This window comes from Pseudomonas syringae group sp. 26L6 (assembly GCF_032587815.1).
In the GTDB taxonomy this organism is placed as follows: Bacteria; Pseudomonadota; Gammaproteobacteria; order Pseudomonadales; family Pseudomonadaceae; genus Aquipseudomonas; species Aquipseudomonas amygdali.
In genome coordinates, this window is record NZ_JAWHPJ010000044.1 from 1 (window position 1) to 57337 (window position 57337).

53 protein-coding genes are annotated in these 57337 nt (G+C 58.9%); 27 read left to right on the forward strand and 26 right to left on the reverse strand.

The window, feature by feature from the left end; genetic code table 11:
• Positions 1–326: 326 nt before the first annotated feature.
• Complete coding sequence (locus tag RYA97_RS18565) at positions 327–608, reverse strand: HU family DNA-binding protein (protein ID WP_002552279.1); 282 nt, start codon at positions 606–608, stop codon at positions 327–329.
• A gap of 393 nt (positions 609–1001) precedes the next feature.
• Here RYA97_RS18565 and yejK point away from each other — a divergent pair, with 393 nt between their 5' ends.
• Complete coding sequence (yejK, locus tag RYA97_RS18570; RefSeq protein ID WP_019742027.1) at positions 1002–2003, forward strand: nucleoid-associated protein YejK; 1002 nt, start codon at positions 1002–1004, stop codon at positions 2001–2003.
• Positions 2004–2008: 5 nt separating this feature from the next.
• Entirely contained in the window at positions 2009–2359 is a 351-nt protein-coding gene (locus RYA97_RS18575) for a glutaredoxin family protein (protein ID WP_005746001.1), read from the forward strand.
• Between the two features lie 323 nt (positions 2360–2682).
• On the opposite strand, the gene RYA97_RS18580 is transcribed toward RYA97_RS18575, so the two are convergent.
• From RYA97_RS18580 to RYA97_RS18595, 4 genes are all read right to left on the reverse strand, one after another.
• Positions 2683–3615: a glutathione S-transferase family protein gene (locus RYA97_RS18580; RefSeq protein ID WP_117139510.1), complete on the reverse strand. Its 933-nt coding sequence runs from the start codon at positions 3613–3615 to the stop codon at positions 2683–2685.
• 103 nt (positions 3616–3718) lie between these two features.
• Positions 3719–4021, reverse strand: coding sequence for a GIY-YIG nuclease family protein (locus RYA97_RS18585; protein WP_117139509.1), 303 nt, complete (start codon positions 4019–4021; stop codon positions 3719–3721).
• Positions 4014–4505: a nuclear transport factor 2 family protein gene (locus RYA97_RS18590; RefSeq protein WP_117139508.1), complete on the reverse strand. Its 492-nt coding sequence runs from the start codon at positions 4503–4505 to the stop codon at positions 4014–4016. Before RYA97_RS18590 ends, RYA97_RS18585 begins: the two co-directional genes overlap by 8 nt.
• Positions 4506–4592: 87 nt before the next feature.
• Positions 4593–5036, reverse strand: a complete 444-nt coding sequence (locus tag RYA97_RS18595) for a winged helix-turn-helix transcriptional regulator (protein ID WP_005732705.1) — start codon at positions 5034–5036, stop codon at positions 4593–4595.
• Between the two features lie 48 nt (positions 5037–5084).
• Between RYA97_RS18595 and RYA97_RS18600 the strand changes: the two genes are divergently transcribed.
• Positions 5085–6023 carry an aromatic alcohol reductase gene (locus RYA97_RS18600; protein WP_117139507.1) on the forward strand — a complete coding sequence of 313 codons (939 nt, stop codon included), beginning with the start codon at positions 5085–5087 and terminating at the stop codon, positions 6021–6023.
• Positions 6024–6065: 42 nt separating this feature from the next.
• Here the strand turns inward: RYA97_RS18600 and RYA97_RS18605 are convergent, their stop codons facing one another.
• The 5 genes from RYA97_RS18605 to RYA97_RS18625 form a co-directional block, all read right to left on the reverse strand.
• Positions 6066–7295 (reverse strand): CynX/NimT family MFS transporter, encoded by a 1230-nt coding sequence (locus RYA97_RS18605; RefSeq protein WP_117139506.1) that lies wholly within the window; start codon positions 7293–7295, stop codon positions 6066–6068.
• A gap of 167 nt (positions 7296–7462) precedes the next feature.
• Positions 7463–8227 (reverse strand): amino acid ABC transporter ATP-binding protein, encoded by a 765-nt coding sequence (locus RYA97_RS18610; RefSeq protein ID WP_003365366.1) that lies wholly within the window; start codon positions 8225–8227, stop codon positions 7463–7465.
• A 10-nt stretch (positions 8228–8237) separates the two neighbouring features.
• On the reverse strand, positions 8238–9335 hold the full coding sequence (locus RYA97_RS18615) for an amino acid ABC transporter permease (RefSeq protein ID WP_005752912.1): 1098 nt from the start codon (positions 9333–9335) through the stop codon (positions 8238–8240).
• 10 nt (positions 9336–9345) lie between these two features.
• Positions 9346–10527: an amino acid ABC transporter permease gene (locus RYA97_RS18620; protein WP_002552269.1), complete on the reverse strand. Its 1182-nt coding sequence runs from the start codon at positions 10525–10527 to the stop codon at positions 9346–9348.
• Between the two features lie 70 nt (positions 10528–10597).
• Positions 10598–11626, reverse strand: a complete 1029-nt coding sequence (locus RYA97_RS18625; RefSeq protein WP_002552268.1) for an amino acid ABC transporter substrate-binding protein — start codon at positions 11624–11626, stop codon at positions 10598–10600.
• A 485-nt stretch (positions 11627–12111) separates the two neighbouring features.
• Here RYA97_RS18625 and RYA97_RS18630 point away from each other — a divergent pair, with 485 nt between their 5' ends.
• Both RYA97_RS18630 and rhlB read left to right on the forward strand, forming a co-directional pair.
• Positions 12112–12771: an alpha/beta hydrolase gene (locus tag RYA97_RS18630; protein WP_004663973.1), complete on the forward strand. Its 660-nt coding sequence runs from the start codon at positions 12112–12114 to the stop codon at positions 12769–12771.
• A gap of 116 nt (positions 12772–12887) precedes the next feature.
• Positions 12888–14342: an ATP-dependent RNA helicase RhlB gene (gene rhlB, locus RYA97_RS18635; RefSeq protein WP_016980921.1), complete on the forward strand. Its 1455-nt coding sequence runs from the start codon at positions 12888–12890 to the stop codon at positions 14340–14342.
• Positions 14343–14421: 79 nt separating this feature from the next.
• Here the strand turns inward: rhlB and RYA97_RS18640 are convergent, their stop codons facing one another.
• The 8 genes from RYA97_RS18640 to RYA97_RS18675 form a co-directional block, all read right to left on the reverse strand.
• Positions 14422–15081 carry a DUF799 domain-containing protein gene (locus RYA97_RS18640; RefSeq protein ID WP_005746009.1) on the reverse strand — a complete coding sequence of 220 codons (660 nt, stop codon included), beginning with the start codon at positions 15079–15081 and terminating at the stop codon, positions 14422–14424.
• Positions 15078–15449: a DUF4810 domain-containing protein gene (locus RYA97_RS18645; protein ID WP_004658309.1), complete on the reverse strand. Its 372-nt coding sequence runs from the start codon at positions 15447–15449 to the stop codon at positions 15078–15080. The genes RYA97_RS18640 and RYA97_RS18645 overlap by 4 nt, the downstream gene beginning before the upstream one ends.
• A gap of 27 nt (positions 15450–15476) precedes the next feature.
• Entirely contained in the window at positions 15477–16127 is a 651-nt protein-coding gene (locus RYA97_RS18650; RefSeq protein ID WP_005746012.1) for a CsgG/HfaB family protein, read from the reverse strand.
• Between the two features lie 259 nt (positions 16128–16386).
• Positions 16387–16833 (reverse strand): molybdopterin synthase catalytic subunit MoaE, encoded by a 447-nt coding sequence (gene moaE, locus RYA97_RS18655; RefSeq protein WP_005746013.1) that lies wholly within the window; start codon positions 16831–16833, stop codon positions 16387–16389.
• A gap of 2 nt (positions 16834–16835) precedes the next feature.
• The gene (gene moaD, locus RYA97_RS18660) at positions 16836–17081 is read right to left on the reverse strand and encodes a molybdopterin converting factor subunit 1 (protein WP_004658311.1); all 246 of its coding nucleotides are present in this window, start codon (positions 17079–17081) and stop codon (positions 16836–16838) included.
• Complete coding sequence (gene moaC, locus RYA97_RS18665) at positions 17078–17563, reverse strand: cyclic pyranopterin monophosphate synthase MoaC (RefSeq protein ID WP_005746014.1); 486 nt, start codon at positions 17561–17563, stop codon at positions 17078–17080. The genes moaD and moaC overlap by 4 nt, the downstream gene beginning before the upstream one ends.
• A gap of 114 nt (positions 17564–17677) precedes the next feature.
• Positions 17678–19072, reverse strand: a complete 1395-nt coding sequence (locus tag RYA97_RS18670) for a PhoH family protein (RefSeq protein ID WP_002552259.1) — start codon at positions 19070–19072, stop codon at positions 17678–17680.
• A 294-nt stretch (positions 19073–19366) separates the two neighbouring features.
• A complete protein-coding gene (locus RYA97_RS18675; protein ID WP_054077885.1) occupies positions 19367–20545 on the reverse strand; it encodes a polysaccharide deacetylase family protein in 1179 nt (392 codons plus the stop codon).
• Between the two features lie 203 nt (positions 20546–20748).
• On the opposite strand from RYA97_RS18675, the gene yaaA reads away from it, so the two are divergent.
• From yaaA to RYA97_RS18750, 15 genes are all read left to right on the forward strand, one after another.
• The gene (yaaA, locus tag RYA97_RS18680) at positions 20749–21528 is read left to right on the forward strand and encodes a peroxide stress protein YaaA (RefSeq protein WP_005746016.1); all 780 of its coding nucleotides are present in this window, start codon (positions 20749–20751) and stop codon (positions 21526–21528) included.
• Positions 21529–22340: 812 nt separating this feature from the next.
• Complete coding sequence (locus RYA97_RS18685) at positions 22341–23657, forward strand: nucleotide sugar dehydrogenase (protein WP_002552256.1); 1317 nt, start codon at positions 22341–22343, stop codon at positions 23655–23657.
• Between the two features lie 100 nt (positions 23658–23757).
• Entirely contained in the window at positions 23758–25239 is a 1482-nt protein-coding gene (gene alg8, locus RYA97_RS18690) for a mannuronan synthase (RefSeq protein WP_002552255.1), read from the forward strand.
• Between the two features lie 40 nt (positions 25240–25279).
• Positions 25280–26452, forward strand: coding sequence for an alginate biosynthesis protein Alg44 (locus RYA97_RS18695; RefSeq protein WP_002552254.1), 1173 nt, complete (start codon positions 25280–25282; stop codon positions 26450–26452).
• 2 nt (positions 26453–26454) lie between these two features.
• Entirely contained in the window at positions 26455–27867 is a 1413-nt protein-coding gene (gene algK, locus RYA97_RS18700) for an alginate biosynthesis TPR repeat lipoprotein AlgK (protein WP_004663968.1), read from the forward strand.
• Positions 27864–29345 (forward strand): alginate export family protein, encoded by a 1482-nt coding sequence (locus RYA97_RS18705; protein ID WP_004658317.1) that lies wholly within the window; start codon positions 27864–27866, stop codon positions 29343–29345. The genes algK and RYA97_RS18705 overlap by 4 nt, the downstream gene beginning before the upstream one ends.
• 26 nt (positions 29346–29371) lie before the next feature.
• A complete protein-coding gene (gene algG, locus RYA97_RS18710) occupies positions 29372–30982 on the forward strand; it encodes a mannuronan 5-epimerase AlgG (protein WP_117139505.1) in 1611 nt (536 codons plus the stop codon).
• 14 nt (positions 30983–30996) lie between these two features.
• Positions 30997–32436 carry an alginate O-acetyltransferase AlgX-related protein gene (locus RYA97_RS18715; protein WP_004663967.1) on the forward strand — a complete coding sequence of 480 codons (1440 nt, stop codon included), beginning with the start codon at positions 30997–30999 and terminating at the stop codon, positions 32434–32436.
• 8 nt (positions 32437–32444) lie between these two features.
• On the forward strand, positions 32445–33581 hold the full coding sequence (locus RYA97_RS18720) for a mannuronate-specific alginate lyase (protein WP_005752927.1): 1137 nt from the start codon (positions 32445–32447) through the stop codon (positions 33579–33581).
• A 191-nt stretch (positions 33582–33772) separates the two neighbouring features.
• Positions 33773–35329, forward strand: coding sequence for an MBOAT family O-acyltransferase (locus tag RYA97_RS18725; protein WP_117139503.1), 1557 nt, complete (start codon positions 33773–33775; stop codon positions 35327–35329).
• A gap of 10 nt (positions 35330–35339) precedes the next feature.
• Positions 35340–36515, forward strand: coding sequence for an alginate O-acetyltransferase (locus RYA97_RS18730; protein WP_005732683.1), 1176 nt, complete (start codon positions 35340–35342; stop codon positions 36513–36515).
• 12 nt (positions 36516–36527) lie between these two features.
• Positions 36528–37196 carry an alginate O-acetyltransferase AlgF gene (locus tag RYA97_RS18735; RefSeq protein ID WP_004658322.1) on the forward strand — a complete coding sequence of 223 codons (669 nt, stop codon included), beginning with the start codon at positions 36528–36530 and terminating at the stop codon, positions 37194–37196.
• Positions 37197–37314: 118 nt separating this feature from the next.
• A complete protein-coding gene (locus RYA97_RS18740; RefSeq protein ID WP_004663964.1) occupies positions 37315–38766 on the forward strand; it encodes a mannose-1-phosphate guanylyltransferase/mannose-6-phosphate isomerase in 1452 nt (483 codons plus the stop codon).
• Positions 38767–38918: 152 nt separating this feature from the next.
• Positions 38919–39383, forward strand: coding sequence for a multidrug transporter (locus tag RYA97_RS18745; protein WP_117139502.1), 465 nt, complete (start codon positions 38919–38921; stop codon positions 39381–39383).
• A 17-nt stretch (positions 39384–39400) separates the two neighbouring features.
• Positions 39401–40219, forward strand: a complete 819-nt coding sequence (locus tag RYA97_RS18750; RefSeq protein ID WP_002552245.1) for an SDR family oxidoreductase — start codon at positions 39401–39403, stop codon at positions 40217–40219.
• A 173-nt stretch (positions 40220–40392) separates the two neighbouring features.
• On the opposite strand, the gene RYA97_RS18755 is transcribed toward RYA97_RS18750, so the two are convergent.
• The 4 genes from RYA97_RS18755 to RYA97_RS18770 are packed head-to-tail and all read right to left on the reverse strand — an operon-like array spanning position 40393 to position 45131.
• Positions 40393–41253, reverse strand: a complete 861-nt coding sequence (locus tag RYA97_RS18755) for an HlyD family secretion protein (protein ID WP_005746024.1) — start codon at positions 41251–41253, stop codon at positions 40393–40395.
• 23 nt (positions 41254–41276) lie between these two features.
• Positions 41277–41477 carry a DUF1656 domain-containing protein gene (locus RYA97_RS18760; protein WP_005752937.1) on the reverse strand — a complete coding sequence of 67 codons (201 nt, stop codon included), beginning with the start codon at positions 41475–41477 and terminating at the stop codon, positions 41277–41279.
• Positions 41467–43653, reverse strand: coding sequence for an FUSC family protein (locus RYA97_RS18765; protein WP_117139501.1), 2187 nt, complete (start codon positions 43651–43653; stop codon positions 41467–41469). The genes RYA97_RS18760 and RYA97_RS18765 overlap by 11 nt, the downstream gene beginning before the upstream one ends.
• A complete protein-coding gene (locus tag RYA97_RS18770; RefSeq protein ID WP_117139500.1) occupies positions 43650–45131 on the reverse strand; it encodes an efflux transporter outer membrane subunit in 1482 nt (493 codons plus the stop codon). The genes RYA97_RS18765 and RYA97_RS18770 overlap by 4 nt, the downstream gene beginning before the upstream one ends.
• A gap of 183 nt (positions 45132–45314) precedes the next feature.
• Here RYA97_RS18770 and RYA97_RS18775 point away from each other — a divergent pair, with 183 nt between their 5' ends.
• Positions 45315–46262, forward strand: a complete 948-nt coding sequence (locus RYA97_RS18775) for a LysR family transcriptional regulator (RefSeq protein WP_002552240.1) — start codon at positions 45315–45317, stop codon at positions 46260–46262.
• Between the two features lie 87 nt (positions 46263–46349).
• Positions 46350–47324: a 2-hydroxyacid dehydrogenase gene (locus RYA97_RS18780; RefSeq protein WP_057433147.1), complete on the forward strand. Its 975-nt coding sequence runs from the start codon at positions 46350–46352 to the stop codon at positions 47322–47324.
• A 36-nt stretch (positions 47325–47360) separates the two neighbouring features.
• On the opposite strand, the gene RYA97_RS18785 is transcribed toward RYA97_RS18780, so the two are convergent.
• Positions 47361–48263 carry a DMT family transporter gene (locus RYA97_RS18785; RefSeq protein ID WP_004663958.1) on the reverse strand — a complete coding sequence of 301 codons (903 nt, stop codon included), beginning with the start codon at positions 48261–48263 and terminating at the stop codon, positions 47361–47363.
• A 136-nt stretch (positions 48264–48399) separates the two neighbouring features.
• Between RYA97_RS18785 and RYA97_RS18790 the strand changes: the two genes are divergently transcribed.
• Positions 48400–49275 carry an AraC family transcriptional regulator gene (locus tag RYA97_RS18790; protein ID WP_002552237.1) on the forward strand — a complete coding sequence of 292 codons (876 nt, stop codon included), beginning with the start codon at positions 48400–48402 and terminating at the stop codon, positions 49273–49275.
• Here RYA97_RS18790 and RYA97_RS18795 read toward each other — a convergent pair.
• Genes RYA97_RS18795 through RYA97_RS18805 form a run of 3 tightly spaced genes read right to left on the reverse strand, consistent with a single transcriptional unit; the run spans position 49264 to position 51502 of the window.
• On the reverse strand, positions 49264–49596 hold the full coding sequence (locus RYA97_RS18795; RefSeq protein WP_002552236.1) for a DUF3325 domain-containing protein: 333 nt from the start codon (positions 49594–49596) through the stop codon (positions 49264–49266). The two genes, RYA97_RS18790 and RYA97_RS18795, sit on opposite strands and share 12 nt — an antisense overlap.
• Complete coding sequence (locus RYA97_RS18800; protein WP_316892855.1) at positions 49596–51137, reverse strand: PepSY-associated TM helix domain-containing protein; 1542 nt, start codon at positions 51135–51137, stop codon at positions 49596–49598. Before RYA97_RS18800 ends, RYA97_RS18795 begins: the two co-directional genes overlap by 1 nt.
• Before the next feature lie 20 nt (positions 51138–51157).
• Entirely contained in the window at positions 51158–51502 is a 345-nt protein-coding gene (locus tag RYA97_RS18805) for a DUF3649 domain-containing protein (protein WP_005746035.1), read from the reverse strand.
• A gap of 202 nt (positions 51503–51704) precedes the next feature.
• Between RYA97_RS18805 and RYA97_RS18810 the strand changes: the two genes are divergently transcribed.
• The 4 genes from RYA97_RS18810 (at position 51705) to RYA97_RS18825 (ending at position 56843) form a co-directional block, all read left to right on the forward strand.
• Positions 51705–52208, forward strand: coding sequence for a sigma-70 family RNA polymerase sigma factor (locus RYA97_RS18810; protein WP_005746036.1), 504 nt, complete (start codon positions 51705–51707; stop codon positions 52206–52208).
• Positions 52205–53182 (forward strand): FecR domain-containing protein, encoded by a 978-nt coding sequence (locus tag RYA97_RS18815; RefSeq protein ID WP_117139499.1) that lies wholly within the window; start codon positions 52205–52207, stop codon positions 53180–53182. The genes RYA97_RS18810 and RYA97_RS18815 overlap by 4 nt, the downstream gene beginning before the upstream one ends.
• A gap of 609 nt (positions 53183–53791) precedes the next feature.
• A complete protein-coding gene (gene fecA, locus RYA97_RS18820; protein ID WP_004658341.1) occupies positions 53792–56140 on the forward strand; it encodes a TonB-dependent Fe(3+) dicitrate receptor FecA in 2349 nt (782 codons plus the stop codon).
• 274 nt (positions 56141–56414) lie between these two features.
• Positions 56415–56843: an HPF/RaiA family ribosome-associated protein gene (locus RYA97_RS18825; protein ID WP_002552231.1), complete on the forward strand. Its 429-nt coding sequence runs from the start codon at positions 56415–56417 to the stop codon at positions 56841–56843.
• The last annotated feature ends 494 nt before the right edge of the window (positions 56844–57337 follow it).

Genomic DNA, 57337 nt, shown 5'->3' on the forward strand with positions numbered 1-57337 from the left:
TGTGACGCGGAGCGTCACGCAAGGCATTCCCACGCTGGAGCGTGAGGAACGATAATCTCAACTACCGTACGACACTCCGCCGACATGCCTTAGCCTCGATTATCGTGCGACGCCGCGTCGGCAGGCCTTAATCTCGATTATCGTGCGACGTTCTGCGTCGGCAGGCCTTAATCTCGATTATCGTGCGACGCTCTGCGTCGCATGCAATTCTGGACGCTCTGCGTCCTCTCTTGAGTGTGCCGTGCGGCACAGATCTGTGATCAGACGCCCACAAAAAAGCCGTGCCCGGTTAACCGGTGCACGGCTTTTTCACAGCAAGCGGTTGCTTACTTGTTGATCGAGTCGGTCAGCACTTTGGCTGGTACGAACTTGATAACTTTCTTGGCAGCGATTTCGATGGCAGCGCCAGTCGAAGGGTTGCGGCCAGTGCGAGCCGGACGCTCTGCAACTTTCAGTTTGCCGATACCTGGCAAAGTGATTTCCACGCCGTTTTCCAATTGGTCGGCAACAATTTGGCCCAATTGCTCAAGAGCATTACGCGCGGTAGTTTTTGGCGCGTCGATAGCTTCAGCGATATCGGCGATCAATTGGTCTTTAGTAAGAGCCATGGTGGTGTTCCTTCCCTATCAAATTCATTTGGATTGCAGAGTGCAACGTCGGCCCGTGGCCAGGCAATGAACCTGGCCACCCGCTAGCAGCCACGATTAATCGCGAAAGTGTAGATACTGAAACCGGGCAATGGTTCGACCTACGTGTGCGCTAACTGCATGCTTGACGCGCTAAGTGCGCAAGACCGCGCAAAACTAGCACAGAGCCGGACAAATATCCGCCTCTACCTATCCTTTTGGTCAGGTTTTAATGCCAATTGCACAAAAAACATCCAGCAAACACGCCCTGCTGGCGAAAACCAGCCTGCCCGGGGCCAAGTGGCGCACGCGTGCGTTACACTTGCCGTCTTGCAACGAGCTGCACGCTCTTCACCTTTTTCAGCCGAGAAGCCCATGCCGATCCGTCATTGCATCGTCCACCTGATCGATAAAAAACCCGACGGTACGCCCGCTGTTCTCCATGCACGCGACTCCGAACTCGCTGAGTCCCAGGCCATCGAGAACATGCTGGCCGACCTCAACGAGAGCTACAACGCCAAACAGGGCAAGGCATGGGGCCTGTTCCATCCAGAATCCGGCGCACACCCGTTCAGCGGCTGGCTGAAAGAGTATCTGGACGGTGGCAACGACTTCACCGCGTTCTCGCGCACAGCGGTCGAGCACCTGCAAAAGCTCATGGAAGAATCCAATCTGTCAGTGGGTGGCCACGTGCTGTTTGCCCATTATCAGCAAGGCATGACCGACTACCTGGCCATCGCCCTGCTGCACCACAGCGAAGGTGTGGCAGTGAATGCCGAACTGGACGTCACCCCTTCGCGCCACCTGGATCTGGGCCAGTTGCACCTTGCTGCGCGGATCAACCTGTCGGAATGGCAGAACAACAAACAGTCCAAGCAATACATTTCGTTCATCAAGGGCAAGAACGGCAAGAAGGTTTCCGAGTACTTCCGAGACTTCATCGGTTGCCAGGAAGGCGTTGATGGCCCCGGCGAAACCCGCACCCTGCTCAAGGCCTTCAGTGACTTTGTTGAAAGTGAAGACCTGCCGGAGGAGTCAGCCCGCGAGAAGACCAAGACCCTGGTCGATTACGCCAGCAGCCAGAGCAAGATGGGCGAGCCGATGGGCCTGGAAGAACTGTCCGAACTGATCGACGAAGATCGTCCGCGCGCGTTCTATGATCACATCCGCAACAAGGACTATGGCTTGTCGCCCGAGATCCCGGCCGATAAGCGCACCCTCAACCAGTTCCGACGTTTCACGGGACGCGCCGAAGGACTGTCGATCAGCTTCGAGGCTCACCTGCTGGGTGACAAGATCGAGTACGACGAAACTGCAGGCACCCTGATCATCAAGGGGCTGCCGACCCAACTGACCGATCAGTTGAAGCGACGGTAACCGACATGCTGATACGCACCCTCAAGAAGTTCGCGCTGATCATGCTGGTTGTGGTGGTTTATCAGAACTGGGGCAAGATCGAGAACTTCGTCAACCCGCCGCCAGCGAGCGTTGCGCAGAGCTACAGCCAGGCGAAAGTGGTGATGTACGCCACTGACTGGTGTGGCTACTGCAAACAGACGCGGCGCTTTCTCGACAGCAAAGGGATTGCGTATAAGGAGTTCGACATCGAGAAGTCCGAAGAAGGCCGCAAGGCCTACGAAGCACTGGGTGGCAGAGGCATACCGCTGATCGACGTCAACGGCACCTTGATCCGGGGATTCGACCCGGATCAGATACTGGCAGCATTGAAATAGCCTGGAATACCGTGCCAAAGCTCCGCGTCACAGACCTTTGCCACACTGCACACTCAAGAGAGGACGCAGAGCGTCCAGAACGGCGTGCGACGCAGAGCGTCGCACGATAATCGAGATTACGGCCTGCCGACGCGGCGTCGCACGATAGTCGAGATTACGGCATGTCGGCGTGGCGCCGCACGATAGTCGAGATTATCGTTCCTCACGCTCCAGCGTGGGAATGCCTTGCGTGACGCTCCGCGTCACAAATCTTTGCCGCACTGCACACTCAAGAGAGGACGCAGAGCGTCCAGAACGGCATGCGACGCAGAGCTTCGTAAACTTCAGCGCTTCTCGACCCGAAATCCTATTCTCGGGAAGTGCACATGCACGACGCCAGCGCGTTCATCTTCGCGGCGCAGGATCAACTCTTCGCGCCCGGTAAAGATCAATTCACCCTCAACCGCCTCGACGCCATAGTCGACTGCCGAGACAGCGACCTTGTCGCCCGCCTTGAAGCCATTCGGATCAACAAAGACTTCGTCGGGCAGTGGCGCAGGCGTTGCATTTCTGGCGATTTCAATGGCATCAGCCGAACTCAGGTCGCTGAACGTGCCATGCCCAAACCCCAGAACGCGATCAAGCCAGGCACTGACACCCGGATAATCATCGACAAAGTGCGCAGTCACTGGCGTCTGCTTGAGAAACCACAGCGTATGGGCAACCGAAAAATCGGCAATCGAAGGTACGCCAAACAGAAAATCACCACCGCGCGACAGCTGCAACTCCAGGCGTGACATCAGCGTGGGCCATTGATGCTTGACCTGCTCGACAGGCGGGCGTGAAGCCGTGCCACCGTTGAACAGCGTGGATCGGTCGGCAATGAACGCCTTGGCAGCGTCTGGCGGCACCTTGGCAAATCGTACAGCCATCGACTCAGGCTGAAACACCAGGCTCACGGCATGCAGGAACAGCACCGAATCCGCCCAGGCGGCCAGACCGGCAACCGAAAACTCCTGACCTTGCGGATAAAACGCTGGCGAAGCCTTTTCCTGCTCAAGGCGGCGCGCCATCAGTGCCGTGTCGCAGTAGATATCTGCGCCAGCCTGCAACACCGGCGTCCTGCGATAACCGCCTGTCAGCGCGGTCAGGTCGGGCTTGGGCATGATCGACGGGATCGTCACCGAGCGCCATGTGAGGCCTTTGAAACCCAGCATCAGGCGGGCTTTTTCGGCAAACAGTGACGTGGGGTAATGGTGAAGAATCAACTCGGACATGTTCAGCCTCTGCGCACTCGGGAAGCACACAGCTTAACCCGCAGCACCCTGCCCGCCCACAGACTCAAGCTGATGACACTACATCACGCTCATGAATCGGTGATCAGGCGTAACTGGCTGCCAGTGCCTCTTTGGCGCTTTTTCTGAGTTTCTTGATCAGCCGCTCCTGACGCAACGCCTCACCCTTGCTGGGCCACTGTTCGACGTAGACCAGGGCCATTGCCGGGCTGGAAGAGAAAAAGCGCGCGCCCTTGCCACTCTGGTGCGCAGCAAATCGCCGCTGCGGATCATCACTGATGCCGCAGTACAGCGAACCATTGGCAGCGCGCACCAGATAGACAAACCAGGGTTTGCCGACCGCCTGTTCGGCAGTCGGCGCACTCGCGGTGCTGGCAACCTCAGACACGGCGATTCTCTGAAAAGGTCTTCAGACCCTTGAGTGCCTGAGCCCGCACGGCGTTGCGTACCAGCGGTGTCCAGCCCAGCAGCAAACCTTTCAAACCCAGCGCCTGTCGCGACCAGCGCCATATGTCGAAATGATCGTGATGCTCGCAGATCTTGCCATCGCGGAACACGAATCGGGCCTCAATATCGTTGACCACCGTGCGCCCGGTCTGACTGAACAGATAGGTCGCCACCCAATGTGCAGTGCCCGCCCGATCATCGGCACGCACCTGATCGAAGACCACCGAGAAATTTTTCGCCTGGGAAGTCAGCATGCGCCACATGTCGCCTACCTGAGGCCCGCGCAATTCACCAAATGCCGGGTCACTAAACAGCACGTCATCGGTATAACAGGCACTCATCGCCTCGGCATCCAGCTGCGCAAACGCCTCATAAAAGCGGGTGATCAGTGCGCTGTTGGCCTGACTTTGTTCCTCGTAGTTCATGCGTGCACATCCCTTGGCGAATTATCCGTGCACGATAAGCGGCGCCGCTGAAAATGGCGAGGGTTGATGGCGCATCAGCCATCACTTTTACCTGTCCGGATAACGATTTCGCGCTGCACTGAACGCCTCTGAATTTTCAATCACCCAAGTCCACAGCGGAATCATTTGTACCAGCAGCCCCATGCCCAGGTCGGTCAACGAATATTCCACCCTGAGCGGCTTCTCGCAGTAGTCATGGCGGGTGATCAACCCGTCCTGTTCAAGCTGGCGCAAGGTATGAGTGAGCATGCGCTGAGTGACGCCGTGCAGCTTTCGGCGCAATTGGGCATGGCGCAAAGGGCTGCTGACGCCGAGCGCATGTACCACGCCCAATGACCAGCGGTTTCCGGCGTGGCCGAGAATATCGCGCTTGAGACCATCCTCATCATCGCTGAGCGCAGCACAGGCCGCTTCGGAGCGTCTGACCACTTCCTGCGCGTCCAGCCCGCCCGGTATCACCGATGTGCCTACTTTTTGTATGTCGACAGGCATGCCAGCATCTCTCCCGCCTGAATTGAAAGACTGTCCAAAGGGGTCACCATGCAAGCCGATAACGCAAACGTCAAACAACGCATTCTGGTAATAGGCGCAGGAGAGCTTGGGCTCGCCGTGCTGCGAGGGCTGGTCGAGAAAGCCGGAGCATATGATTTGAGCATTGCCGTGCTGCTACGCCAGAGCAGCTTGAGCACTAAAGCGCCCGCCAAGCGTGTGGAAATCGAAGAAATCCGCGCGCTGAACATTGCCATCGAAACCGCCGATCTGGCCGACGCCACCGTGGACGAACTAGCCACTGTCATGAAGCGCTACGACACGGTAATCAGTTGTGCGGGTTTTGCCGCTGGCCGGGGCACTCAGCGCAAACTGACCGATGCGGCGCTCAAGGCCGGCATAAAACGCTACCTGCCCTGGCAGTTCGGCGTTGACTACGACCTTATCGGCCGGGGCAGCCCTCAGGATCTGTTCGATGAGCAACTCGATGTGCGAGAAAAGCTGCGCGCCCAGCAACAAACCGAATGGGTAATCGTTTCGACCGGTATGTTTACAAGCTTCCTGTTCGAACCCGCGTTCGGTGTCGTCGATCTGCAAGGCGGTCGGATCAATGCGCTGGGCAGCCTCGATACGGCCGTGACAGTCACCACCGCAGAGGACATTGGCAGGCTGACTGCTGCCATCGTGATGCACGAGCCGCGCATAGTGAATCAGGTGGTGTACACCGCTGGCGACACATTGACATACGCCGGGCTGGCCGATCTTGTGGAGCGTGTCACGGGGCGCGACATCGAGCGGCACGTATGGAGTGTTGCGCAGTTGCAGGCCGATCTGACGGAAATGCCGGATGACAATCTGCGCAAATACCGGGCAGTCTTTGCCATGGGCCGAGGCGTGGCATGGGACGTCGCCCGTACCTACAACGCGAAATCAGGGCTGAGCGTCACCAGTGCCGAACAATGGGCCCTGGCCAATCTGGCTCAGACCTGAAGCAGCTCAAGCCCGTTCCGAACGATCAACAATCATCGAAAATCAAACCTTCTCGCTACTGACCTGCACCTGCAGCGCCCGACCGGCACCCATGCCCGCGATGATGGCGCCCAGCCCGAGTACCGCGAAGATCCAGCCAATCGCGCTCCAGCTGCCGGTCATGTCATGCACCACGCCCACGGCAAACGGGCCGGTCGAGGCGATGGTGTAGCCAAAGCCTTGCGCCATACTCGACAGATTGGCGGCGACATGTGAGTCGCGCGAGCGCAGGACGATCAAGGCCAGCGCCAGGCTGAACGTGCCGCCCTGCCCGATCCCCAGCAGGACGGCCCAGCCCCACAGCCCGCCGAGCGGAGCGTACAGGCAGCCGAACAGCCCGGTCAGTGTGAGCGACATGACCAGCATGATCGCCAGACGCTGATCCTTGCCGCGTGTGGCCAGATAGGGCACCGCCAGGGCGCTGATGACTTGTGCGATGATCGAGCCGGACAGCAGCAGACCGGCCTGGGTCGGCGTCAAGCCGCGACCGATGAGAATCGAGGGCAGCCAGCCGAAGACAATGTACGACAGCGACGATTGCAGGCCCATATACAGCGTGACCTGCCACGCCAGCGGGTCACGCAACAGACCGCGAACTCGATAGACATCGCGATGTGAGCCATGCATTTCACGTGCTTGTGGAAACCAGAACAGCGCCGCAATCAACGCCGGGACCAGCCAGAAACCCAGACCTATTTGCCAGCTGTCACCGACGTACTGGCTCAGCGGCACCGTCGAACCGGCTGCAATCGCAGCGCCCAGGCACAGCGCCATGGTGTAGACACCGGTCATGGCCCCGGCCTTGTGCGGGAAATCGCGCTTGACGATACCGGGCAACAATACGCCGATGATCCCGATGCTCGCGCCCGCCAGCAGGCTGCCGGTAAACAGGCCGACTTCGCCGAACAGGCTGCGTACTGCCAGACCCGACGCCAGTGTCAGGAGCACCACCAAAACCACCCGTTCACTGCCAAAACGCCGGGCAAGAATCGGTGCCAATGGCGCGAACAGGCCCAGACACAACACCGGCAAGGTGGTCAGCAGACCAGCTTCGGCAGCCGACATCCCAAGGCTTGCGGACACCTCGTTAAGCAACGGCGCAACGCTGGATAACGCGGGGCGCAGGTTGAGGGCGACCAGCACCAGACCCAGCAGCAACAGCCAGGGGCGCTTTAGAACAGGATGGGCTTGATCGGTAATCGGTTGGGGGCTGGATTGAGCCTTGGCAGTCATCGGTTTCTCGGTAATCAGGTATGTCGACCCTTTTCAGGGGGGCGGTATCCTGTTGGAGAATCATCGCGAATACAAGGTTCAGCCAGAATTGCATACAAGATGCATGGCAAATGCAGGCGAAAAAAAACCGGGCGCATGGCCCGGTTTTCCGTGTAGCAGCTACTGACTCAGTGAATGATCTGACTGAGGAACAGCTTGGTACGATCGCTTTGCGGGTTGTCGAAGAAGTCGTTCGGCGCGGCCTGTTCGACGATTTCGCCTTTGTCCATGAAGATAACCCGGTTCGCCACGGTACGGGCAAAGCCCATCTCGTGAGTCACGCATAACATGGTCATGCCTTCTTCAGCCAGGCCAACCATGGTGTCGAGCACTTCCTTGACCATTTCCGGGTCAAGCGCCGAAGTCGGTTCATCGAACAGCATGATTTTCGGCTTCATGCACAAGGCACGGGCAATCGCCACACGCTGCTGCTGACCACCGGAAAGCTGACCCGGGAACTTGTGGGCCTGCTCCGGAATACGCACACGCTCCAGATAATGCATGGCGATTTCTTCGGCTTTCTTTTTCGGCATGTTGCGTACCCACATCGGTGCCAGCGTGCAGTTCTGCAGGATGGTAAGGTGCGGGAACAGGTTGAAATGCTGAAACACCATGCCGACTTCACGGCGGATGGTCTCGATCTGCTTCAAGTCGGAAGTCAGTTCGGTGCCGTCGACGATGATACGGCCCTGCTGGTGCTCTTCCAGACGGTTGAGGCAACGAATGGTGGTCGATTTGCCCGAACCCGATGGGCCGCACAGCACGATACGTTCGCCCTGACGCACGTTCAGGTTGATGTCCTTGAGTACATGGAACTGGCCGTACCACTTGTGGACGCCCTCCATGCGGATCATGCCTTCAGCGCCCAGAGGCTTATTGATAACTTCACTCATCACAAAACTCCTAACGCTTGTGGCCTGTGTCCAGCTTACGTTCCAAATGCATGGAATAGCGGGACATACCGAAACAGAAGATCCAGAACACCAGGGCCGCGAAGACATAGCCTTCAGTGGCCATACCCAGCCATGCCGGGTCGGCGGTAGCTTGCTTGACGCTGTTGAGCAGGTCGAACAGGCCGATAATGATCACCAGACTGGTGTCTTTGAACAAGGCAATGAAGGTGTTGACGATGCCGGGAATGACCATCTTCAACGCCTGCGGCAAAATCACCAGACCCATGCTGCGCCAGTAACCCAGGCCCATGGCCGAGGCGGCTTCATACTGGCCCTTGGGGATGGCCTGCATGCCGCCGCGTACCACTTCGGCGATGTACGCCGACTGGAACAGAATCACGCCGATCAACGCCCGCAGCAGTTTGTCGAAGTTCATCCCTTCGGGCATGAACAGCGGCAGCATCACCGACGACATGAACAGCACGGTGATCAGCGGCACGCCGCGCCAGAACTCGATAAACGTTACGCACACCACACGCACAGCCGGCATGTTGGAGCGACGGCCGAGCGCCAGCAAAATACCCAGCGGCAAGGCACCGACGATACCCACGGTGGCAATCACCAGGGTCAGCATCAGGCCGCCCCACTGGCTGGTCGGTACGTTGGTCAGACCAAAAGCACCGCCGTGCAGCAGGTAGAAGGCAACAATCGGGTAAATCACCAGAAAGGCGATACCGTAGACAGCCTTGCGCTGAAACTTCGAGATGAACAGCGGCGCAGCACCGACAATCGCCAGGATGGCGGTCAGGTCGACCCGCCAGCGCAGTTCATTGGGGAAGTAGCCGTACATGAACTGGCCGAAGCGCTGCTCGATGAACACCCAGCAGGCGCCCGCCTTGGTGCAGTCTTCCTTGGTCGTGCCGACCCAGTTGGCGTCCAGCAGCGCCCAACTGATGATCGGCGGAACGACCAGATAGATCAGGTAGAGCGAGAACAGGGTCAGCAGGGTGTTGATCCAGCTGGAGAACAGGTTCTGCCTCATCCACGCCATCGGGCCGAACACTTTGCCCGGTGGTGGCATATCAGGTTTGAAAGTATGAGTTGTCATGCGCGTTTCCTCACCGCTCGATCAGCGCAATGCGCTTGTTGTACCAGTTCATCAGCAGAGAAATGCTGATACTGATCGCCAGGTACACACTCATGGTGATGGCAATGACTTCAATAGCCTGCCCGGTCTGGTTGAGCACCGTACCGGCGAACAGGGAAACCATTTCCGGATAACCGATGGCTGCTGCCAGCGACGAGTTCTTCGCCAGGTTCAGGAACTGACTGGTCAACGGCGGAATGATCACTCGCAGCGCCTGCGGAATGATGACCTTGCGCAGCGTTGGCCCGGGGCGCAGCCCCAGCGAGCGGGCAGCTTCGGTCTGACCGTGGCTGACCGACTTGATGCCGGAACGCACGATTTCAGCGATGAACGCCGCCGTGTAGATGGTCAGTGCCAGGGTCAGGGAGATCAGCTCCGGGATCAGCACCCAGCCACCGGTGAAGTTGAAACCCTTCAGTTGCGGCAGTTCCCAATGCACCGGGCTGCCGAAGACCAGCATGCTCAGGCCCGGGATCACCAGCAATAACGCCAGACCGACCCAGAACTTGTGAAACGGCTGGCCAGTGGCTTCGAAGCGCTTGTTGGCCCAGCGCACCATCATCACGATCGCTATAACGGCAACCACGATGCTGATCAGAAACGCCCATGCACCTTCGGCTGGCAAGGCTCTGGGCATATTGAGCCCGCGGCTGCTGACGAAGAACATGTCCAGATAACCATGCGCCTGACGCGGACCAGGCAGCGTGAGGAATACGGCGGTGTACCAGAAGAGGATCTGCAGCAGTGGCGGAATGTTGCGGAAGACTTCGACATAAACGGTTGCCAGCTTGCTGATCATCCAGTTCGGAGACAGGCGAGCGACGCCAATGACAAAGCCCAGCAAGGTCGCCAGGACAATACCGATAACCGACACCAGCAAGGTATTCAGCAGGCCGATGACGAATACGCGGGCATAACTGTCCGCTTCGCTGTAGTCGATCAGGTGTTGAGCAATACCGAAACCGGCACTGTTTTCAAGAAAGCCGAAACCCGAGGTAATACCACGGTGTTGCAGGTTGGTCTGGGTATTGTCGAAGATGAACCAGCCCAACGCGATCACCGCCACGACAGTGATGATCTGAAATAACCACGCGCGCACTTTCGGATCGCTCAGAGAGAGCTTTTGCTTGGGTGCGACGATTTGCTTTTCCATGAAATGCCCCAGGAAAAATCCAACAGAACAACGCCCGACAGGCTGGGAAGCCTGCCGGGCGCCGGGTCAATCAACGAATAGGTGGAGCGTACTGAATGCCGCCAGCATTCCACAGAGCGTTCTGGCCGCGCTTGATTTTCAGCGGGGTGCCTTCGCCCAGGTTGCGTTCGAACACTTCGCCGTAGTTACCGACCTGCTTGACGATCTGCACGACCCAGTCTTTCGGCAGCTTGAGGTCCTTACCGTAAGTGCCGTCGGCACCCAGCATACGGGCTACGTCAGGATTCTTGGTCGACTTGGCTTCAGCTTCAACGTTCTTGGAAGTGATTTTGGCTTCCTCGGCGTTGAGCATGGCGAACAGGGTCCAGCGAACGATCGAGAACCAGTCTTCGTCGCCTTTACGCACGACAGGGCCCAGCGGCTCCTTGGAAATCACTTCAGGCAGAACGATGTAATCGTCCGGCTTGGCCAGCTTGCTGCGCTGTGCGTAGAGTTGCGACTGGTCGGAAGTCAGTACGTCGCAACGACCGCCTTCCAGCGACTTGGCGCTTTCGTCGGAGGTGTCGAAGGTGATCGGGGTGTATTTCAGGCCGTTCGAACGGAAGTAGTCGGAGACGTTCAGCTCGGTAGTGGTACCGGCCTGGATGCAGATGGTTGCACCGTCCAGTTCCTTGGCGCTTTTGACGCCCAGCTTGTTGTTTACCAGGAAGCCGATACCGTCGTAGTAAGTCACGCCGGTGAACACCAGGCCCATGCCCGCATCACGGGAGCTGGTCCAGGTGGTGTTACGCGAAAGGATGTCGATCTCGCCGGATTGCAGTGCAGTGAAACGCTCCTTGGCGTTCAACTGGCTGAACTTGACCTTGGTGGCGTCGCCGAATACTGCGGCGGCTACTGCGCGGCAGACATCAGCGTCAATACCGGTGATCTTGCCGGTGGAGTCCGGAACGGAGAACCCTGGCAGGCCATCGCTGACGCCGCACTGAACAAAACCTTTCTTCTGAATAGCGTCAAGGGTGGCACCGGCGTTGGCAGCCCCGGTTACACCAAATGCGGCCAGGGCGGTGACGACAGCCAGGGTGGATTTCAACATCTTCATTCAAAAACCTCCAGTTTGCTCTTTGTTGTGTAGGTGTCTCAGTCGCGTCGCACCTTTGTGAGGCGCTAATGACCCGTGCTGGCTTATTTTTGGGTCATGCAACGCTGGGCCTGAATCACGAATCGTCTGCAGGATCATCCCGTCATTCGTCTTCATCATTCAGAATCGGCCCCGTGGACTGAAACCCCATGATTTTCCTGGACCGGAGCGGTACAGGTTGAATCGTGCCGCGAATCCTGACGCATGGACTCCCGAGCTGCTTTTCGATCGCTATAAGTAATAGCCTTATAGTGTTACCGAACGATGTGAGCGCCTCGACTCCAGTCCTGCTGTAGCAAAGCCCGTACCAGCATGCTGGCTATGTCGAATTAGCGACAGGTCAAGACAAAAACTTGTAACCTTGCGACATCTTCTTTCATTTTTAATCTAACAGCGCACCCTATTAATGCGCTCTAAATGAGCCAGCGCACACAAATGGAGCAGACATGAGCGAACCTTTGATCATCCAACCTTCAGGCACCGCGGATGCCTGCGTTATCTGGCTGCACGGGTTGGGCGCCGACCGCTATGATTTTCTTCCGGTCGCCGAGATGCTGCAGGAGTCGCTGACGACTACACGTTTCGTCCTGCCTCAGGCACCGACACGCGCCGTAACGGTCAACGGCGGCTATGAAATGCCAAGCTGGTACGACATCAAGGCCATGAGTTCCGAGGCCCGCGCCATTGATCACGATCAGATGGAAGCCTCGGCACAAAAGGTGCTGGACCTTATCGAGCAACAACGCGACAGCGGCATCGACCCGTCACGGATATTTCTGGCAGGCTTTTCCCAAGGCGGCGCGGTGGTGTTACACGCGGGCTATAGACGCTGGCAGGGTCCGCTGGGCGGCGTCCTCGCGCTTTCCACTTATGCCCCGACATTCAGCAATGAGATGACGCTGTCTGCCAGCCAACAGCGCATCCCTGCCTACTGCCTGCATGGCCAGCACGACGAAGTGGTGCACAACCCCATGGGCCGGACGGTGTACGAGCACCTCAAGGCTCAGGGTGTAACCGCTCAATGGCAAGAGTACCCAATGGGGCACCAAGTGTTACCGCAGGAAATCCATGACATCGGCGTCTGGCTGGCTGACAAGCTGCGCTAAAGCGCCCTGGGCCCGCCTGCAACTGACCGCTTTTGTAGCCCGCCACGGATGGCACTACGCCGAGCACGGTTCTTGCTTTACACTGCTCGGCGTACATTCCTTAACCAATTGATGAGATGACCGTGCTCAAAGCACTTAAAAAGATGTTCGGTAAAAGTGAGGCTGAGCAGCGCGCGCCTGGTCCGACAGCCTTTATTCCCGCCTCCCCCGCTGCCGCAGGCGACACACCGGATCATGCCCAGACTCAGCTTTCGGACACCGTCAACGAGCCCTCCAAAGCCAGAGCACCGCGCACCGACAAGCCAAGGGCCGAGCGCCCGCGTCGTGAGCGCGTGGTAAAACCGCCTGCGCCAGCATGGAAACTCGAAGATTTCGTCGTCGAACCGCAGGAAGGCAAGACCCGCTTCCACGATTTCAACCTTGCGCCTGAACTGATGCACGCGATTCAGGACCTTGGTTTCCCGTACTGCACACCGATTCAGGCGGGCGTACTGGGCTTCACGCTCAAAGGCAAGGACGCAATCGGTCGCGCCCAGACCGGTACCGGCAAGACCGCTGCGTTCCTGATCTCGATCATCGAGCAACTGACCCAGACGCCACCGCCAGCCGAACGTTACATGGGTGAGCCCCGTGCGCTGATCATTGCGCCCACTCGCGAACTGGTGGTGCAGATCGCCAAGGACGCTGCCGACCTGACCAAATACACCAACCTGAACGTCATGACGTTCGTCGGTGGCATGGATTTCGACAAGCAGCTCAAACAACTTGAAGCACGGCACTGCGATATTCTGGTGGCCACGCCTGGCCGCCTGCTGGACTTCAACCAGCGCGGCGAAGTGCATCTGGACATGGTCGAAGTGATGGTCCTGGACGAAGCCGACCGCATGCTCGACATGGGTTTCATCCCGCAGGTGCGTCAGATCATTCGCCAAACACCGCACAAGGGTGAACGCCAGACGCTGCTGTTCTCCGCGACCTTCACCGAAGACGTGATGAACCTCGCCAAACAATGGACGACAGACCCTTCCATCGTCGAAATCGAATCGTTGAACGTCGCCAGTGACAACGTCGAGCAGCATATCTATGCCGTTGCCGGTGCCGACAAGTACAAGCTGCTCTATAACCTGGTCACCGACAACGGCTGGGAACGAGTGATGGTCTTTGCCAACCGCAAGGACGAGGTGCGACGCATCGAAGAGCGCTTGGTACGCGATGGCGTCAATGCCGCGCAACTGTCGGGCGATGTGCCGCAGCACAAGCGCATCAAGACCCTTGAAGGCTTCCGCGAAGGCAAGATCCGCGTACTGGTCGCCACCGATGTGGCCGGTCGTGGTATCCACATTGACGGCATCAGCCACGTGATTAACTTCACCCTGCCAGAGGTGCCGGACGACTACGTGCACCGCATCGGCCGTACCGGTCGCGCAGGTGCCGATGGCGTCTCCATCAGCTTCGCTGGCGAAGATGACTCCTACCAGCTGCCCGCCATCGAAGAGAAACTGGGTCGCAAGATCAGTTGTGAAACACCACCGACCCACCTGCTCAGGGCAGTGGTGCGGCAAACGACCTGACACGTGCGACCAACAAAAAAGCGCAGCCTTTACGGGACTGCGCTTTTTTTGTGCCTGCCGGAAATCAGCAGCCTGAGGGTCAGTCAGTACCGTACTTCGGCGAACGTGGACCATAAAGCAGACCCGCCGGCCGACCAGCAGTGAGCAGTCGGTTGCTGGCTATCCCGGCGATGGGATGACCGGCATCGGTCGAACTGTTGATGATCTGCTTGACCGCCGCTGTAATCAGCATACCCACCAGACCGCCACCGCTGTTGTTGCCGCCCTCTTCACTGGACGCCGACGCGGTACCCGTCCACAGCGCAGTACCGGTGCGCAGATCAACCAGCTTTGCCGTGACCGTGACGACGGTCTGGCTACTGATGACCACGTAACTGGTGCCGTATTGCTTGACCGTGATGTACATCGCGGCGTCGGCTCCGAAGATCTCGCGCAACTTGGCAGGCGATGTTGCCTGAATATCGTTGGCATTGGTCAGGCCGTTATTGCGAAACGTCTCGTCAACCAGCGCCACAGGCAACACGTAGTAGCCCGACTCGGCCAGCGGGTAGGTCACCTGCGAGAAGGTGCTGTACGTCGCCTTGACGTCAGGCGATTCGTTGACCGGCGGCAGTACCAGAATCGAACGCGGTTTGCTTTCCTTGAAGGCCGAGTAATCCACCGTTGGCGGGGTAACGCAACCCGACAGCAGGGCAACGGCAAACAGGCTTACAGCAACTTTCAGATGAGCGAGGTTCATTTGACGACTCCTGCGTGGGCGTTCTTGAGCAGGAAGTCCATATAAGTGGCCGACTCGGGAAACAGTGCCTTTTCCGTGCGCAACTCCTGAACCATCTGGTCATCCTTGCCAATACTGCCGTATAGCATGCCCAACTGAGCATGGTAGCCCGGTGGCGGCGTTGCGTTGGTAGAGCGGATTTTCTGCAGGTCTTCTTCGAGCTTGGCGACCTGGGCTTCCTTGGACTCGCCTTTGAAATACTCGTACACCTCAGGCTGGTAACTGCCCCACTGGTACAAGGTTTTCGGCTGTTGGACACAGCCCGTCAGGCACGCGCCGGCGACTAAAAGCATTGCGACACCGCGCAACGAAACATTAAAACGATTCATGAACACAACAAATTCCCTTTTGAAATATCAGTTGGCAGTCGGTTTCCAGGCACCGCTGTCGAGCGCACGTACCATGTTGTTGACGGCTTCGCGCATGGCCAGGTCGAGAACCTTGCCGTTGAGTGTCGAGTCATAACTGGCGGTGCCGCCAAAGCCGACGACTTCACGGTTGGAAAGCTCGAACTCGCCTGCGCCCTGAGTCGAGTACACCACTTCCGAAGTGCTGATATTGACGATGTTCAAAGCGACTTTCGCGTAGGCAATCTGGGATTTGCCGCGGCCCAGCAGGCCGAACAGTTGCTGATCGCCAACTTCCTTGCGACCGAACTCGGTCACGTCGCCGGTCACCACGTAGTCAGCACCCTTCAGACGCTGGGCGGTAGATTTAATAGCGGCTTCCTGCTTGATCTCCTCCATGTTGTCGCGATCCAGCACATTGAACCGGTTGGTTTGCTGCATGTGGGTGATCAGGATGGTCTTGGCTTGACCACCAAGACGATCGACGCCATCGGAAAAGATCCCGCGCATATAGCTGGAGCGGTTATCGAACTTGCCGACCGCAACCGGATAGCGCACACCGGCATAGGCAACTCCAGCACTTTCAACCTTTGTCACAGGCAGCGCCCGCGAGCTTTCCGTTGCACAACCAGCAACCAGCACTAAAGCCGCTGTCGTCATCCCTGAAACCAAAACCTGCTGAAGTTTCTTCACATTCTGCTCCGAGCGTTTACGAAAAACTGCCCGCAATGTGGCTCGCAAAACGCGATCACGTTCGGACAGTTATTGAATAGGATTGGGCAAAGCCAACAGGCCGCCTTTTCGCGGCTGCGCATGATAGCCCGAAGCCATCTTTCTGTACCAAGAAAGATGCAAATAGACGATATAAAAAGCGGAAGGTCAGACTTTCAGGGAAAAAGATGGGCGCAACGACCAACGACTACCAGCGCCGGGCTGCTGCCTGATCGCTATCGCGGCCTTCAACCCACTGCGGTCCCTCGGAAGTCTTTTCCTTCTTCCAGAACGGCGCGCGGGTCTTGAGGTAGTCCATGACGAAATCGCAGGCTTCGAACGCTGCCTGCCGGTGAGCGCTGGCAACGCCCACGAATACTATCGGCTCGCCGGGCTCCAGCGCTCCCACCCGATGCAGCACATCAACGCGCAGCAACGGCCAGCGCTGTTCGGCCTCGGTAACGATTTTTGCCAGTGCCTTTTCGGTCATGCCCGGATAGTGCTCCAGAAACATGCCCGACACCTCGCGACCCTCGTTGAAGTCCCGCACATAGCCGACAAAACTGACCACCGCGCCGATGCCGAGGTTGGCCGCATGCAACGCGTTGACTTCAGTGCCGGGGTCGAACGCCGCAGCCTGAACGCGAATGGTCATGTTCAGCCTCCGGTCACGGGCGGAAAGAACGCGACTTCATCGCCATCAGACAGCGGCTCGGTCGGCTTGCAAAGCTCCTGGTTGCGGGCACACATCAGGTTCTGCTCGGCAAGGACCTGCCAGGCCTCGCCACGCTGCAACAGCGTTTGGCGCAGTGCGTCCAGCGTGTCGAACGTGCCTTCGACAGACTCGCTGTCCAGGCCAAGGACTTCACGGTAACGGGCAAAATACTGAACCTGTACCTTCATGACGAGACCTGTGCCTGATCGGCAATGAAGTGACCGCTCTTGCCGCCGAGCTTTTCCAGCAGCCGAACCGACTCGATGACCATGCCGCGATCAACCGCCTTGCACATATCGTAAATAGTCAGCGCCGCAACGCTGGCGGCAGTCAGGGCTTCCATTTCCACACCGGTCTGCCCGGCCAGCTTGCAGCTCGCGGTAATACGCACCGCATCATCGCCGTCAGCGGCGAGGTGAACCTTGATGCTGGTGAGCATCAATGGATGGCAGAGCGGGATCAGATCACTGGTTTTCTTTGCCGCCTGAATACCGGCGATACGCGCGACAGCAAATACATCCCCTTTGGGATGACCGCCGCTGACAATCATTTGCAGCGTGGCGGGCAGCATACGCACCACTGCTTCGGCCACCGCCTCACGGGACGTCACGGCTTTATCCGTAACATCGACCATATTGGCGCGACCCTGGGAATCGAGATGAGTGAGCACAACGTTACTCCTTGGCAGAAGCAAGAAGTGTAGAGGGAGTGGCAGTTACACGCTACAAGCCGTGAGCTGCAAGCAAGGAACCCACTCACACATGGGCTCCCCGCTTGCATCTGTTTACAAATGACTCTCCGCGTATTCGGCCAGTATCGAGCGTGGCACGCCTTGCAAGGTGATATGCACGCCGTTAGGGAAGTCCTTGAAGCGCTCCGTCAGGTAGGTCAGCCCGGAACTGGTGGCTGACAGGTAAGGGGTGTCGATCTGCGCCAGGTTGCCCAGGCAGACCACTTTGGAACCGGCGCCGGCACGGGTGATGATGGTTTTCATCTGGTGCGGGGTCAGGTTCTGGCATTCATCGATCAGAATCAGGCTTTGCTGGAAGCTGCGACCTCGAATGTAGTTGAGGGACTTGAACTGCAACGGCACCTTGCTGAGGATGTAGTCGACACTGCCATGAGTGTTTTCATCATCCATGTGCAGGGCTTCAAGGTTGTCGGTGATCGCGCCAAGCCAAGGCTCCATCTTTTCCGCCTCGGTGCCGGGCAGGAAGCCAATCTCCTGATCCAGGCCCTGAACGCTACGGGTAGCGATGATGCGCCGATAACGCTTGGTGACCATGGTCTGCTCGATGGCAGCCGCCAACGCCAGAATGGTTTTACCCGAACCAGCGGCACCTGACAGGTTGACCAGGTGAATATCCGGGTCGAGCAGTGCGAACAACGCCAGCCCCTGATAGATATCACGCGGTTTCAGGCCCCAGGCCTCCTGATGCAGCAGTGGCTCCTGATGCATATCCAGAATCAGCAGTTCGTCGTTCTTGACGCCCTTGATCCAGCCTACGAAGCCCTGTTCATCGACAATAAACTCGTTGATATGAACCGCAGGCAGCATTTCATTGAGCTGCACGCGGTGCCAGGTACGGCCACGCTCCTGACGGGTGTCGACCTTGTTGACCCGGTCCCAGAACGAACCGGTCATGTCGTGGTAGCCACGCGACAACAGCGAAACGTCGTCGACCAGCTGGTCGGTGCTGTAATCTTCGGCCGCAATGCCGCAGGCGCGCGCCTTGAGGCGCATGTTAATGTCTTTGGTCACCAGCACAACGCTCAAGTCCTTGTTGCGCGCATGCAGGTCGATCAATTGGTTGATGATGATGTTGTCGTTGAGGTGCTCGGGCAGCAGGCTGTTGGGTTCCTCGCGCTTGCTCATCAAAATCGACAGAAAACCTTTGAAAACACCGGTCCCGCGGTCAATCGGCACGCCCTTTTCAACTTCTTCAGGGTTAGCCTCGCCGAGGGTCTTGTCGATCAGGCGGATGGCCTGGCGGCATTCGGCAGCAACCGAATGTTTACCGGCCTTGAGTTTGTCCAGTTCCTCCAGAACCGTCATGGGGATGGCGACGTGGTGTTCTTCGAAATTCAGCAGTGCGTTTGGATCATGGATCAATACGTTGGTATCGAGCACGTAAAGGATTGGCTGGTTAGTGGAAGGGGTGCGTCCGTGGTCATCCATACTCGCTCACCTTTGTAGAAGCCGGGCGACGCAGAACCACGACAGTACTGCGCCACGAAAAGGCCGCCGGATTCTTCCCTTCAGGCAGGGGAGAAATGTCGCTCAAGGTGGGTCTTGGAAGACGCCACCTGTGTTGCAGGTTTCGGCGGTCTGTATTCGTAATACAGCAAAAGGGATGACAGAAAAAAGCTCTTTGACAGTTTTTTGAAGTTTATTTCACAGCCTGACGAATAGAGCTAGGCGGACGTACACAGCACGTTTAAAGTCGGAAGTCCGCCCACGCCGAATCTGCCTTCATTCCCCCTCGGGCGCAGCCTCTTCACTGCTCTGCGGCCCTTGTTCTACGGGGCTTTCAGAGATATTCCGGCAATCGTCCCAGATCAACTCGCTTTGCGCGGTATTGGCCAGCAGCAGCGGCAGTGCAGACTGCGCCTTGTTGGCCACGTCGTGGAAGACCACCGTGCCCTTGCGCCAGAGCAGCATGAGGGTTAATACGCGGTCGCCCACCTGCTCTGCCGAAAGCCGCCCGGTATTGTCCTCGGCATCGATGTTCCACAATGACACGCGTAAATGCTCGGCGCGGAAGAAGTCGCCGCTGTCGGCCCGCCGATGGCCGTAAGGCGGGCGAAACAGCGGCACGAAATTATCCGGCAGCACACGCTGAACCAGTGCCGCACTGCGTTGCACTGAATCCTGCCAGTCCAGCCACTGGCTATGCGAACGATACTCCCACCCTTGAATGCCCACGCACTGCTGGCGATACAGCGCCTGCAAGCTTGTGGTCGATGTGCTGTCGAGGCGTTCCTGAAGACTTTTGCCCAGCACAAAGAAGGTGGCGGTCATCTTCTGCTGACGCATGAAGTCGGCCAACCAGTCGGTTCCGCCATCGACCGGGCTCGGGCCGCTTTCGAAATTGAGCATGAAGGTGCGGTCCGGCATCTCGTCGCCACTCATCTCATCAGAGTTGTAGCGCTCGATCTCGCTGCTGGTCTGCGGGAACAAGGCAGCCATGAATAGCAGCTCGTTCAAATAACGCTGATGGAACACGGCGCCGGGTCTGGCCCAGTTGGCGTAGAACGAATCGTTCGACACCTGAAATTCTTCAGCGCGCTGACGCAGCTGGTCCATGTCCTCGACCAGCACGCAGAAGTTGGCATCCTGCTCGCAGCTCTTTTGAGCATTCTGATAGTTTTCCAGCAAGCGCAGCCACAGACGATGGCGGACCACGTTCAACGAAGGCACGTTGACGAAGCGAAGGCCGAGGCGCTGCTTGAGCCCCTCCTCGTCCAGCTTCTCGCTGAGGTACAGTTCGTGGGCAAAGGCAAGGATTTCCGCGCGCGACGCGACGTCGAACAACCCCGGCGTTTCAAGGCGCTCGGGCCACACACTGCGGTCTATGGTGGCAGTGACCGGCACTGCCGCCTGCGCCTGGAGCCAGAACAGACCTGCACACACTGCTAAAACAATACGCAAACCCGATGCCCTCTCGATCAACCATTAACATCATGACCAGCGCGCCACTATAGCTGATATGAGCCTGGCTTCTTATGTCGGAGCGCATACAAAGCCGCATGGCATGCTGACGTGGCACACACGGCCTGACTCTATCGCCACCATAGCTGGAGTCGTGGGCCATCAGCCCATAGAATCCCCGGACGATCAAAGGAGACGACTTCATGCTGATGGTGATTTCCCCGGCAAAAACCCTCGATTTCGAGACCCCGCCCACTACCGGACGCTTCACTCAGCCGCAGTATCTGGATCACTCTCAGGAGTTGATCACCCAACTGCGTGAACTGACGCCAGCGCAGATCAGCGAACTGATGCACCTGTCCGACAAGCTTGCCGGGCTGAACGCGGCACGCTTCGGAAGCTGGAACCCGGCCTTCACGCTCGACAATGCCAAGCAGGCGCTGCTGGCCTTCAAGGGCGATGTGTATACCGGCCTGCAGGCCGAAACACTAAGCGACGCGCAGCTCGACTACGCACAGGATCACCTGCGCATGCTGTCCGGCCTTTATGGGCTGCTGCGCCCGCTGGACCTGATGCAGCCCTATCGCCTGGAAATGGGTACGCGACTGGCAAACGCTCGCGGCAAGGATCTCTACGCATTCTGGGGCACGCAGATCAGCGAATGGTTGAATGAAGCGCTGGCAGCCCAGGGCGACGACCTGCTGCTCAATCTTGCGTCTACCGAGTACTTCTCTGCGGTCAAACGCTCAGCGCTCAACGCCCGGATCATTGACACCGAGTTCAAGGACTTCAAGAACGGGCAGTACAAGATCATCAGCTTCTATGCCAAGAAAGCGCGCGGCATGATGAGCCGTTTCGTCATTGAGGAACGTATCAACAGCCCCGAAGCGTTACAGGCGTTCGATGTTCAGGGCTATCGTTATAACCGTGAGCAATCGACGCCCGACAAGTTGGTGTTTTTGCGCAACGTCGTAGAAGACTAGACACTGTAACCGTCGTGTAACGCATCGCTGTTACACGACCTGTCCTACGATCCAACAGCAAATGCCAACATCGTGACGCCAGATAAACGTCAACTTTTCGACGACGCAATCTCGCCTGATTTTTTCATTAAAAAAAATCCACTTTTTTACGTAGTGGCTTTTTGGCTTTTTGCAGTAGTAGCACTTTCATATCTACCCCGCTGAAATCCCCGCGCAATAAGGCTTTTAAGAAAAACGCCATCACCGCGATACTGCCCCTGTCACAAACTGGATACAGCAAAATCCGCAAATCAGGACGAGTGGCCCGGAACTAAATGCGAATTCCTACGCTCCTACATCCCGTAACAATTCTGGGCTGACGTGTAAGAGATCACTTACAGGTCGACTGGAAAAATGGGAAGTTACCGACAGGGAAGCCAGGTTCATGTAACGCTGGCGTCAGGTACCAGAACTAAACTCACATCACTAGTTGATGTTGTAGACAGGCGAAGCGCCCAACAGGTGTGATGCGCAGGATTCGACAAGGTCAGCCAAGGCTCTAGCCGGAGGCTTTCCGAACGAGGTCCGCCGTCGATCGTCAAACAGGAGTGGTTTACTGCATCCAAGGAGAGCAGGGCCCTGCCCACCGGACAGGTCACTTGCCGCTTGTACTTAGTGTCATTTGAGTTCGCCTCACCTATTTGGGCACTCACTCATTAAATATGCCTGCGTTAGTTCCACGGCGTTGTTAGCCGTAAAGGATGGCGCGTGACATCTGCTGGCCAAAATTAATATCCAGCCAATTTATGGCGTGAAAAATCGAGGAGAATACGATGCGTATCAGCATATTTGGTTTGGGTTATGTCGGTGCAGTCTGTGCCGGTTGCCTGTCTGCCCGCGGTCACGATGTAGTTGGTGTGGATATTTCCAGCACCAAGATCGATCTGATCAACAACGGCAAATCACCTATCGTTGAACCGGGTCTGGAAGAACTGCTGCAGAAAGGTATCAGTACCGGAAAACTGCGCGGCACTACCGACTTCGCCGAAGCCATTCGCGCCACTGACCTGTCGATGATCTGTGTCGGTACGCCGAGCAAGAAGAACGGCGATCTGGAACTCGATTACATCGAGTCGGTATGCCGCGAAATCGGCTATGTCCTGCGTGACAAAGCCACCCGCCACACCATCGTTGTTCGCAGTACTGTATTGCCAGGCACGGTTGCCAACGTGGTCATCCCGATTCTGGAAGACTGCTCCGGCAAAAAAGCCGGTGTTGATTTCGGTGTCGCCGTAAACCCTGAGTTCCTGCGTGAAAGTACCGCAATCAAGGACTACGACCTGCCGCCAATGACCGTGATCGGCGAGTTCGATAAAGCCTCGGGCGACGTACTGCAATCGCTGTACGAAGAACTCGACGCACCGATCATCCGCAAGGACATCGCCGTTGCCGAAATGATCAAGTACACCTGCAACGTGTGGCACGCCACCAAGGTTACTTTCGCCAACGAAATCGGCAACATTGCCAAGGCCGTCGGCGTCGATGGTCGTGAAGTGATGGACGTGGTCTGCCAGGACAAGGCGCTGAACCTGTCCCAGTACTACATGCGCCCAGGCTTCGCATTCGGCGGCTCCTGCCTGCCAAAAGACGTTCGCGCCCTGACCTACCGCGCCAGCAGCCTTGACGTAGAAGCGCCGTTGCTCAACTCGCTGATGCGCAGCAACACCTCGCAAGTGCAGAACGCTTTCGACATGGTTGCGAGCTACGACACCCGCAAGGTTGCACTGTTGGGCCTGAGCTTCAAGGCAGGTACTGACGACCTGCGCGAAAGCCCGCTGGTAGAACTGGCCGAAATGCTGATCGGTAAGGGCTTCGACCTGAGCATCTTCGACAGCAACGTCGAATATGCACGCGTTCACGGTGCCAACAAGGACTACATCGAATCCAAGATTCCGCACGTATCGTCGCTGCTGAATTCGGACTTCGATCAGGTCATCAACGACTCTGACGTGATCATCCTTGGCAACCGCGATGAGCGTTTCCGCGCCCTCGCCAACAAGACTCCCGAAGGCAAGCGCGTCATCGATCTGGTGGGTTTCATGACCAACGCCACCAGCGAAGACGGTCGCGCCGAAGGTATCTGCTGGTAAATCAGCCGCAAGCCACAAGCGCCAGGCTCCAGGCCACAGGCTCAAGCAATGTGCTTGCAGCCTGGGGCTTGAGGCTCGCAACTGACTTAGGGATACGATTATGCAGAGGCTCAAGCACGGCCTGTTACAGGCCGCAGGTTGGCTGTTCTATTTAAGTTTACTCATGGGCCTTGCCGCGGCATTGCCTACCAGTATCTTCGACTCACAGTCGAAGAACTTTATATTCCTGATTGGCGCCGTTGGTATCTGGCGCTACTCGATGGGAATCACGCACTTCGTACGCGGGATGATTTTCCTGTACATCGTCTACCCGCACTTGCGCCGCAAGGTTCGCAAGCTGGGCAGTGCAGCAGACCCGTCCCATGTGTTTCTGATGGTCACCAGTTTCCGCATCGACGCGCTGACCACCGCACAGGTCTACAACTCGGTTATCCGCGAAGCCATCGACTGCGGCCTGCCGACGACTATCGTCTGCTCGCTGGTGGAAATGTCCGATGAGCTGCTGGTCAAGAGCATGTGGGCGAAGTTCAACCCGCCGGAGCGCGTCAAGCTGGACTTCGTACGCATTCCGGGCACCGGCAAGCGCGATGGTCTGGCCTATGGCTTCCGCGCCATCTCGCGTCACTTGCCTGACAGCCGTGCCGTGGTTGCAGTGATCGACGGCGACACCGTGCTCAACGAAGGTGTGGTCGCCAAGACCGTGCCGTGGTTCCAGCTGTTCGACAATGTCGGCGGCCTGACCACCAACGAGTTCTGCGAAGTACGTGGCGGCTACATCATGAGCGAGTGGCACAAGCTGCGTTTCGCTCAGCGTCACATCAACATGTGCTCGATGGCCCTGTCCAAACGCGTATTGACCATGACCGGTCGCATGTCGGTGTTCCGCGCAACCGTGGTAACCGACCCCGAGTTCATTGCCGACGTGGAAAGCGACTCGCTCAATCACTGGCGTCTGGGCACCTTCCGCTTCCTGACCGGCGACGACAAGTCCAGCTGGTTCAGCCTGATGCGCCTGGGGTACGACACGTTCTACGTGCCGGACGCAGCGATCAACACCGTGGAACACCCGCCCGAAAAGAGCTTCCTGAAGGCCAGCCGCAAGCTGATGTATCGCTGGTACGGCAACAACCTTCGTCAGAACTCGCGTGCACTGGGTCTGGGCGTACGTCGCCTGGGGATTTTCACCAGCATCGTACTGTTCGACCAGCGGGTGTCGATGTGGACCTCCATCCTAGGTCTGACCGTCGCCCTGATCGCCAGCTTCAAGTATGGCGGCGCGTTCCTGTTGATGTATCTGCTGTGGATCGGCATGACCCGTCTGATCCTCACCCTGCTGCTGTCCCTCTCGGGACACAGAATCGGGCCTGCCTACCCGATCATTCTCTATTACAACCAGATCGTCGGCGCGCTGATGAAGATCTATGTCTTCTTCCGGCTGGACCGCCAGTCCTGGACACGCCAGGACACCAAACTGAGCCGCGACATGGCCAGCTTTCAAGGCTGGTTCAACACGTGGTCGTCCCGAACCATGACTTTCTCGGCTGGCACCATCTTCGTCGCTGTGCTGTTGACGATGGTTTGACCGGGCCAACGGATTAATCGCTTAAGTAGGAAAATTAGCCATGAATACAGCCGTGAATGCGAACGTCGTACATGAATCCGAAGCCCAGCGCCAACACGCGCGGATCAAGATCCCTGCCAAGCTGCGCCTGCTGAATGATCAGCCCAACGCGCCACTGGTACGTATCGAAGACCTGTCGGCCGGAGGCCTGAGCTTCGTTGCTCCGTCCGGGCAGAAATTCAGCGAAGGGCAGATCGTCAAGGGACGCCTGCAATTCATCATCGACAACCTTGGCCTGGCCATGGACGTCGATCTGCAGGTGCGCTCGATCGACAACGCCAGCAACCGCATCGGTTGCCAGTTCCAGAATCTGGAACCTCAGGACATCGCTACCCTTCGCCATCTGATCACCTCGCACCTGTCCGGCGAAGTCGTCACCCTGGGCGAAGTGCTGGCCACGCTGCAGCGCGACAACTTCACCAAGGCACGCAAGGTCAAGGGCAAGGACAGCGGCATGAGCGCCATGGGTCGCCTGCGCGCCGTGACCTTCAGCCTGGGCGTGTTCATTGTCGGTCTGGCCGCTTTCGGCTTCATCTTCAAGACAATCTACGGCCTGTACTTCGTCAGCCATGCATCGGCCGGTCTGGTCACCATTCCAAGCATGGACGTGACCATGCCACGTGAAGGTACCGTACAAAGCCTGGTCGCCCAGAATGGCGAAGCCGCCAAAGGTGCGCCACTGGCAACCTTCAATACCAGCATGCTGGAAATGCTCAAAGGCAGCCTGACCGGTGAAGACCTGCAGCCCGCCAAGATCGAAGAGCTGTATGGCAAGCAGATGAGCGGCACAATGACTAGCCCGTGCGATTGCGTCGTGGCTCGCCAACTGGTTGCCGACGGTCAGTTCGCGTCCAAGGGTCAGGTGATCTTCCAACTGGTGCCACGCAACGCGCCGGCCACTGTTGAAGCTCGCTTCACCTATCGCCAGTTCAACGACGTCAAGCCAGGCACACGTGTCAGCTTCCAGATCGCTGGCGAAGACAAACTGCGCACCGGTCAGATCGTCAGCAGCACCAACCTCAGCGACGCCGACCTGTCCACTGACATCCGCGTGCAGATCAAGCCTGACGAAAGCCTGAGCAGCTCGCTTGCCGGTCGCCCTGTCGAAGTGGTCAGCGATCGCGGCCCGTCCGTGAACTGGCTGATCGATAAAGCAATGGCTGCGGGTCTGTAACCATGAACAGCCCACTACGACGCCTGTCGACCCCCACGCTACTGAGCCTCGCCGTCGCGCTCGGCCTGAGCGGCTGTGCCGGCCTGCCTGATCAACGCCTTGCCAATGAAGCCCTGAAAAACGGCGACACTGCATTGGCGGAGCAGAACTATCGGCAGCTGGCGGACCTGGGCTACAGCGACGCGCAAGTCGGCCTTGCTGATATTCAGGTCGCGACTCGCGACCCGGCTCAGCTCAAGCAGGCCGAGGCTACCTACCGCGCTGCCGCGCAGACCTCCCCTCGGGCGCAGTCGCGCCTGGGCCGTCTGCTGGCGGCCAAGCCCGACGCTACCGAAGCCGAACATCGCGAAGCCGAAGGCCTGCTGAAAAAGGCGTTCGCCAATGGCGAATCCGGCACCCTGATCCCGCTGGCGATGCTGTATCTGCAATACCCGCACACCTTCCCTGAAGTGAATGCGCAACAGAAGATCAGTGAGTGGCGCGCTGCCGGTTATCCGGAGGCAGGTCTGGCTCAGGTGCTGCTGTATCGCACGCAAGGCACTTATGCTCAACACCTCGATGAGGTCGAGAGCATCTGCAAACAGGCACTGTCAGCCACGGATATCTGCTACGTCGAGCTGGCTACTGTCTACCAGACACGCGGCCAGGCCGAGCAGCGCACGGCCTTGATCGAAAAGCTCAAGAGCGACTACGCCGCTGGCCGCGTCAATGCTCAACGAGTGGACAGCGTCGCGCGCGTACTGGGTGACTCCACCATCGGTACGCCAGACGAAAAGACCGCTCAGCAATTGCTGGAAAGCGTTGCGCCTGGCTACCCGGTCTCGTGGGTCACGCTGGCCAAACTGCTTTACGACTTCCCCGAACTGGGCGACGTCAACAAGATGATGGAATACCTGAACAACGGCCGCGCGGCGGATCAGCCTCGCGCCGAGCTGCTGCTTGGACGCCTGTACTACGAAGGCAAATGGGTCACGCCCGATGCCTTCAAGGCCGAGGAGCACCTGAAGAAAGCCACAGCAACGGAGATTTCCGCCCATTACTACCTGGGTCAGATCTACCGCCGTGGCTACCTCGGTCAGGTGTACTCGCAAAAAGCCGTGGACGAGTTGCTGACCGCAGCCCGTGGTGGCCAGAACAGCGCAGATTTCGCCCTCGCGCAACTGTTCTCGCAGGGCAAGGGCACGATGCCCGACCCGGTCAACGCCTGGGTGTTCGCGCAACTGGCGCTGGCCAGTCAGACCCCGCAAGCGACCGAGCTTGCCGAGGCCCTCAATACACAACTGCCGCCTGAAAAGCTCGCCACCGCCAAAGACCTGTTGGCACGCGAGCAAAAAGTCCGGGGCGCTACCGCTACTCAAAACGCGATGGCGATGCAGGCCCTGCAAGAAGAAAAAGACGGTGAGGAAGCATTATGAAGTTGAATCCCCTGATGGCTGCTGGCATGGGCCTTGGCTTCACCCTGTTGTGGGCCTGCCCGACGCTGGCAGCGCTGACCGAAGAACAGAATTTCGGTATCGAAGTGAAAGCCACGGCACAGGCTGAGGATGATCGCGATCTGGGCACCCGTTCGGGCGGCGACGTCAACGGTGTGGGCCTGGACCTGCGCCCTTGGGTCTATGGTGAGCGCGGCAACTGGAGCGGTTATGCCATGGGCCAGGTGGTCACCGCCACCGACACCATTCAGACCGATCCGCTGGAGCAGAGCAACAGCGACGGCAGCGGCACGCAAACCTCCCGTGGCACTGCCAGCGAACGCGAAGTCGACAAGTCCTATGCTGCGCTGCGTGAATTCTGGATCGGCTACAGTGGCTTCACGCCCTATCCCGGCGAAATCCTCAAAGTGGGTCGTCAGCGTCTGCGCAACGACGATGGTCAGTGGCATGACACCAATATCGAGGCCATCAACTGGAACTTCGATACCACCTTGCTGCGTGCCGAACTGGGTGCCGCCCAGCGCTTCAGCGAATACCGCACCGACCTGACCGAACTGGCACCCGACGACGAAGACCGCAAGCACCTGTTCGGTTCCGCCAGCTACCAGTGGACCCCCGGCCATTGGGCAGGTGTGCGCGCTCATTACAGTCATGACGACGGCAAGCTCAAGTCTCAGGGTGAGCAACTGGATGATCTGGACAAGACGTCCAACGGCAACCTGACCTGGCTGGGTCTGCAGGCCGACAGCGATGCCTACAACTATCGCAACACCACCCCGCTCAATTACTGGGGCAGCCTGACCTGGCTGAACGGTACACGCGACGAAATCGGCGTGACTTCTGCAGGCAACGACCAGTTCATCGCCGGCGAGAAAAACGACCGCGACATGAATGGCTGGGCCACTGACCTGGGTCTGCGTCTGCGTCTTGACCCGCAATGGCAAGTCGGTGCGGCTTACTCGCGCGCCAGCAAGGATTACGTCCAGAACGGTCTGGAGAGCAACCGCTCGAACTGGACCGGCACGCGTTCGCGCATCCATCGTTTCGGCGAAGCGTTCCAGGGCGAAATGGCCAACGTGGAAAGCGGCTCGCTGTTCGCCTCCTGGCAGATGAACGAGGAATACGATGCGTCGCTGATCTACCACAAGTTCCGTCGAGTGGACGGCAACACCGGTATTGGCGGCTCGGGTATCAATGCAGTGCGTGAAAACGGCAACAGCAACACGTTCAGTTCGCTGCCGCTGGAAGACGGGCGCAAGGACCTGGGTCAGGAAATGGACCTGGTCGTGACCAAGTACTTTAAACAAGGCCTGCTGCCCGCCTCGCTCAGCCAGTCGTTCGACGAACCTTCGGCACTGGTGCGCTTGCGCGCAGGTGTCTTCAAGCCCGGCGATGCGTATCACAACGGCGTGGATGAATACATGCACCGCGCTGTTGTCGACGTCATCTGGCGCTTTTGATGCGAACCGCCAAAGGAGTGCCAGAGATGAACAGTCATACAAGCAATGGGCGTAGCCGAAGCTGGCCGCATGCCCTGCTCGAAAGCGCACTGCTGACCAGCGCTCTGCTGATGGCCAGCGGTGTGGCGCTGGCTAACGCCCCTGTCGTAGCCGATGCACAGAAGGCGGTGGTCAAGGAGTTGCACCAGGCCAAGACCTACACCATCACCAGCCCGCCGACCGAGCCCTTGGAAATGTCCAAGCCGGTGTTGCCCGACCTCAAGGGCTATACCGCAGAAGCCGCCTTGAAAAAGATCGTGCGCAACAAGCCGGGTAAGGTGACTGTATCGCGGATGATGGAAGAAACCGGCCTGAAGGAATTCATCGGCGGTGACAACAAGATGGCCGAATGGGTCAACCGTCAGCGCGGCATCCCGCAGGCCATCATGATTTCCGATGGCTACGTGAACCTGCAGGACCTGGCCAAAAAGGTCCCCAAGCAGTTCCTCAATGAAGTGTCGCCGGGTGTCTATGTGGCACGCCTGCCGATTCTGATCAAGGAGACCGGGATCTTCGAGATCGACAGCAAGACCAAAGAATTGCGTCTGTCTCAGGAAAAAGGTTCGTTCATCGTCAGCGAAGGCAAGATGCTGATCACCCACACTCAGGTCAACGCCTGGAGTGAAACCCGCAACAGCCTGGCGACCTATCGCAAGCCTGACGAGTTTCGTCCGTTTCTGTTGACCTGGGGTGGCTCGGAAACCTGGATCGCCAATACCAAAATGGCGAGCATGGGTTACGACCAGAGCAAGTCCTACGGCATCAGTATTTCCCAGTACACGCCCAACACCGCGAAGATTCTCAAGCGTGCCGAGCCAACCGGCTGGATCATCGATTCAGAGTTCTCGGACATGTGGTACGGCTTCTACTGCTATGAAACCCGCGACTTCGTGGTCAAGGGCAATACTTACCGCGACAACATCATTTACGGCATTGACCCGCACGACCGCTCGCACGGGCTGATCATCGCCGAAAACGACGTTTACGGGACCAAGAAGAAGCACGGGATCATTATTTCCCGGGAAGTGGACAACAGCTTCATCTTCCGCAACAAGAGCCACGACAACAAACTGTCTGGCGTGGTTCTGGACCGTAACAGTGTGGGCAATATCGTCGCCTACAACGAGATCTATCAGAACCACACTGACGGCATCACCCTGTACGAAAGCGGCAATAACCTGCTGTGGGGCAATCGCGTGATCGCCAACCGTCGCCACGGTATCCGCGTGCGTAACAGCGTGAACATCAAGCTGTACGAAAACGTCGCCATAGGCAACGGCCTGATGGGCGTCTACGGCCACATCAAGGACTTGAGTGATACCGACCGCGACATCGAGCTCGACCCGTTCGACGCTCAGGTCTCGCTGATCATGGTTGGCGGCGAACTGTCCAGCAATGGTTCCGGCCCGCTGTCCATTGACTCGCCACTGAGTGTCGAGCTGTATCGCGTCTCGATGCTGATGCCTACCAAAGAAGTCGGCATCAGCCTCAACGGCGTCCTCGGTGAGCGCCAGGACGAAATCCTCGACCTGCTGGTACGCCAGAAGAAAGCCGTATTGATCGACCCCGTCGAAAGCCAGACCGAGCTGCGGGAATGAGGAAGGGTATTGTTATGCACGCACATCTGATCAAGCTGTTGAGCCTGTCCAGCCTCACCGCCGCCTTGATGGCCGCCGCTGGTGTCGCTCGGGCAGACGACTCGCAAGCGCCGACGTTCAAGGCCGAGCCTTGCTGCTCTCTTTGCCCGGCCGCGCATGATGCGAAAAACTACACCACGCGTTATCAGCAGAACTTCACCACACTGGTCCAGGCTCAGGGCGACTGGCTGTTCCGGACTCAGGAAGACCTGCGCACCGAATTCGACACCACGCCTGCCGGCTACCGCCGCATGAAAGAACTGCACGATGCGTTCAAGAGCAAGGGTGTCGAACTGGTCGTGGTCTATCAACCGACCCGTGGTCTGGTAGATCGCAACAAGCTGTTTCCAGCCGAGCGCGACAAGTTCGACTACGACAAGGCGCTGAAAAACTATCAGGCCATGCTCGGCCGCTTCAGCAAGATGGGTTACTGGGTCCCGGACCTGTCGCCGTTGACCAACGAGCAGCAGGCGCATGACTTCTACTTCCGCGGTGACCAGCACTGGACGCCTTACGGCGCACAACGCACGGCGAAGATTGTCGCTGAAACCGTGAAGAAGGTTCCGGGTTACAGCGACATCCCCAAGCGTGAGTTCGAAAGCCATATTTCCGGACGCATGGGCAAAACGGGCACTTTGCACAATATGGCGGGTCAATTGTGCGGCACCAGCTATGCGATCCAGTACATGGATCAGTTCACCACCGAACCCAAGGGTGAGGCGGGCGACGGTGACCTGTTCGGCGATTCCGGCAACCCGGAGATCACGCTGGTCGGCACCAGTCACAGCGGCAAGAACTACAACTTCGCTGGTTTCCTGCAGGAATACATGGGTGCCGACGTGTTGAACGTAGCGTTCCCTGGTGGTGGTCTGGAAGGTTCGATGCTGCAGTACCTGGGCAGTGAAGACTTCCAGAAGCGTCCGCCGAAAATTCTTATCTGGGAATTCTCGCCGCTGTATCGCCTGGATCAGGAAACAATCTATCGCCAGATGATGGCGCTGCTGGACAACGGCTGCGAAGGCAAGCCTGCGGTAATGAGCGCCAGCACCACCCTCAAGCCGGGCACCAACGAAGTGTTGGTCAATGGCAAGAATGGCATCAAGGATATCCGCAACGGCAGCAATCAGATCGATATCAAGTTTGACGATACTTCGGTGAAAGTCCTTCAAGCCAGGCTCTGGTACATGAACGGGCGTCACGAAGATCTGAAAATCGAAAAACCGGAAACGTCCGATACTGACGGACGCTTCGCGTTCGAACTGCGCGAAGACGAGGACTGGGCTAACCAGCAATTGCTGGCGCTGGAGATCCAGGGACCGGAAGCAGGCACGGCACCACAGAAAGTCGAAGCCAAAGTATGCAAACGCAACGTGTTCCCGAGCGCTGCGACACACACCGCTCAAGCCGGACTATGAGGTGACTTATGCAGACTCCTAAACTGATACGCCCTACCCTGCTGTCGATGGCAATTCTGTCATCGATGGCCTGGGCTACGGGTGCGTCCGCCGCACTGGTTCCACCCAAGGGCTATGACGCCCCGATCGAAAAAATGAAGACTGGCGATCACAATTTCAGCTGTGAAGCCATTCCAAAGCCGTATACCGACAAGCTGGTTTTCCGCAGCAAGTACGAAGGTTCGGACAAGGCACGTGCGACCCTCAACGCCGTGTCGGAAGAAGCCTTTCGCGATGCGACCAAGGACATCACCGACCTTGAGCGCGGCGTCAGCAAAGTCGTGATGCAGTACATGCGCGACGGTCGTCCGGAACAGCTCGATTGCGCGCTGAACATGATGACTACCTGGGCCAAGGCCGATGCGCTGGAATCTCGCGAGTTCAACCACACCGGCAAGTCCATGCGCAAATGGGCACTGGGCAGCATGTCCTCTGCCTACCTGCGTCTGAAGTTCTCCGAGTCGCATCCGCTGGCCAATCGTCAGCAGGACGCGAAGATCATCGAAGCATGGTTCAGCAAGCTGGCCGACCAGGTGGTCAGCGACTGGAGCAACCTGCCGCTGGAAAAAATCAACAACCACTCGTACTGGGCCGCCTGGTCAGTGATGGCAACCGCCGTCGCCACCAATCGACAGGACCTGTTCGACTGGGCTGTGAAGGAATACAAGGTCGCCGCCAATCAGGTGGACAAGGACGGTTTCCTGCCTAACGAGATGAAGCGTCGTCAACGCGCGCTGTCGTATCACAACTACGCCCTGCCGCCGCTCGCGATGATCGCCAGTTTCGCCCAGGCCAACGGTGTCGATCTGCGTCCGGAAAACAATGGTGCCTTGAAGCGTCTGGGTGACCGTGTGCTGGCCGGCGTCAAAGACCCTTCGATTTTCGCTGAACACAACGGCGAGAAACAGGACATGACGGACTTGAAGAAAGATCCGAAATTCGCCTGGCTCGAACCGTACTGCTCGCTCTACACCTGCAGCCCGGATGTGCTGGAAGAGAAACACGAAAAGCAGCCGTTCAAGACTTTCCGCCTGGGCGGTGACCTGACCAAGGTCTACGACCCGACGCACGAGAAAGGCGACAAGGGCGACAACGACGGCTCCTGATTCACTGTTGTTATTTGTAAGAGCGGACTTGTCCGCGAAGCCCCACGCCCAGGCGATGCATCCATGAGACCGGACCTCGCCTGAGCTCCTTCACCGACAAGCCGTAACGCGACGTGTTTTACCCCCCAATTTCAACGGGGGGTTTGGGGGGGCTTTGAGCCCTTGAATGTTGGACAAACGGAGAGATAAGGATGGTTTTCTCATCCAACGTGTTCCTGTTCCTGTTCATGCCGATCTTCCTCGGCTTGTACTACCTGAGCGGGCAACGCTATCGCAATCTGCTGTTGCTGATTGCCAGCTATATCTTCTACGCCTGGTGGCGTGTGGACTTTCTGGCGTTGTTCATCGGCGTGACCGTCTGGAACTACTGGATCGGTCTCAAGGTAGGCGCAGCAGGTGTGCGGACCAAACCGGCACAGCGCTGGCTGCTGCTCGGCGTAATCGTGGACCTGTGTATTCTGGGCTACTTCAAATACGCCAACTTCGGTGTGGACAGCATCAACGCAGCCATGACCTCGATGGGTCTGGAACCGTTCATCCTGACCCACGTGCTGTTGCCGATCGGTATCTCGTTCTATGTCTTCGAGTCCATCAGCTACATCATCGACGTTTACCGCGGCGACACCCCGGCCACGCGCAACCTGATCGACTTCGCTGCATTCGTTGCGATCTTCCCGCACTTGATCGCCGGCCCCGTGCTGCGTTTCCGCGATCTGGCCGACCAGTTCAACAACCGCACTCACACGCTGGACAAGTTCTCTGAAGGTGCCACGCGCTTCATGCAGGGCTTCATCAAGAAAGTGTTCATCGCCGACACCCTGGCGGTGGTCGCCGACCACTGCTTCGCTCTGCAAAACCCGACCACCGGCGATGCCTGGCTGGGTGCGCTGGCTTACACCGCGCAACTGTACTTCGACTTCTCCGGTTACAGCGACATGGCCATCGGTCTGGGTCTGATGATGGGTTTCCGCTTCATGGAAAACTTCAAACAGCCCTACATCAGCCAGTCGATCACCGAGTTCTGGCGTCGCTGGCACATCAGCCTGTCCACCTGGCTGCGTGACTACCTGTACATCACCCTGGGCGGCAACCGTGGCAGCAAGTTCGCGACTTATCGCAACCTGTTCCTGACCATGCTGCTGGGCGGTCTGTGGCACGGTGCCAACGTCACCTACATCATCTGGGGTGCCTGGCACGGCATGTGGCTGGCCATCGAGAAAGCGGTCGGCATCAACACCAAGCCTTACAGCTTCAACCCGATTCGCTGGGCACTGACCTTCTTGCTGGTGGTCATAGGCTGGGTCATCTTCCGCGCCGAAAACCTGCATGTCGCCGGTCGTATGTACAGCGCCATGTTCAGCTTCGGCGAGTGGCAGCTGTCGGAACTTAACCGTGCCAGCCTGACCGGTCTGCAAGTTGCAACACTGGTGGTGGCTTATCTGACGCTGGCGTTCTTCGGTCTGCGCGACTTCTACCAGAACCGCGAAAAAGACACCGGCAAGAGCGCCAAGGCTGACGGTCCTGCGACCGCACAACCGGGCACCATCAAGGCCGTTCCCGGCGATGCTCCCGGCAGTCTGCACCTGCCAGGCTACACCGTGGGCAGCGAAGCCCAGGTGCAGCCCGCGTACTGGGTTGCCGACTGGCCACGTTATGCCATGCGTGCACTGATCCTGCTGCTGTTCGTGGCTTCGATTCTCAAACTCTCGGCGCAAAGCTTCTCGCCGTTCCTTTACTTCCAGTTCTGAGGAGCCTGACATGACCCGTTCATTACGAATCCTCTATATCGCCATCTTCCTGGCCATTCTGCTAGTCCTGGGCATCTGGTCGCTGCGCAGTTTCAGCACGTTCTCGACCTCGGCCGAGACCACCGTGCTCAACGGCAAGTGGACCAAGGCGGCGGAAACTCATTACGACGATGAGTTCCCGATCAAGCGCCTGGGCACCAACCTCTGGGCAGCGCTGGACTTCAAACTGTTCAACGAAGGTCGTCCGGGTGTTGTGCTCGGCAAGGACCAGTGGTTGTACACCGACGAAGAGTTCGACGCGGTTGCCAACGGCGAGCAGAACGAAGCCGACAACCTGGCGATCATTCAGGGTGTGCGTGACGCGCTGGAAAAACAGGGCACCAAACTGGTCCTGGCGATCGTTCCGGCGAAAACCCGTCTGTACCCGGAACATATCGGTGACAGCAAGCCTGCCAGCCTGCACACCGACCTGTATCAGCAGTTCCACGCTCAGGTCGCCAAGGCCGGGATCTTTGCCCCGGACCTGCTGGCACCGCTGCAAGCTGCCAAGCAACAGGGCCAGGTTTTCCTGCGCACCGACACCCACTGGACGCCAATGGGTGCCGAAGTCGCCGCGCAGCAACTGAGCGCCGCGATTGCCCAGAAAACGCCACTGGAAGGTGAACCTGAGCAGTTCGTCACACAAGCCAAGGGAACCGAAGCCTACAAAGGTGACCTGACTACATTCCTGCCGCTCGATCCGCTGTTCAGCAACATGCTGCCCAAGCCGGACGAGTTGCAGAAACGCAGTACCGATCCGGTAGCAGGCGAAGCGGCAGGCGGTGACGCACTGTTCGCAGACAGCGACATCCCGGTGGGTCTGGTCGGCACCAGCTATAGCGCCAACCCTAACTGGAACTTCGTCGGGGCTTTGAAAGAAGCGCTGCGCAGCGATGTCGTCAACTACGCCGAAGACGGCCATGGCCCGATTCTGCCGATGCTCAAGTACCTGCAGACCGATGCTTTCAAGAACACCCCGCCGCAAGTGGTGATCTGGGAATTCCCGGAGCGCTACCTGCCGGCACACAACGATCTTGGCGAGTTCGATCCGAAGTGGATCGCCGAGCTGAAGAAATCGCGTGACACCCAAGAAAACGTGGCGCTCAACGCCAAACAATCCGAGTCGCCCAACCGGGCGCAAAACTGAGAGGACTGACTCATGACTTTTAACACTACTGCCAACCGTTCGGCCGCAAAACGCATTTTCAAAACCTGCGCAATGGCTGCAGGTCTGGGCCTGATGTCCCTGCAAGCTTTCGCCGGTGACTCCGCCCTGTACGGCCCGACCGCACCAAAAGGCTCGACCTTCGTGCGTGTCTACAACGCCAGCAACGCCGAAATCAGCGCCACCGTTGGCAACACCAACCTCAACGAAGTGGCGCCACTGGGCAGCACTGCGTTCAGCTTCATGCCACAGGGCGACTACACCGCCAAGCTGGGCAGCCAGAGCCTGCCGGTGAAACTGGCGGGTGATCACTACTACACCATCGTCAACAACGCCAGCGGCAAACCGCAGCTGGTTGAAGAGCCGCCGTTCAAGAACAAGCAGAAATCCCTGGTTCGCGTTCAGAACCTCAGCGACAAGTCCCTGACTCTGAAAACTGCTGACGGCAAGACCGAAGTGGTCAACGCCGTAGCGGCCAAAGGCACCGGCGAGCGTGAGATAAACCCGGTCAAAGTCAGCCTGGCGCTGTACGACGGCGACAAGAAAGTCACCGATTTGAAACCTGTGGCACTGGAGCGTGGCGAAGCCGCTGTGCTCTACATCACCGGCAGTGGCAGCAGCCTCTCGCCAGTGTGGGTCAAGCCACCGGTCGCAACCCGCTAAACGGATTATGCCGGTCGGTTCAGGGCATCAGCGCTGAACCGACCCGCGCGGAACAAGAACAAGACAGAAACGACAGACACCTCGTACGGCCCTAATTGAATGCTTTTGGAGAAACAAAATGATTCCAGTTATCTTGTCAGGCGGTAGTGGTTCACGACTCTGGCCGCTTTCGCGTAAACAATTCCCTAAACAGTTCCTGGCACTGACCGGCGAGCACACCCTGTTCCAGCAAACCCTGGAGCGTCTGGTGTTCGAAGGCATGCAGGAGCCTATCGTGGTCTGCAACAAGGACCACCGTTTCATCGTCAACGAGCAGCTGGCTGCACTTAACCTGGAAACCCAGGCGATCCTCATGGAACCGTTCGGCCGCAACACGGCGCCAGCCGTTGCCCTGACCGCCATGAAGCTGGTCAACGAAGGCAACGACGGCCTGATGCTGGTGCTGCCAGCCGACCACGTCATCGAAGACCAGAAAGCCCTGCAACGCGCACTGGCACTGGCAACCGTAGCCGCAGAACGCGGCGAAATGGTGCTGTTCGGCGTACCGGCCAACAAGCCTGAAACCGGCTATGGCTACATCAAGTCCACCGCCGATGCCCTGCTGCCCGAAGGCGTCAGCCGCGTATCGCAATTCGTCGAAAAACCTGACGAAAAACGCGCCAGGGAATTCGTCGAAGCCGGTGGTTACTACTGGAACAGCGGCATGTTCCTGTTCCGCGCCAGCCGCTTCCTGGAAGAGCTGAAAAAGCACGATCCGGACATCTACGACACCTGCCTGCTGACCCTTGAGCGCAGCGTGCAGGACGGCGATGCGCTGGAAATCGACGCTTCCACCTTCGCTTGCTGCCCGGACAACTCCATCGACTACGCGGTCATGGAAAAAACCCAGCGCGCCTGCGTTGTGCCGCTGTCGGCTGGCTGGAGCGATGTCGGCTGCTGGTCATCGCTGTGGGAAGTCAACGCCAAGGACGCCAATGGCAACGTCACCAAGGGCGACGTGGTTATTCAGGACAGCCGCAACTGCATGATCCACGGCAACGGCAAACTGGTATCCGTGATCGGTCTGGACAACATCGTGGTCGTCGAAACCAAGGACGCGATGATGATTGCCCACAAGGACAAGGTCCAGGGCGTCAAGCAGATGGTCGCCACCCTCAACGAACAGGGCCGCACCGAGACCCAGAACCACCTCGAAGTGTACCGTCCGTGGGGCTCCTACGATTCGGTGGACATGGGCGGTCGTTTCCAGGTCAAGCGTATCTCCGTCAAGCCGGGCGCCTGCCTGTCGCTGCAGATGCACCACCACCGCGCCGAACACTGGATCGTGGTATCCGGTACTGCGCAGGTGACCTGTGACGAGAACGTGTTCCTGCTCACCGAGAACCAGTCCACCTACATCCCGATCGCCTCGGTGCATCGCCTGCGCAACCCAGGCAAGATCCCGTTGGAAATCATCGAAGTGCAATCTGGCAGCTACCTGGGCGAAGACGATATCGAGCGTTTCGAAGATATCTATGGTCGTTCGAACGCGCTGGAAGCGGGTGTGAAGACGCAAACTATCGCTCGTTGATAGGGTTTTAGCTGCACGCTACAGGTAACACAGCCCTCGACAACTCTTTGCGCAGATTTATACGCAGAGAGTTGTCGGGGGCTTTTCATTTGCGCGACGTCCCCCTCCCAGGTTCTGTAGGATGTCCAGCATTACCTTTGCTGGAGACCTGCATGTTTATCGGCATCCTTTTGATCCTGACCTGGCTCATCCTTCTGCTCCGCTACCCGGCGAAAGCCTTGCCGGTCTCGTTGGCTGCGGCGGTCGGGCTTGGGGTCGTGGCGGCTGTGGTGATCTGGCAGGACAGCCAGGAAACGCGTCAGCTTGAGCGCCTGGAAATCCGCCTCGGATACGATCCGCAAAACTGCCCGGCAGATCGTCGGTTGCAGGTCAGCATCACCAATACCAACCAGGTTGCATTGCAGGAGCTGCGCTGGCGGATCGCGGCCTATGCGCCCGGCGACTCGGTGAATCTGGCGGACAACACCTACACCTCTGCACGCTACCGCGGCCCCGGCGAACTTCAGGCCAAAGGTACGTGGCAGGATTGCGTGCCGCTGCCTGCACTGCGCAATGGCTATCGCCCGCAAACCCTGGAATTTCGCGCAGAACATCTGCAAGGCAGCTTCTCGGACTGATCACAAGGATCTCCCTCATGCCCATCGCTTTGATTACAGGCTGTTCCAGCGGAATCGGTCGTGCACTGGCCGATGCGTTCAAAGCTACTGGCTATGAAGTCTGGGCCACTGCACGCAAGGCCGAGGATGTCGCTGCACTCAGTGCCGCGGGCTTCATTGCCGTGCAGCTGGATGTCAACGACGGACTGGCGCTGGAGCAACTGGCCGCCGGGCTGGAGCACAGCGGTCTGGATGTGTTGATCAATAACGCTGGCTATGGCGCGATGGGGCCGCTGCTCGATGGCGGCGTGGAGGCCTTGCAGCGGCAGTTTGAAACCAATGTGTTTTCCGTCATCGGCGTTACCCGCGCGCTGTTTGCGGCGCTGCGTCGCAACAAAGGCCTGGTAGTCAATATCGGTAGCGTTTCAGGTGTATTGGTCACCCCGTTTGCAGGTGCTTACTGTGCTTCCAAGGCCGCGGTGCATGCGCTCAGCGATGCACTGCGTCTGGAGCTGGCACCATTTGGCGTACAGGTGATGGAAGTCCAGCCCGGCGCCATTGCGTCAAGCTTCGCAAAAAATGCCAGTCATGAAGCCGAACAGTTGATCAGTGAACAATCACCCTGGTGGCCTATCCGCGAAGGCATTCGCGCTCGTGCCAAGGCCTCGCTGGATAACCCGACCCCTGCTACAGAATTCGCCCGCGACCTGCTCAAAGCCGTGCAACAAACCCATCCGCCACGCCTGCTGCGCCTGGGCAACGGCTCACGCCTGCTGCCGCTGATGGCGTGGTTGCTGCCCAAAGGGCTACTGGATATGGGCCTGAGAAAACGCTTTGGATTGAACACCGACTTGTGACGCAGAGCGTCACGAACTGCATTCCCACGCTGGAGCGTGCGGAACGACCACCTGCCTATCGTGCGACGCTCCGATTCGTCAATCCCAATGCTGGAGCGTAGGGAGCGATCATCGCAATTATCGTGCGACGCTCCGCGTCGCATGCCGTTCTGGACGCTCTGCGTCCTCAAGCATCAGCCGTCTATTGGCCTGACAATCACCGTGCAGGTCATTCCCGCCGCCAGCAATACGCCTTCCGGTACCGCGTCCAGATGAATGCGCACCGGTACGCGCTGGGCCAGACGCACCCAGTTGAAGGTCGGGTTCACGTCAGCGATCAATTCGCGACTTTGCGGGTTGTCGCGGTCGTAGATACCGCGTGCGATGCTTTCGACATGGCCTTTTAGCACTTCGCCACTCATCAACTGCATATCGGCAGGATCGCCCACGTTAAGGTGCGGCAGCTTGGTTTCCTCGAAAAAACCGTAAACCCAGAACGAGTTCATATCGACCACGGCCATCTTCGCTTCGCCGATACGCGCATAGTCGCCGCGATGCACGTTCAGGTTGGTGACATAACCGTCCACCGCCGCCAGCACACGTGTGCGGGACAGGTTCAGTTCGGCCGCCTCCAGCTGCGCTTGCGCCAATTGGTAATCGGCCAGCGCCGAGGTGGCAACATTGCTCGCGTCGTCACGGTTCTCTGCCGAGATGACCAGTTCATCCATGTCGGCACGGCGCTTCGCGTTGAGCTTGCGCATCTCCCACGTCGCCTTGCGTGAGGCCAGCAACGCCTGCGCCTGTTTGACTGCGATCCGGTAGTGCTCCGGATCGATCTGCATCAACAAATCGCCGCGTTTTACCCGTTGATTGTCGTGCACCGGCACATCGACCACGGTGCCGGACACATCGGCGGCCACATTGATGATATCGGCGCGTACCCGACCATCACGGGTCCACGGCGTATCCATGTAGTCGACCCACAGCGTACGACCGACCCAGAGCGCGATCGCCAGCACCAGCAACGTGGCAAGCAGGCTATAAAACTTTTTCATGCGGATATTTCTCGACTCAGGCGTCAACGATAAAGGGGCAGCGCCAGCGCGCCGAAGATGCAGATAAACAGGCCCAGACGCAGTAACGCCGGGTGCCAGAAATGCCGATACAGGTCAAAACCAGCCAGCAGACGATCCAGCGCCCATGCCAGAACCACGGCCAGCAGAAAGATCAGCGTGAGGGTCGGCATATACAGACCGTGGAAGGCTATTTCACGCGGCATGGGCGACTCCTGAAGCGGTTCGCTCGACGCCATAGACAGCAAGCGGCGATTGCGGGTCCAGCAGAGAGGTGCGGATAAAGTGCAGGTAACTTTTCACCCGGCGCAGCACCGACGTGTCGAAATGCGAGGCGAACGGCTCATCAGCGTCCTGTACCCGCTTGATCGCCTGATCGACCGCCGACAGGCAGCGCTGCAGATTGACCGCATCGGGCTGGATGAACAGGCGTACCAAGGCGCGTCCCATGACGCGCAATGCGATGCGCCAGGGCTGGTATTCGGCGTAGGCCGGATGAATCGGCAGAATCGCCTGTTCGCGGCGCAGCTCGATAATGGCGTGGCCGATTTCCAGCACCACGAACATCCAGCGCAACAGCTCGCGCTGCACCAAGGGTTTGCTGCTCGCCAGACCGTACGCCTGATGCATCAGGTCGCGGGTCTGGCTTTCGAAGCTTGAACCCAGACGCTTGAGCGGTGCGCCAATCGCAAACACCACCTGATTGCGCAAGGCCTGCTCCAGACGCTGCCACATCCAGCGGCTGTTGGGTGGCAGGATGATCGCCCCCGCTGCGGCACAGATGAGCATGCCAATGACCATCGCGAGGTAATCGTTGATGAAGGTGTAAGGGTTGTAGACCGTCAGGTTGTCCGGCACCGAGCCCAGGCTGAAAAAAATCAGCAGCCCCAGGCCGTATCCCGTCCACTGCGGACGTGAGCCCAGAAAGGCGCCGAGCACAAACACAGGGGCCAATAGCAGGCACAGCAGCGGGAAGCCGTCGATGTGCGGGAAAAGAAAAAAGGTTTCGACAAACCCCAGCAGCGCGCCGAGCAACGTACCGCCGGCCATCTGCAAAGACATGCGCCTGGGGTTGTGGGTGGTCGATGAAAGCGCAACAGTCGCCGCTGAAGCCAGAACCATGCTCGCGCCGCTGGGCCAGGCCGTCAGCACCCAATAGGCACTCATCAGGCCGACTACGCAGGTCGCGCGGGCTCCAGACGCAAGGGCTGTCATCCAGTGGGTACGCGGCACGAATGACGCTTTCCACTGTTCACGCGCATGGGTGTGATCGGCCAGCGATGCGTGGGTCAACGCGTAATCATGCAGCTCGCTGACCAGCCGGTACAGCAGCTCGAACGCCGTATGAAAATCGAGTCGTTCGGCGTCGCTCGGCAGGGTTTTCTCCAGCTCGGCGCGCAGGCTTCTGACCCGCTCAGGCAACTGCGCCCTGCAGGCCTCAAGGCGCGTGACCAGCACCGCGGCATCATCGTTGGTCAATGCGCGGTCGGCGAAGCCATCAAGTAATTCTGCGAGGGTTTCAAGGCCGGGTCCGATGTGCTCTAACACGGTATCGGCGCATTCCAGACGCAGTCGTTCAAGCAACTGATGCAGTGCATTGAAGCGCGTCGTAACGGCCATGAACTCGCTGTTCAGGCGATTGAGCCGCCCATTGCGTCGGCGCATGTGCGGGTCTTCGAATACCGTGACGCTGCGCAGTCCTTCCAGTCCGATGGCCTCGGCGACGAAGCGCACGTTTCCGGTTTCAAATGCCGTGCGTGAAATGTCCCCGCGCAAACCCTCGGCCATGAAGCGAGCGAATATGCCGAAGCGCTGGTACAGCGCATTGCGCATGGCGGCACTGGAGCTCTGCGGCAGGATCGCCGCACTCACCGCAGTGGAACAGAGGATACCCAGAGTGATTTCCAGTACCCGCCACACCGCCGACATGAATGAACCTTCGGGGTGCGCCAGGGCGGGCAGCCCTACCATCGCAGCCGTATACCCCGCCAGCACAAAGCCGTAAGCGCGAAAGTTGCGATAACGCGCCGCACCTGCGGAGCAAATCCCGACCCAGAGCGCCAGGCTGCCGAGAAACGGCAGCGGGTTCTGCGCAAACAGGGCCATCAACAGCACCATCATGGCCGACCCGGCCAGCGTGCCCAGCAGGCGGTAAAAACTTTTGGCGAACACCTGCCCGCTCTGCGGCTGCATGACGATGAACACGGTGATAATCGCCGTATGCGGCTGCGGCAACTCCAGGCGCAAAGCCAGCCAGTAGGTCAGAAAAGCAGCGATCAATACTTTGAAAAGGTAAACCCAGGTCACCCCGTCACTGCGCGCCCAACTGCGAAATTCACGACGCCAGGGCAACGCCGCCATGTGCTCAAAAGCAGCAATCATTTCGCACACTCAAGATCGGCCGTGGTGCGTAAGGAATGGCAACTGCCGCTCTCCCCACCCAGCGCCACCACCAATCCGGCATAGGCATTCAGGCGCGCAGCCTCGACCTGTTGCTGAATCTGCTGCTGGCGAAACAACTGGGTCCGGGCGTTGAGCACGTTCAGGTAATCGGTCAGCCCGCGCTGCCAGGCAATCAATGCGATGTCATAGGTCTTTTGTGCCGACGCTACCGACTCGGCGGCAAATGCCTGTTGCTTGTCCATCGAGGCGCGACGAATAAGTTGGTCGGAAATACTTTTCAACGCCATCACCAGCGTCTGGTTGTAATGCGCCACGGCCTGGTCATAAGCGGCCGACGCCTGCCCCAGTTCCGCCCGCAAGCGTCCACCGTCGAAGATCGGCAGGCTGATGGCCGGTCCTACCTTGTAACCCAGCTTGCTGCCGGTCAGAAACTCCAGCATGCCGCCGCCCGTGGCCATGTAGCTCAGGCTGCCGACCAGATCGACATTGGGATAAAAGCCCGCATGCGCGACATCGATACCGCGCGCCTGCGCCGCAACCTGCCAGCGCGCGGCCACCACATCGGGCCGCCGTCCCAACAGTTCGGCGGGCAATGCCGAAGGCATTTTCAGCTCGGTGTGCAACGACAGCGTAGGCCGTTGCAGCGCCGCGCCCTCTCCCGGCCCTTTACCTGCCAGAGCAGCCAGCTGATTGCGGCTCAGGGCGATGGCCTCTTGCAGCGCATCAATCTGCCGGTGGGCCTCGGGCAATGGCGTTTCGGCCTGACTGATTTCGAAATGCGTGCCGATCCCGCCTTTGAGGCGACGCTGCGCCAGATCGAGTATCTGTTGCTGCTGGGCCAGCGCTGCCTCGGCGATATCCAGTCGGGCGTATTCAAGGGCCAGCTGGATGTAGGCGCGAACCACGTTTTCCTGCAATTCGAGCTGCGCCTGACGCTGCTCGGCAGCACTCACGTGCGCCAGATCAAGGGCCTGCTCGCTGGCATTGCGTTCACGTCCCCAGAGGTCCAGCGCGTAGTTCAGACCCAGCGACGCATTGTTGTCCCAGGTGCGAGTATCGGCCAGCGCTCCGGGACCATAAAACTGATCCTCGGGCCAGTCGTGGCGCATCAGGCTGGCACTGCCCTGCACCTGCACCGACTCGGATGACTCGGCGATCTGCGCCATCGCTCTTGCCTGGCGCACACGGGCAGCGGCCAGCGCAAGACCCGGGCTGCCCAGCGTAGCAATATCGACCCAGCGATTGAGTTGCGCATCGCCGTAGGCACGCCACCATTGCGCTGCGGGCCAATGGGCGTCGAGGGCAGCGCTCTGAATCGCCTGATCGGTGGCCAGGCTGTCCGCTTGCAGAAGACTGCCCTGCGGTTTGATTCCATGTGTTCCGATACAGCCGTTGAGGACCAGCGTAAAAGCCAGGATACCGACGGGCCAGAGCCCTCTGATGATGCGACGCGGCACAGCTGCGAGTTCCCGAACGGAGGTAATACACCTTGAATGGCGGCGATTCTAGGCGGCGCTTGACGCGGCGATAAGCGGGGAGATTTGTGAATCTTTGTTACTGAAACGGCGATAATCCTTTGGTCTGGATACATGCATCCGTTACTTCATGTCACAATTTGCCATCTACTCAGAGAAGTACCCATGGACACCCTGCAAAACATGCGTGCCTTCAGTTGCGTGGCGCAAGCGGGCAGCTTCACTGCTGCCGCCGCCGTGCTGGATACCACCACCGCCAACGTCTCGCGCGCGGTCTCCAACCTTGAAGCACATTTACAGACGCGCCTGCTCAATCGCACCACTCGACGCATTGCCCTCACCGAAGCAGGCAAGCGCTACTTGTTGCGCTGCGAGCAGATTCTGGCCTCGGTTGAAGAGGCTGAAGCCGAAGCCAGCGACGCGCATGCCCGCCCGGCCGGGCAACTAAAGGTGCATTCGATGCCCGGCGTCGGCCAGCATTACGTGATCGACGCCATCGCCCGTTATCGCCGCAACCACCCTGATGTCGCGTTCGACCTGACCATGACCCACCGCGTGCCGGACTTGCTGGAAGAAGGCTATGACGTGTCGATCGTGCTGGCCAGCGAACTGGCAGACTCGGGCTTTGTGTCTCAGCGGCTGGGCATTACCTACAGCATCGTGTGTGCATCGCCCGAGTACGTCAAAACCTTCGGCATGGCACACAAGCCTGCCGACCTGCTGAATCACGCGTGTCTGCGCCTGGTCAGCCCGGTGTTCCCGCTGGACAAATGGCTGTTCGATGGCCCGGAAGGTCAGGAGATGGTCACCATCAACAGCTCGCCGCTGCTGGTCAACTCTGCGGATGCGATGAAGACTGCGATTTCCAGCGGCATGGGGATTGGCATTCTGCCGATCTACTCGGCGATCGAGGGGCTGCGCAACGGCACACTGGTGCGCGTATTGTCGGATTACCGCTCGCAGGAGCTGAACCTGTACGCCATCTATCCGTCACGCCAGTATCTGGATGCCAAGATCAGAACCTGGGTCGAATACCTGCGAGGTTCCCTGCCGGAAATTCTCGCGGCCGATGAAGCGGATCTGCATGTGCAGGCACTCAAGTCCTCGTTCTGACATCGTACAACTGTAAAAAGCGGCTGCCAAAGAGCGGAGAGGAATGTTAGCGTGCTACTCATTCAACCGCTCAAGAGTGACTGCCCAATGAAAAAAACCGTACTCGCCTTCAGCCGTGTTACTCCAGAAATGGCCGAGCGCCTGGCGCAAGACTTCAACGTGATCGTGCCCAACCCCAAGCTGGGCGACATCAACGCCCAGTTTGATGAGGCCTTGCCTGAATCCCACGGGCTGATCGGCTCCGGCCGCAAGCTGGGGCGCGAGCAGCTGCAAAACGCCGCGAAACTGGAAGTGGTTTCCAGCATCTCGGTGGGCTACGACAACTACGATGTCGACTACCTGAGCGAGCGCGGCATTCTGCTCACCAATACGCCGGATGTACTGACCGAGAGCACCGCCGACCTGGGCTTCTCGCTGATCATGAGCAGCGCCCGGCGCGTCGCCGAACTGGACGCCTACACCAAGGCCGGACAGTGGACACGCAGTATCGAGCCTACGCACTTCGGCACCGACGTGCACGGCAAGACGCTGGGCATCGTCGGCATGGGCAATATCGGCGCAGCCATCGCCCGCCGTGGTCGTCTGGGCTTCAACATGCCGATCCTGTACAGCGGCAACAGCCGCAAGACCGAACTTGAACAGGAACTGGGCGCACAGTTTCGCAGCCTGGACCAATTGCTGGCCGAAGCGGATTTCGTCTGCCTGGTAGTGCCACTGAGCGAAAAGACCAAACATTTGATCGGCCGTCGCGAGTTGAGCCTGATGAAGCCCGGCGCCATCCTGATCAACATCGCCCGTGGCCCGATTGTCGACGAGCCTGCGCTGATCGAAGCCCTGCAGAACGGCACCATTCGCGGTGCCGGTCTGGACGTCTATGAAAAAGAACCGCTGAAAGAATCGCCGCTGTTCCAGCTCAAGAACGCCGTCACCCTGCCGCACATCGGCTCAGCCACTACTGAAACCCGTCAGGCGATGGCCGACCGCGCCTACCACAACTTGCGCAACGCGTTGCTGGGCGAGCGGCCGCAGGACCTGGTCAATCCGCAGGTGTGGAAGGGCTAAGGCGTTCCTGCTCTATAACCGAGGATGAACATCGACTCAGGCCAGTTTGCCGCCGACCACGACGGCAACCGGCCTGGTCTTCCTGAATACCAGCACGTTCCCCGCCATCACCAGCACAAGCCCCAGCAAGGCAGCCGGGGTCCACTGGTAGTCTTCGACCCACGTCGAGATGTTTAGCGCCACAATCGGGAACAGCACAGTGCAATAAGCTGCACGTTCCGGCCCCATGCGCCCGACCAGGGTCAGGTAGGCGGTGAACGCAATCACCGAGCCGGGAATAACCAGGAACAGCAGTGAGCCTACGTAACGCGTGTTCCATTCGAAGGTGAACGGCGTGCCGCTGAGCAGGCAGTAGAGCCCCAGTATCGTCGCCCCGTAGAACATTCCCCACGCATTGGTGGTCAGCGGACGCAGGCCGGCTTTCTGTTGCAGGCTCGACAGCATGTTGCCCGCCGAGAAGCACAATGTGCCCAGCAGGGCCAGGCCCAGACCGATCAGGGTCTCGCGGCTGGCGCTGTGCCCGGACAGCTCGGGCCAGAACAGACACGCCAGCCCGAACAGGCCCATCGCGCCACCGGCCATAACATTACCGGCGATTTTCTGGCGAAAGAATACCCGCGCATTCAGCGCATTCCACAGCGTCGAAGTCGAGAACACCACCGCGATCAAGCCGCTGGGTATCCATTGGCTGGCCGTGTAGAAACACATGAAGTTGACGCAGAACAGGCACACGCCTTGCGCAAGACAAATCAACTGACCACGACGGTTGACCGGTTGCAAGCGCTTTGTCAGCAGCAGGAATGCGAACAGCACCAAGGCTGCCAGCGCGAAACGATAAACGATCGACACCGGAATCGCGACATCGCCGAGTTGAAGTTTCAGGGCGATCCAGGTCGTCCCCCAGATCAGCACAGTCAGCAGATAAAGCGAAATGTTCATGGTGCAGGCTCCTTGATGAGCCATCAGTCTGCTGCGTGCCGGTCTGCCAGCGCTTGCACAATCTTGCGCATTTGCGTCAGGCGCTACTGGCAGCGGCGTCGCCAGCGAGTAGGATACAAATCCTAGAGGAATCGTCATGCCAGCCATTGAATCCATCCAGGTCTTTCAGGCCCTGAACAGCTCACCCAATGCCAATCTGGAGCAGAGCGCGCCGCTGGGCGACGGGTTGGTGGCGGCGTTGTGGAACAATCGGCATGACTCGCAGGAATATCACGCACCGACCCACCACACGCTGTCGTGCTATATCGAGGACGGTACCGGGACTTTTCGGCGCGGCAGACCCGACCAGAAAGGTGCGCCGGGCAAGCTGTGCATCCTGCCTGCCGGTCATGAGTCCGCCTGGGTGGTGAACGGCGAGATCCGTCTGGCGCATCTGTATTTCAGCCCGGAACAGTTTGCGCTGGGCTGCGTGACACTACTGGATCGCGAGCCGCGCGAGATGCAATTGCGGGAAAACACCTTTCTGGAAGACCCCGCACAAGCCGCACGCTTCCGGCAGTTGATTCGCTTGAACTGGGCAGAGCCCGGCGAGCGTCTGCTGACCAGCAGCCTGGCGCACGAGATGGTCAGCCATGCGTTGCTCAGTCAGGTTGGGTTGCGCGAGGGCTTACGTCTGAAAGGCGGGCTGGCACCACACCTGCGGCGGCATCTGGTGGACTTCATCGAAATGCACCTCGCCGATCCGCTGAGCCTCGGTCAACTGGCTGGCATGTGCGCGCTGTCGGAATACCACTTCGCGCGAATGTTTCGCGAAAGCTTCGGCTTGCCGCCACACCAGTACTTATTGGCGCGACGTATCGAACAGGCTCGCCAGTTGTTGCGCAGCACCGGCAAGCCATTAGGCGAGATAGCGCTGGCCTGCGGCTTTGCCAGCGCCAGCCATTTCAGCAATCGGTTTCGTCAGGCCGTGGGGGCCACGCCGGGCGAATACCGGCTGGCGTTAGGCCAATAATTGACTCACGGCTGCCAACGGGCTGAGCAGCACGCCGCATCCTGCCAGCGCCAGCACCCAACGCGGCCGGAACGGCAGCAACGCAACCAGCAACACCGCACTGCTCATCAATGCGGCGAACCAGTGCACCGTGCCCATCATCCAGCCATCAGCCTGAACCGCCGCCCATGACGACAACAGCAGCGCGCCCCAGCCAACCAGCTTGAGCGCCCGACGCCGCTGTTCGGTAAACGGCCCCTTGAGCAGTTCGCTGTAATGGCGCGCCATGGACAGGCACAGGCAGGTAAACCCTACGTAGCACAGTAAGGCAGCCAACAGCATCAGTGGCTCTCCCGAGGTATGGCTTGCAAGGCGACGCGGGCTGTTTCGGCGGCGGGTAGCGCTTTGAATTTCAGCGCTGCCCAGCCAAGAAACAGCCCGGTGACCAGCGCCGTCAGGTCAAAGGCCGTCATTACCCAGCTTCCCGACATCAGCGAACCCAGCAGATAGCAGCCGCTGGTCAGCAGATCGAGCAGCGGCAGCCCGGCAAACAGCACCGCGCCCAGCCCCAGTTGTTCGCGCCATGCGCTGCGCCCTTTGCGCACCAGGGCGTGCAGCACTGACAACGCCCAGCATGTGAAGAACACGCTGACTTCCCAATCGGCACGCCCGATGAAACCCGAAGGCAGCAGACGATTGGCCCAGAAGAAGCTGGCCACGGCAATCATCAACCCGGACATGCTGGCGATGTTCAGCACTTCCACCAGACGCAACTCCAGTGGCAGCACGCCGTTTTTGGCGTGCTTGAGCTGACGCTTGCCCAGCCACATCACCAGCCCGGTGCCGATCATTGCGGTTCCGGCCATCCCGAAAATGAAGTACAGCCAGCGCAGCAGCGGCTCGGCGAAATGGCCTACATGCAAACCGTACATCCCGCTGGAAATCAGCAGCGCGACGGGCCGCTCGGGTACTTCGTTCAGCAACGCGCCGCTCGCCCCGCTGAACGTCAGCGCGCCGCCCCGATCCGGCACGATGCTGCCCTTGTCATCACGCGTCAGCAGAACCGTGGCGGTGCTGTCGCCCGGATTATTGACGATCACCCGACCCACCTGCCCGCTGTCCCACTTCGCGTTCGCCGCATTGACCAACGGCGCAAGTGCCACCAGCGGCGCAGGTTTGCCTTCTCGCTTGAGCATTTCCGGGGTCGGATAGGCTTCGCGGTAGAACGCCTGAACCGTGCCGTACTGGCTGAGGATGCTCGCGGGCATCACCATCGACATGAAGATCACCAGACTGCTGTAAGTGATCATCAGATGGAACGGCAACACCAGCACGCCAAGCGCGTTATGCCCATCCAGCCAGGAACGCTGGCCCTTGCGTGGACGAAACGTGAAGAATTCCTTGAAGACTTTTTTGTGAATGATGATGCCGGTGATCAACGCAACGAACATCACCATCGCGGCGCTCGTCGCCAGCCAGCGCCCCCAGGGATAAGGCATCTGCAGTTGATAGTGAAAACGGTAGAAGAAATCACCGCCGCGCGTGTCTCGTGCCTGCACCTCGCTGCCGGTTTGCGGGTCGAGCAGCTTGCGCACGAAGTTGTTGCGTTGGCCCTCCTTGCCTTCGGGCAGCCAGCCAACCGTCAGGCCCGGCGTGCGCTCGTCCGGCAGACTGATGAACCAGCGCGTAGCCCCGGCGGCGTGGCTTTGCAGATAATCCTGAGCCCGCTGCACGCTGGCACCGACATCCAGAGCGCGCACCGGAATTTCCGGCTGCATCCACTGGGTAATTTCATCTTTGAAGTAGGAAAGCGTGCCGGTCAGAAAAATAGCGAACAACAGCCAGCCGAACAGTAAACCGACCCAGGTGTGCAACCAGGCCATCGACTGACGAAAACCCTCTTTCACAATAGCCACCGACCGCAGGCGCAGGCAGCCGCCAGCAATGCGCACGGCGCCAGCACTCCGACCCAGGCCTGCAACGCCGTGCGGCAGGCAAAACACCAGAGCACCGCGACCAGATAAACCAGAAAGGACAGCATCATGCCTGTCACCACTGCTTCGGCGCGGGGGATGGGCAGCCACTGCGAAACGCAAATGCTGACCACTGACGCGAGCAGATAACCGGCAAACACGGCCGCCAGCGCCCGCGAGGTAACGGCAAGCCGATAAGCAACCGTCAGGCCCTTGCTTCTGGCTTTCGCCATGCGTTTTTCCGGCAGCGAACCGCTTGCGGTGGTGACATCCATCAAAGGGTCTTCATTGGTTCATGAAACCTGGGAAGCCGGATCACCAGCCCTCGGGAAGAGGCCGCGATGAATGCCAGCTGTTTGCGCCATTCGTCCCTGAGCAAGACAAATGAACCGCAATATTAATGATAAATATTCTCATACGCAAAAGAGTCTGCCAGAATCCACGCCATCAACGAGTCCCCGTGGATTGTTCCCTGTGATGCCCATCGCCCACTCCGCTCTCAATCACACTGTCGAAAGCCTGTACAGGGCACACAACACCTGGCTGACGACCTGGTTGCGACGCAGGCTCGGCTGTCCGCACAGCGCAGCGGATCTGGCCCAGGACACCTTCATCAAGGTATTGGGCGCACGCGATACGCCGCAGATCATCGAGCCTCGCGCTTTTCTGACGACGATTGCCAAACGTGTATTGTGCAATCACTACCGGCGTCAGGACCTGGAGCACGCCTACTATCAGGCGCTGGCTGAGCTGCCGGAATGCGTGGCACCTTCGGAAGAAGAGCGGGCGATCATTCTCGAAACCCTGGTGGAACTCGATCAACTGCTGGACGGCCTGCCGGTGCTGGTCAAGCGAGCATTCCTGATGTCGCAGGTCGACGGGTTGAGCCACGGCCAAATTGCCGCCGAACTGGGCATCTCCATCGCAACGGTCAAACGCCATCTGAACAAGGCCGCACTGCGCTGCTATTTCGCCTTATGAACCCGAACAATGAGTCCTTGAACAAATCCGACATCTCGCCTGGCGTGGCGCAGCAGGCGGTCGGCTGGCTGCTGGAAATGCAGGAAGGCACGCTGGATGCGCGTCGTCAGCAGGCCTGGCAGCTCTGGCTCAATGGCAACGCTGAACATCAACGGGCCTGGGCGCATATGCAGCGGGTCAATCAGCGCCTTAGCGGGCTGTCTTCGCCGCTGGCGCATGCGGCACTCAATGCGCCGAAATCCGCCAGCCGTCGGCACGCTCTGAAACTGCTGTTGTTGCTGGGCGCAGGCTCGGCAGCGGGTTGGAGCCTGCGCGAGCAGATCGCCCTGCAACCCTTGCTGGCTGACTACAACAGTGGCGTTGGCGAGCAGCGCAAGGTTGCATTGAGCGATGGCAGTCAGGTGCAGTTGAATACGGCCAGCGCGGTCGATGTGCGTTTCGATGCACAGCAGCGCCTGATCAAGCTATTACAGGGCGAAATCCTTATCAGCGCCTCGGCGGACAGCCGCCCGCTGAGCCTGCTGAGCACCGAAGGCACGGTCAGGGCGTCGACGGGGGCCAGCCGTTTCAACCTGCGCCAGCTGGACGGGCGCACGCAATTGGCGGTGTTTGCCGGAGCCCTTGAAATAGCCCCGCTCGGCAGGAGCGGTCCGGGTTTGATGCTGCGGGCCAGCCAGCAAGCGACCTTCAGTCGTGACGCCTGGGACAGCGTGAAACCGATAGATGCGGGCAGTGGCGCGTGGGCGGACGGGATGCTGGTGGCGTCGCGCATGAAGCTCTCCGACTTCCTTGCCGAGCTGGGTCGCTATCGACGCGGTCGTTTGAACTGCGACGCGAAAGTGGCCAACCTGTTGATCTCCGGCAGCTATCCGCTGGCCGACAGCGAGCGCATCCTCGACATGCTGGAACTCGCCCTCCCTGTGCATGTACAACGCTTCACCCGGTATTGGGTGAACGTGCAGGCGCGGGTTTGATCGTGATTACCCGTTTATACGCTCAGCGCTCATGGTGACACAGTCGTCCTGGAGAGCCCGGAAGACGGGACTGAAACTACGCCGATTATCGTTCCCACGCTCCGCATGGTAATGCAGTTCGTGACGCTCCGCGTCACACAGCGGTTCTTCGACATCAGGTGAGTTGGCGCCCGACTCAGGTCACCTTTTCGCCCCTCGGCGAGTTACTTTGATGGGGCCAAAGTAACCAAAGCCCCTCGCTCCTGTTTCCGGCCCGACTTCGTCGGGTTCCTTCGCCCTGTCACTGATCCGGGGGTCGCCGCAACGGGCCATCCATGGCCCGGTGCGGCTAGCCTGGCGTCCTGCCAGGCTACCCCCGGATCAGCGCCAGGACTCAGCCGTCACCAAGGTCGCAATTTGCGTCGTCTGTGCCATCGAGGTAGACAAGCGCTTTTATGCGCAGTGATCACTGCCGCACGGCGCAGAGCGTCGCCAAACGCATCACCACGCGAGGCGCGGGTACGATAATCAAACCCGGAAAAATAATTTCAAAAACCGTGAGCCGTTTTCTGTTGCTCGCGTGACAGACAGGGAAAGTATCTCTCAACCTTCCGGTCAAAGGACTCCTGCATGTCAGCCCGCCCTACCCAACTTTCACCGCTGGTGCGTACGTTGCGCCATGTCATTTTCGGTGCCAGCCTTTCGGTCGGCAGTCTGTCGATGGCGCAGGCTGCCGAGGTGGCACCCAAGGCGTATCACATTGCGCCAAGCGAGCTTGAAGCTGCGCTGAGCCAGTTCGGTCGAGAGTCCGGCGTGTTGATTTCCTATGGTTCGCAAATCACCAGCGGCCTGAAGAGCCGCGGCCTGGAAGGTCAGTACACGCCCGAGCAGGGCCTCAATGCGTTGCTCGAAGGCACCGGGCTGCAGGCCCTGGCCGACGGCAATAACGGCTTCACCCTGCAACCGGTCAATGCTGCTGGCGCGCCTATCGAGCTGGGTGTGTCCACCGTGGTCGGCGACTGGCTGGGTGCCGCGCAGCAGACCAACGTTTTCGAACACCCCGGCGCACGTGATGTGATCCGTCGTGAAGAATTCGAGCGTGTCGGCGCAACCTCGGCGCGTGAAGTGCTCAATCGCATCCCGGGCGTCAATGCCCCGGACAACAACGGCACCGGCAGCCACGACATGGCGCTTAACTTCGGCATTCGTGGCCTCAACCCGCGTCTGGCGTCACGCTCCACCGTATTGATGGACGGCATCCCGGTGCCGTTCGCACCTTATGGTCAGCCGCAGCTGTCCTTCGCGCCGATCAGCATGGGCAACATGGACGCGGTCGACGTGGTGCGTGGCGGTGGTGCTGTGCGTTACGGCCCGCAGAACGTGGGCGGTATCGTCAACTTCGTGACCCGTGCCATCCCTGACGCACCCACCCTCAAAGGCGGCATACAGACCGAAACCAGCCCGTCGTCCAGCCACGATGGCTTCAAGACCACCGGCAACCTGCTGGCAGGCGGCACGGCGGACAATGGTCTGGGCGGCGCGATTCTGTATTCCGGAGTACGCGGCGGTGACTGGCGCGAGCACAGCGATACCCAGATCGACGACTTGATCCTCAAGGGCAAATACCAGATCGACGAAGCCAACAGCCTCAATGCCATGGCGCAGTATTACGATGGCGAAGCGCAGATGCCCGGCGGCCTGAACGTCAGGGATTACGATGCCGATCCGTACCAGTCGACGCGTCTGAAGGACAAGTTCTGGGGCCGTCGCACCATGTTCAACTTCGGCTACCGCTATGAAGAGGATGCCCGCGTCTTCACCGCCAACACGTTCTTCACCAAAACCCTGCGCAGCGGCTATCTGGATCAGGGCAGCTTCGTTTCCCTGTCGCCCCGCGAATATTGGGTACGCGGTCTGGAAACGCGCTTCTCGCAAGGCTTTGCACTGGGCGAGACCTGGCATGAAGTGGGCGTCGGCTACCGCTACGTCAACGAAGCGGGTCACGAACTGCGCTATCGCGAACCGGTGACCGGTAACCTGCCGACCACCGCCAGCCGCAACGACCGTGACACCCGCGGCGCGACTGAAGCGCATGCGTTCTACATCGATGACCGTATCGACATCGGCAAGTGGACCATCACGCCCGGCGTTCGCTACGAGATGATCGACACCGCGCAGAACAACAATCTGACCAACGCCCGCTATCAAGGCGACTACAGCACCGCACTGCCAGCGCTGAATGTGCTTTACCACCTGACCGACACCTGGAACCTGTACGCCAACACCGAAGGCTCGTTCGGCAGCGTGCAGTACAGCCAGATGCCTAACCGCGTTACCGGCGATGAAGTCAAACCGGAAAAAGCCCGCACCTGGGAGCTCGGCACGCGCTATGACAACGGCAACCTGCGAGCCGAGATCGGTGCATTCCTGATCAACTTCGATAACCAGTACGACAGCAATCAGACCAACGACACCGTAATTGCACGCGGCGAGACGCGTCATCAGGGAATCGAGACCAGCGTCAACTATGCGCTGGAAGGCCTGAGCCCGGTATTGGCCGGTTACGATGTCTACGCGAGCTACGCTTTCGTTGACGCGACAATCCGTGAAGACGGCCCGAACAAAGGCAACCGCGTGCCGTTCTCGTCAAAGCACAAGGGAACGATGGGCGTCAGCTACACCGAAGGGCCGTGGAAGCTGAATTTTGATAGCTCTTTCCAGAGCGACCAGTTCGCCGACAACGCCAACACAGCGGCCGAAAGCGCCGACGGCAGCACTGGCAAGATCCCTGGTTACATGCTGTTCAGCACCCGCGCCAACTACGACTTCGGCCCGCAATTGTCGGACCTCAACGTAGCGGTCGGGATGAAGAACATCTTCAACCGCCAGTACTACACCCGCTCGTTCGACGACAACAACCGTGGCAAATATGTCGGCGAACCGCGCACGGTGTACGTACAGACGTCAGTCGCATTCTAGTTCCCGGACGCCAGAGCGTGAGAGAAGTGTTCTCCCGGACACCTCTCGTTCCTCACGCTCCGCGTGGGGATGCCGTTCTGGACGCTCTGCGTCCGCTCCTGATTCTCAGCCTTGAATCAGGGCGGCCATTTTTTGCTGCGAAATATTTCTTACACATTGGGGTTGAATTGTCAGGCCATTGCCGCCAACACTGTGAATGAGCGCAAACGAAATCGATTCCGCAAGGAATCACGTAGTCCAGCCTCGCACGAGCAAGCCCTAATAAGGATTAACTATGCAAATCCAGGTCAATAGCGATAATCACATCGAAAGCAGTATCCGACTGGAGGAGTGGGTTCGTACCACCGTTGAAAGCACGCTCGAACACTACGATGAAAACCTGACCCGCGTGGAAGTCCACATCCGCGACGAAAACGGCGACAAGCCTGGCCCGCACGACATCAAGTGCCAGATGGAAGCTCGCCCCAAAGGACACCAACCTATTTCTGTTTCCCACAAGGCCGATACGGTAGATCAGGCTGTGGACGGCGCTGCTGTAAAACTCGATCACGCCCTCGAGCATCTGTTTGGCAAACTGCGCGGCAAACGAGGTGCCGCACCGATCATCGCCGAGCAGGATGAAGATCCGGTCAGCCCGGACGCGCTGCTCGAAGAAGAATTTCTGGAAAAAGAGCAGGAGAAAGAAGCCGCTCGTCTGACCTGATGTTCCACTGACACGTTTTGCAAAAAAAGGGCGAACCGACAGCGGTTCGCCCTTTTTGTTTGCCATGCGTTGTTCCCCATGAGCAGGCAAGCGCAGCGCTTCACGCACACCGAAAATTTGTCGGCCAGCGTGCCCGACAGACTGTTGTGCCCCAATCAATGCGCACCACAAACGCTCGCTGCACAGCTTTGGCCACCTCGCACCATCGCTCGCCTCGCAGCCATCTCGATCGCCGGTCGCCGTCCATCGAATTTAACATTCAGCACCGGGCAGCCTGAGCGCTGCATCTGACAGCAATTGGCGAGCAAAAAATCATGCCGCTCGCCTACATGAGCAGTCGGCTCAGCCCTTCATACGACAAGCGTTCAACACTCACCCCGCCGCTCTGCAGCAAGACGGTCAACATCAGGACCTAGACAGCAGGCGAGTACGGTTTCGACCCGTCTTTACGAATCTTTGACGCCAGGATTCGGTTGTCGGAGTGTCAGACAATC

Excerpts from the sequence above, each read along its gene's own strand:
- RYA97_RS18750 (WP_002552245.1), top strand. The coding sequence starts at position 39,401 with ATGCCCATCGCTTTGATTACAGGCTGTTCCAGCGGAATCGGTCGTGCA.
- RYA97_RS18630 (WP_004663973.1), top strand. The coding sequence starts at position 12,112 with ATGAGCGAACCTTTGATCATCCAACCTTCAGGCACCGCGGATGCCTGC.
- RYA97_RS18800 (WP_316892855.1), bottom strand. The coding sequence starts at position 51,137 with ATGGCCTGGTTGCACACCTGGGTCGGTTTACTGTTCGGCTGGCTGTTG.
- RYA97_RS18825 (WP_002552231.1), top strand. The coding sequence starts at position 56,415 with ATGCAAATCCAGGTCAATAGCGATAATCACATCGAAAGCAGTATCCGA.
- RYA97_RS18805 (WP_005746035.1), bottom strand. The coding sequence starts at position 51,502 with ATGGATGTCACCACCGCAAGCGGTTCGCTGCCGGAAAAACGCATGGCG.
- RYA97_RS18695 (WP_002552254.1), top strand. The coding sequence starts at position 25,280 with ATGAATACAGCCGTGAATGCGAACGTCGTACATGAATCCGAAGCCCAG.
- RYA97_RS18725 (WP_117139503.1), top strand. The coding sequence starts at position 33,773 with ATGGTTTTCTCATCCAACGTGTTCCTGTTCCTGTTCATGCCGATCTTC.
- RYA97_RS18645 (WP_004658309.1), bottom strand. The coding sequence starts at position 15,449 with ATGAATCGTTTTAATGTTTCGTTGCGCGGTGTCGCAATGCTTTTAGTC.
- RYA97_RS18720 (WP_005752927.1), top strand. The coding sequence starts at position 32,445 with ATGCAGACTCCTAAACTGATACGCCCTACCCTGCTGTCGATGGCAATT.
- RYA97_RS18810 (WP_005746036.1), top strand. The coding sequence starts at position 51,705 with ATGCCCATCGCCCACTCCGCTCTCAATCACACTGTCGAAAGCCTGTAC.
- RYA97_RS18565 (WP_002552279.1), bottom strand. The coding sequence starts at position 608 with ATGGCTCTTACTAAAGACCAATTGATCGCCGATATCGCTGAAGCTATC.
- algG (WP_117139505.1), top strand. The coding sequence starts at position 29,372 with ATGAACAGTCATACAAGCAATGGGCGTAGCCGAAGCTGGCCGCATGCC.
- rhlB (WP_016980921.1), top strand. The coding sequence starts at position 12,888 with ATGACCGTGCTCAAAGCACTTAAAAAGATGTTCGGTAAAAGTGAGGCT.
- RYA97_RS18780 (WP_057433147.1), top strand. The coding sequence starts at position 46,350 with ATGAAAAAAACCGTACTCGCCTTCAGCCGTGTTACTCCAGAAATGGCC.
- yejK (WP_019742027.1), top strand. The coding sequence starts at position 1,002 with ATGCCGATCCGTCATTGCATCGTCCACCTGATCGATAAAAAACCCGAC.
- RYA97_RS18605 (WP_117139506.1), bottom strand. The coding sequence starts at position 7,295 with ATGACTGCCAAGGCTCAATCCAGCCCCCAACCGATTACCGATCAAGCC.
- RYA97_RS18705 (WP_004658317.1), top strand. The coding sequence starts at position 27,864 with ATGAAGTTGAATCCCCTGATGGCTGCTGGCATGGGCCTTGGCTTCACC.
- moaD (WP_004658311.1), bottom strand. The coding sequence starts at position 17,081 with ATGAAGGTACAGGTTCAGTATTTTGCCCGTTACCGTGAAGTCCTTGGC.
- algK (WP_004663968.1), top strand. The coding sequence starts at position 26,455 with ATGAACAGCCCACTACGACGCCTGTCGACCCCCACGCTACTGAGCCTC.
- RYA97_RS18590 (WP_117139508.1), bottom strand. The coding sequence starts at position 4,505 with ATGAACTACGAGGAACAAAGTCAGGCCAACAGCGCACTGATCACCCGC.
- RYA97_RS18715 (WP_004663967.1), top strand. The coding sequence starts at position 30,997 with ATGCACGCACATCTGATCAAGCTGTTGAGCCTGTCCAGCCTCACCGCC.
- RYA97_RS18745 (WP_117139502.1), top strand. The coding sequence starts at position 38,919 with ATGTTTATCGGCATCCTTTTGATCCTGACCTGGCTCATCCTTCTGCTC.
- RYA97_RS18610 (WP_003365366.1), bottom strand. The coding sequence starts at position 8,227 with ATGAGTGAAGTTATCAATAAGCCTCTGGGCGCTGAAGGCATGATCCGC.
- RYA97_RS18795 (WP_002552236.1), bottom strand. The coding sequence starts at position 49,596 with ATGCTGTTGGCTGCCTTACTGTGCTACGTAGGGTTTACCTGCCTGTGC.
- RYA97_RS18740 (WP_004663964.1), top strand. The coding sequence starts at position 37,315 with ATGATTCCAGTTATCTTGTCAGGCGGTAGTGGTTCACGACTCTGGCCG.
- RYA97_RS18775 (WP_002552240.1), top strand. The coding sequence starts at position 45,315 with ATGGACACCCTGCAAAACATGCGTGCCTTCAGTTGCGTGGCGCAAGCG.
- fecA (WP_004658341.1), top strand. The coding sequence starts at position 53,792 with ATGTCAGCCCGCCCTACCCAACTTTCACCGCTGGTGCGTACGTTGCGC.
- RYA97_RS18625 (WP_002552268.1), bottom strand. The coding sequence starts at position 11,626 with ATGAAGATGTTGAAATCCACCCTGGCTGTCGTCACCGCCCTGGCCGCA.
- RYA97_RS18615 (WP_005752912.1), bottom strand. The coding sequence starts at position 9,335 with ATGACAACTCATACTTTCAAACCTGATATGCCACCACCGGGCAAAGTG.
- RYA97_RS18785 (WP_004663958.1), bottom strand. The coding sequence starts at position 48,263 with ATGAACATTTCGCTTTATCTGCTGACTGTGCTGATCTGGGGGACGACC.
- RYA97_RS18790 (WP_002552237.1), top strand. The coding sequence starts at position 48,400 with ATGCCAGCCATTGAATCCATCCAGGTCTTTCAGGCCCTGAACAGCTCA.
- RYA97_RS18670 (WP_002552259.1), bottom strand. The coding sequence starts at position 19,072 with ATGGATGACCACGGACGCACCCCTTCCACTAACCAGCCAATCCTTTAC.
- RYA97_RS18640 (WP_005746009.1), bottom strand. The coding sequence starts at position 15,081 with ATGAACCTCGCTCATCTGAAAGTTGCTGTAAGCCTGTTTGCCGTTGCC.
- RYA97_RS18760 (WP_005752937.1), bottom strand. The coding sequence starts at position 41,477 with ATGCCGCGTGAAATAGCCTTCCACGGTCTGTATATGCCGACCCTCACG.
- RYA97_RS18755 (WP_005746024.1), bottom strand. The coding sequence starts at position 41,253 with ATGAAAAAGTTTTATAGCCTGCTTGCCACGTTGCTGGTGCTGGCGATC.
- moaE (WP_005746013.1), bottom strand. The coding sequence starts at position 16,833 with ATGACCATTCGCGTTCAGGCTGCGGCGTTCGACCCCGGCACTGAAGTC.
- yaaA (WP_005746016.1), top strand. The coding sequence starts at position 20,749 with ATGCTGATGGTGATTTCCCCGGCAAAAACCCTCGATTTCGAGACCCCG.
- RYA97_RS18765 (WP_117139501.1), bottom strand. The coding sequence starts at position 43,653 with ATGATTGCTGCTTTTGAGCACATGGCGGCGTTGCCCTGGCGTCGTGAA.
- RYA97_RS18595 (WP_005732705.1), bottom strand. The coding sequence starts at position 5,036 with ATGCCTGTCGACATACAAAAAGTAGGCACATCGGTGATACCGGGCGGG.
- RYA97_RS18620 (WP_002552269.1), bottom strand. The coding sequence starts at position 10,527 with ATGGAAAAGCAAATCGTCGCACCCAAGCAAAAGCTCTCTCTGAGCGAT.
- RYA97_RS18735 (WP_004658322.1), top strand. The coding sequence starts at position 36,528 with ATGACTTTTAACACTACTGCCAACCGTTCGGCCGCAAAACGCATTTTC.
- RYA97_RS18730 (WP_005732683.1), top strand. The coding sequence starts at position 35,340 with ATGACCCGTTCATTACGAATCCTCTATATCGCCATCTTCCTGGCCATT.
- RYA97_RS18575 (WP_005746001.1), top strand. The coding sequence starts at position 2,009 with ATGCTGATACGCACCCTCAAGAAGTTCGCGCTGATCATGCTGGTTGTG.
- RYA97_RS18815 (WP_117139499.1), top strand. The coding sequence starts at position 52,205 with ATGAACCCGAACAATGAGTCCTTGAACAAATCCGACATCTCGCCTGGC.
- RYA97_RS18650 (WP_005746012.1), bottom strand. The coding sequence starts at position 16,127 with ATGACGACAGCGGCTTTAGTGCTGGTTGCTGGTTGTGCAACGGAAAGC.
- RYA97_RS18580 (WP_117139510.1), bottom strand. The coding sequence starts at position 3,615 with ATGTCCGAGTTGATTCTTCACCATTACCCCACGTCACTGTTTGCCGAA.
- RYA97_RS18685 (WP_002552256.1), top strand. The coding sequence starts at position 22,341 with ATGCGTATCAGCATATTTGGTTTGGGTTATGTCGGTGCAGTCTGTGCC.
- RYA97_RS18600 (WP_117139507.1), top strand. The coding sequence starts at position 5,085 with ATGCAAGCCGATAACGCAAACGTCAAACAACGCATTCTGGTAATAGGC.
- alg8 (WP_002552255.1), top strand. The coding sequence starts at position 23,758 with ATGCAGAGGCTCAAGCACGGCCTGTTACAGGCCGCAGGTTGGCTGTTC.